Here is a 57,124-nt window from a genome sequence, read left to right on the forward strand (position 1 = left end):
CAGTGTTTCGGTGGTCATAGCGTCAGGGAAACGCCCGGTCCCATTCCGAACCCGGAAGCTAAGCCTGACAGCGCCGATGGTACTGCAACCGAAGGGTTGTGGGAGAGTAGGACACCGCCGGACTAACATTGAACAAGGTCTGGGACCTGGTCGAGAACCCCGAGTTCTCCCAGGTCCCAGACCTTTTTTCATACCCGAAACCCGACGACACCCGTGACCAGACGGCCAACACCCGTGACCAGACAGACCGTGATCAGACGGACGACACGGCATGGCGGCCTCCGCGGCCTCGTGTCGTCCACCCGATCACACGTGTCGTCCCCCTGATCACACGTGCCGTCCACACAAACACGCGAACCGTCCGTCTGATCACACGAATCACGCCCCTGAACACGCGAGTTACGGCCCTGATCACGCGAGTGTCGGGTCCAGACACGCGAGTTACGGCCCTGAACACGCGAGTTACGCGACCGGACACAGGCGACCACACCGAAACACCGTGACCGGACCCGGAACTCACGTGATCAGAGACGTAACTCGCGTGAGTAGAAGCGTAACTCGCGTGATTGAAGCCGTAACTCGCGTGAATGGAGGTGTCACGGGGTTGGGCACGTGAGGGGCGGGTGGTGAGGGGGTTACGGGCGGGGTGGGACGGGGCGGCGCAGGTGGTAGATGTCCATGATCCAGCCCTTGCGTGACCGGGCCGAAGTGCGGGTGGAGCGGATTTCCGCGGCGAGGCCGGCGGACAGGGGGCCGGAGAGCAGGAGCTCGTCGGGGGTTCCGAGGTACGCGCCCCAGTAGATCTCCAGGCCGGTGTCGACGAACTGGGCGAAAGTGCACTGAGCGTCCAGCATCACGAAGACGTCGTCGACGTCCGCGGGCCAGCCTGCCTCGAGGCGACGGCCGGTGGTGACCAGTACCGGGCGGCCGATCTGGTTCATCGTGGTCCGGTGCCGAGACGTCAGCGCGGCCACGCTGCTGACGCCGGGGATGACGTCGTACTCGAACTCGACGTTCCCTCGGGCAAGTACGGCGTCCAGCAATGTCAGGGTCGAGTCGTACAGCGCCGGGTCGCCCCATACGAGGAAGGCGCCCCGCTCGTCGGGCCCGAGTGAGGCGATCATGTTCTCGTAGACGTCGGTCCGGAGCCGGTGCCAGTCGGCGACGGCCTTCCGGTAGTCGTCAGGAGTACGGTCGCGTTCGGGGTCCGGTGCGCGTACGACGCGGTAGCCGGGCCGTTCGACGAAGCGGTCGAGGATCTCCTGGCGCAGGCCCACCAGGTCCTGTTTCTCCGACCCCTTGTCGAGGACGAAGAACACATCGGTCTCGTTGAGCCGCCGGACGGCCTGGACGGTCAGGTGTTCCGGGTCGCCGGCGCCGATGCCGATGGCGGAGATCTTCCTCATTTCCGCAGTGTGCCCGCACCCTCTGTGCAAACCCCTACCCCCACGGGGTATAAAGGAAGTGATCGCTTCGCCTGTCCCGCAGAGGAGTTCGTACCGATGGCCGAAACCACCTACACCGTCAAGGGCATGTCCTGCGGACACTGCGCCTCGTCCGTCACGGAGGAGGTCAGCGGGATCGCGGGCGTCAGCGCCGTGAACGTGGACGTCGCCGGCGGCAAGGTGACCGTCACCAGCGAGTCGCCCCTCGACGTCCAGGCCGTCGACGCGGCCGTGACCGAGGCCGGTTACCAGCTCGTCTCGTGAGCACAGTCGTCAAGGTGTCGGCGTTCGCCGCGGCTCTGGTCGCGGTGTTCGCCCTCGCCTGGGCGATCGGGTCCGCGGTCGGGCCACTGGACGAAGCGCCGCCGCAGACCGGCGAGCACCACGGGCACCACCCGGGAGGTACGCCGTGAGTGTCGGGACATCCCAGCGGGTCGAACTGGCCATCGGCGGGATGACCTGCGCGTCCTGCGCCGCGCGGGTCGAACGGAAACTGAACAAGGTCGACGGCGTGTCCGCCACGGTCAATTACGCCACCGAGAAGGCGCAGGTCGACTTCCCGGCCGCGGTCTCGGTCGGCGATCTGGTGGGTGTCGTCGAGTCCGCGGGGTACACGGCCCAACCGCCCAAGCCCGACGAGGACGACGACCAGGCCGCTTCCCTGCGAACGCGGCTGCTGGTCTCCGCCGTGCTCGCCGTGCCGGTGATCGTGCCGGCGATGGTCCCGGCCTGGCAGTTCACCTACTGGCAGTGGGTCTCGCTGGCGCTGGCCGCCCCCGTCGTCACCTGGGGCGCGTGGCCGTTCCACCGCCCCGCCTGGACGAACTTCCGCCATGGCGCCGCCACCATGGACACCCTGATCTCACTCGGCGTCGCGGCCGCCACGCTCTGGTCGCTGTACGCGCTGCTGTTCGGCACGGCCGGGGTGCCCGGTATGCGGCACGGCCTCGAACTGACCATGGAACGCGGGTCCGGCGCCGGCGATCTCTACCTCGAAGTCGCCGCCGGGGTGACCACGTTCCTCCTGGCCGGTCGCTACTTCGAGGCCCGGTCCAAGCGCCGCTCCGGCGCCGCTCTGCGGGCGTTGCTCGAGCTCGGTGCGAAGGACGTCGCGGTCCTCAAGAACGGCACAGTCGGTACAGAGAGCCGTGTCCCGATCGGCGCGCTGAAGACGGGTGACGAGTTCGTCGTGCGGCCGGGGGAGAAGATCGCCACCGACGGTGTCGTGACCGAAGGTGGATCGGCCGTCGACGTGAGCATGCTGACGGGTGAAGCCGTTCCGGTCGAGGTGACCGCCGGGGACGCTGTCGTCGGCGGCACGGTCAACGCGGGCGGCAGGCTCGTCGTCCGTGCCACCCGGATCGGCGCCGACACCCGGCTCGCGCAGATGGCGCGGCTGGTCGAGGACGCGCAGAACGGCAAGGCCGGCGTCCAGCGGCTCGCCGACCGGGTGTCGGCCGTATTCGTCCCGGTGGTGATCGCGCTCGCGGTCGGCACGCTCGGCTTCTGGCTCGGCGCGGGCAGCGGGGCGGATGCCGCCTTCACCGCCGCCGTCGCGGTCCTGATCATCGCCTGCCCGTGCGCGCTCGGCCTGGCCACGCCGACGGCGTTGCTGGTCGGCACCGGCCGCGGCGCGCAGCTGGGCATCCTCATCAAGGGGCCCGAGGTGCTCGAGTCCACTCGTGCGGTCGACACCGTCGTCCTGGACAAGACCGGCACGGTGACCGCGGGGAAGATGAGGCTCACTGCTCTCCATGGTGACAACGAGGTCCTCCGGCTGGCGGCGGCGGTCGAGCACGCTTCCGAGCATCCGATCGCCCGCGTGATCGTCACGGCCGCCGAAGACCGGCTGAGGGAGCTGCCGCCGGTCAGCGGGTTCCGCAACGTCGAGGGCCTGGGCGTCTCCGGTGAGGTCGAGGGCAAGACCGTCCTGGCGGGCCGTGCCGCTCTCCTCGACCAGCACGGCATCCCCGTTGGCGCCGAGTTCGCCCAGGTCAAGACGGCCGCGGAGGACCGCGGCGCGACCGCTGTCCTCGTCGCCTGGGACGGGGAGGCCCGTGGTGTGGTCGTCGTCGCCGACACGGTCAAGCCGACGTCGGCCAAGGCTGTGGCGGAACTGAAAGCACTCGGGCTCCGGCCGGTCCTGCTGACCGGCGACAACACCGGCTCCGCGAAAGCAGTCGCCGCCGAAGTGGGGATCGACGAGGTCATCGCGGAGGTGCTGCCCACCGACAAGGTCGACGTCGTCAAGCGGTTGCAGGCGGAAGGCCGCGTGGTCGCCATGGTCGGTGACGGCGTCAACGACGCGGCCGCGCTCGCGCAGGCCGACCTCGGCCTCTCGATGGGCACCGGGACCGACGCCGCGATCGAAGCGGGCGACCTGACGCTGGTGCGCGGTGACCTGCGTGCGGCCGTGGACGCCATCCGGCTTTCGCGCCGTACGCTCGGCACGATCAAGGGCAACCTGTTCTGGGCGTTCGCCTACAACGTCGCGGCGCTGCCCTTGGCCGCGCTCGGCCTGCTCAACCCCATGATCGCCGGGGCCGCGATGGCGTTCTCCTCGGTCTTCGTCGTCACCAACAGCCTGCGGCTGCGACGGTTCGCCGGCGTGGCCTGATCAGGAACGGACCAGCCGGGCGATGGCGTCGGACGCCTCCCTGACCTTGAGGTCGGCCTCCTCACCACCCGCGGCGGCGGCGTGGACCACGCAGGTGGCGAGGTGCTCGTCCAGCAGTTCGAGGGAGAACGACTGCAGTGCCTTGGTGGCCGCGGACACCTGGGTCAGGATGTCGATGCAGTACTTGTCCTCTTCGACCATCCGCTGCAGACCGCGGATCTGCCCTTCGATCCGGCGCAGGCGCTTGAGATAGGCCTCCCGCTCGCTGCCGTAGCCCGTCATCGCACACCCGTTCTCTCGTCCTTCGCCCGTCCGGCGACCACTATACCCACCCAGCGTATGCGCCCGGGGAGCTCGAAATTCGCGGGTGCCAGGATGTCGAGGACGATCCGGCGGCTCCGACTCACCCGTGAGCGGCCGGGGAGCCGGCCGGACGACCAGGAGGAACACCGATGAAGTACATGATCATGATCACCATGAACCCCACCGCCTGGGACGCCCTTCCCGAGGAGGAGCGCAACGAGGTGGTCGCCCGCATCGACCCTTTCATGAAGGAGCTCACCGAGAGCGGCGAACTGCTCGGGACGCAGGCGCTGGGGGAGCCGAAGGAGAGCACGGTGGTCCGGGTGCGTGACGGCGTCCCGGTGGTCACCGACGGCCCGTTCGCGGAGTCGAAGGAGTACCTGGCCGGCTTTTACCTGGTCGAATGCGACAGCAAGGAGCGGGCGATCGAGATCGCGGGCCAGATCCCGGACGCGCACATCAACGCGATGGAGATCCGGCCCGTCGTGTTCTCCTCCGGCGACAACGCCTAGGTGGTGGCCGCTTCGGCGCCGGCGCGGGCTTCGGCTCTGCTCCGGCGCTGAACGGGTACTTCCGGTTTCGGTGAGTCGGGAACGGCCAGGACCGAGCCGGCCTCGGTGAGCAGTTCGCGGCAGCCGACCAGCTGTTTCAGCACGTCGTCGCGCAGGCGGAGGGCCACATCGGCCTTCTGCCGCGCTTCGGCGACCAGGCGCTCGCTCTCTTCGGCGGCGTCGTCGAGCAGTTTCCGCGCCCGCTCCTGCGCGGCTTCGTCCTGTGCGGCGAGCGCGCGCATCGCCTCCGCGCGGCGCAGCGTCATGGCGCGTTCGAAATCTTCGGTGATCCGCTTCCGTTCCGCCTCGGCCTTGGTGGCCTCTTCGGCGGCGCGGGCGGTGATGTCGTCGGCTTCCTCGCGGGTGAGTTCCAGCATCCGGCGCGATCGCTCCTGCAACGCGTCCGGCGCGATCGGCACGCGGCTGATCCGGTCGACGCTGGCCTTCAGTTCGCGGTTTTCCTCTTGGGTGGCGGTGAGCCTGGCGGCGAGAGCCTCGCCGCGGCGAATGGCTTCGTCGCGTTCGGCTTCCACTCGTCGTAGTTCGGCTTCCACCTCGCGCACGAATTCCCGGACCTGAGCGCGATTGAATCCGCGCCACGCCAGATCGAAGCCGGGCATCTCCATTGGTCACCTCCACAGTGGTCGATGTGTCGCCATTGGGCGCTTTCTCTTACAGCGCACGGGCGTTGCCACACGGGGCTTTCATCGACCAGTGTGCCTGAAGCCCCGGCGACATGCGCCACGGGTGGGTGGTCTTTGCGGTGAACGGTCCGCCGCAAGCGGGAAGAAGGGTGTTTCCGTGAACGATGGGAGAATGGACGATCATCCCTTGCCCCTACTGGAGGTGGCCGCGTGACGAGCAGCCGAATTCGGGTCCCTGGCTGGAATCCGGCGACCGCGGCCGAAGGGTATCGGCAGGTCAGGGAGAACATCGCGATCTTGCTCACCGATCACGCCGTCGCGGGCGAGCGGCCCGTCCCGGCTTGTCCACAGTGGACCGTCCGGGACCTGATCGCCCACCTGACCGAGATCTGCGATCGGGTGATCACCCGGTTCGGTGGCGAGGCGTGCCCGATTCCGGAGACGGCGTCGGTCGCCGAATTGCTGCGGCTCTGGATCGAACGCGGCCCCGAGGCCGACGCGCTCCTCGCCGCCGACGGTGACGGCAAGAGCCGCGGCGACATCATGGTGATGGACGCCTTCACCCACGAACTCGATCTCCGGTTCGCGCTGGGCGCGCCGCCGCCCGAGGCGCACGGGGCCTGGCTGCGGGGTTTCGAAGTGCTCGTCGGCGGCCTCGGCGCCTCGCTGGGCAGGCATGGGCTGCCCGGGATGCGGATCGAGACCGAGGGTGCGACGTGGATCGCCGGTACCGAACCGGTCGCCGCGGTGCTCTCTGGCAGGCCTGTCGACCTGTACCGGTCGCTCGCCGGGCGCCGCAGCCCGGTCCAGATCGCCGCCTTGGACTGGCTGGGCGACCCGGAGCCGTGGCTCCGGGCCTTCACCTGGGGGCCGTTCGCCCCGCCGGACGAGGAGATCGAGCGCTGATCAGCCGGTCGGGGACATCGAGGACAGCGCCGCGGCCAGCGCGAGGATCACGGCCACGATCAGCACCTCGACCCCGACGCTGGCTCGCAGTTTCCGCAGGTCGGCGGTCACCACGCCGGTGCCGCCGCGGCCGGAGATCCCGCGCCGGACCGCCGTGCGGCTCAGGTTCGCCACCAGCAGCAACGCGGCGAACCCGGTCAGCTTCAGCACGAACACGATGCCGTACGCCGACGTCCAGAGCGCCTCCACCGACGGGACCAGCCGGAAGCCGAGGTAGGCGCCACTGGCCACCATGACCACGATCGACCAGGTCGCGATCGGGTGGAACCGCGCCAGCGCCGGCTCGGCCTCCTCAGCCGAGTACTTGCCGCGCAGGAGCACGGCCAGCTGGATCAGTCCGCCCACCCAGACGGCCATGGCGCCGAAGTGCGCGAGGTCGGCGCTGACCGAGAGGAACATGATCTTGTCGGCCACCGCGTGCCCGGTCGCGGAGAAGCTCAGCATCACGATGAACCCGGCCGCGATGCCGAGGTTCTCGTAGCGGGAGCGCAGCCGCTGCGGCAGCTCGCCGGCCAGCAGCCGTCGCACGATCACCGCGAGCGCGACGATCGCGACCAGGCGCAGGAGCAGGAGCTTCCCGTACGCCACCCGCAGGGTCGCCTCGATCAGCGCCGGGTCGAAGACCGCGCCCACCCCGCGGCCCGCGACGTACGGGCCTTGCAGCAGGAACCCGGCCACGGCCGTGACACCCGAGAGCCACAGTCCGGTGGTGATCAGCTTCCGCGCCGCCGGATCGGTCCGGCCTCCCGGACGGCAGACCAGCAAGAACACCATTCCGCCGAGCAGCGCGACACCGCCGAAGGAACCCCAGCGGAAAGTGGTGAACAGCGCGTCGGTCACCGGATCGGTCCCGGTGGAGGCGGACACCGCACCGGCCGAGGTGATCAGGGGGCCGGTGCCGATCACGAAGGCGATCGTGCCGCGTACCGGATGCGAATCGGTCGAGACGAAGGCGTACTCGACGAGGTAACTGCCGTCAGGGAGGTCGGGCTCCAGCTTGACGGCGACCTCTTCGGCGACCTCGCCCGGCTGGAACACCGGACCGGACACCACGTCGGCGCCTTGCTGGTCGACGACCTTGATCGAGTTCGGCTGGATGCCGATGTTCTCCGACAGGGTGATCGAGACCTGCGCCGGTGCCGAGGTGAGCCGGGCGCCGTCGGCGGGATTCGAGGAGAGGAGTTCGACGTGGGCCGAAGCGGGGGCCGCGGCGAGCACCGCGACCCCGAACCACGCCGCCACGAGGGCTAGGAGCGCGAAGAGCCTCCTGGTCACGAGGCCGTCGTCGCCAGCTCACGCCGGCTTTCGGGCGAGCAAGTGCAGCCGGTGAGCTCCCGTTCGGCGGCGGAGGCCTTCCGGTGCACGAGCATCGCGATGATCATCGGGATGGTGACGATCGTGTTGTAGAACAGGTGCAGTTCCACCCGGGGGATGAACAGCTGGATGATGCTGCTCGGCGCCGTGCCACCGCCGAGGCGCCAGCCGGTCTGCGCCTGGATCAGCAGCAGCAGATGCTCGATGTGGTGCCAGAACTGCAGGCCGAGCGCGAGATTCCACCACTGCCGCGAGCGGCCGGCGAAGCCCTTGCGCAGGGCGAACAGCGCGATCAGCATGACGATGGCGTAGCCGTAGTGCAGCCATTCGGAGCTGATCAGCTTGGGGAAGGGGATGCCGAGCACGCCGCGGGCGTCCGGGGTCTTCCAGCCGAGGGCGTAGATCTGGAACGCCTGCACCAGGTGTTCCGCCCAGTGGGCCACCACGACGACCGCGAAGACGCCGAGCGCGGCACGGTGGTATTTACCGTTGAGCGACGCGATGAGACCGGGACGATCCGAATCGAGTGCGGCCATGAAGGGACTCCTTGGGCGAAAGACCGGCCGGTGACGGAAGTCGACGATAGCCCGTGAAACGGCGGCTCAATTACTCCAGATTGCTGATCTGACCTGGAGTACTAGGCCATTCAGCGCACCACGATTCCCTGCGCGGCCTTGGGCGCGGCCGGAATGTGGAACAGTTCCGTGAACAGTTCCAGGTATTCGAAGGCACCCTCGATACGGACCTTCCCGGTTCGCATCGCTTCGGCGGCGGTGAGGTCCCCGCTCAGCAGGTCCTTGATGAACGGGCCCAGCGGTTCGATGACCGCGTCGGCGCCGGGAAGCGCGCCGTCCGCGACCTTCAGCGCGCCGTCTTCGACGATCGCGTGCAGGACCATGTCGCCGGGATGGCGCACTTCGTAGGTGACCTGGACGCCCTTGGCCTTCTCGCTCTGGAAGGTCGTGTACAGCGAGAGGATCGCCGCGTCCTTGGTGAGCACGTCCTCGGGGGCCGGACGGCCGAGCGACCGCGCGCCCCACAGGCCGAGGTCCAGCACGACCTGGTCGAGTTCGCTGCCGTATTCGGTGAGTTCGTAGATCACCGCGGCGTCGAGCTGGGGGAGCACCCGCCGGCGGAGCACCCCGGACTGCTCGAGTTCGTTGAGCCGCGCCGACAGCGTGCTCGCCGAGATCTTGGGCAGACCCGCCTGCAGTTCGGTGAACCGCTTCGGGCCGAGGACGAGGTCACGGACGATCAGCAGCGACCAGCGTTCGCCGATGATCTCCAGCGCGCGGGCGAGGCCGCAGAACTGTCCATAGGTACGACTGCTCATCCGTCGATCCTCACTTTCGTTTCCGTGGTGGGAGCGGGGGTTCACGCGGGTTCACCCTCGGAAAGCAGGCCGTGGTGCAGTACCTGCAATTCGTCGCAGGGCTCGACGCCGAGTTCGTTGTTGAGCCTCGCGCGCACCTGACGGTACGTGGCGAGCGCGTCGGAGCGCCGCCCGCTGCGGCCGAGTACGCGGATCAGCTGCCCGTGCAGGGCCTCGTCCAGCGGGTTCGCGGTGACCAGGGAGCGCAGTTCGCCGATCAGCTCGTGCCGCATCCCGGCCGCGATGTCCGCCTCGATCCGCAGGTGCAGGGTGCTGCGCCGCTGTTCGACGAGGTCGACCGCGTAGGCCGACAGCACCGGTCCACAGTGGACGTTCGAGAGCGGGGGTCCCGACCACAGGTCGAGCGCGGACCGGAAGGCCTTCGCCGCTTCGAGGTGCTCGCCCCGCAGTTGCAGCTCCCGGCCCTTCTGCTGCAGCTCCTGGAACTGGAAGACGTCCACCTGCTGCGGGGCGATCCGGAACACGTACCCCGGCGGCTTCGTGGCCAGCATGGTCTCGCCGTACGGGGCGAGGTCGTTCTCGTCGATGCATTTGCGCAGCTGGTAGACGTAGGTGTGCATCGTGGTGCGGACGCTGCGCGGCGGGTCGTTCGCCCACAGTTCCTGCACGATCGTGTCGATGTGCACGATCTTCCCCGGGCTCATCACCAGCATGGCGAGCACCTGCAGCAGCTTGGGCGTCGTCGGCGCGTAGTCGATCGCGTCCCGCACGAGTTCCAGCGGGCCGAGGAGCGTGAAACGGACAGGGCTCGCGGGCGAGGCCGGGGTCGGTGCCGAGCCGTGGTGCGTGTCCGCTACTCGTGATCCGGTGTACATCGCAAGCGCCCTCCAGCTCGATACGCGTCGTGGGCTGTTTCCCAGTACGTCGACAGTGACAGAGCGGCGGGTCGCCGGGCCAGTGAGCCGTCCACCAGGTCCCGCGTGCGTGCGTCCCGGGAAGACGTGGGTTTTTCATATCGGACGCGTGAAACGGACACTGGCCGGTACAAGGCTCCGCGCAGCAGGATTCGAGGACCAATCGACCTTTGGGGGTCTTCATGCGCGAGGCATCGTCCACGCCCGGCTCGGTCAGCGGCGGTCTGGGATTCAAACGGCATCTGCGTGCGGAGATCAGCGAGGGCAACGGTGCCTACCTGTTCTCGGAACAGGGGGTCATCGCGATCCGCGGCGCGCAGGTCGCGTCGGTGGCGGCCCTGCTCGACGGCACCCGTGACCTCGACGGTCTCCTGTCCGCCTGCCCGGACGGGATGAACGCCGAGCAGGTCACCGGGGTGCTGGCCCGGCTGGTCGAGGCCGGTCTGGTCACCGTCCACGTGCCGGAAGAGGCCAGCGGGGACGAACGCGCGCTCGCGTACTGGGACGCGTGCGGTCTCGACGCGTCCGCGGTGGCGGGCCGCCAGAAGCCGGCGACAGCGAGCCTGACCGCGATCGGCCGCGGCGTCGACACCTCGCAGGTCGCGAGCGCGCTGGCCGCGAGCGGCATCGAGGTGGTCGGGACGGCGTCCGAGCTGGCGATCGTGCTGTGCGACGACTACCTCGACCCGAGGCTGGCCGAGATCGACGCGGAGCACCGGCGCACCGGGCGGCCGTGGCTGCTGGCGCGGCCGTCGGGTTCGCAGGTGTGGATCGGGCCGATCATGCAGCCCGGCCGGTCCGGCTGCTGGCACTGCCTGACGAACCGGTTGTGGGGGCACCGGCACGCGGAGGCCTGTGTGCAGGAGGTCCTCGGGCACGACGGTCCTGCCTCGTTCCCGATGCCCGCCGTGCCGCCGCTGACCGCGGCCGCGTCGCAGCTGATCTCCCTCGAAGCGTCCAAATGGCTGGCCGGACACCGCTATCCGGGGCAGCAGGCGGTGTGGATCCTGGACACTCTCGACCTGCAGGGCAGGCTGCACGAACTGCGCCGACGCCCGCAGTGCCCCGAATGCGGGGACGAAGGGATCGTCGCCGCGCGGACCGCCGAGCCGATCGTGCTGCGGGAGGCCAAGAAGGCGACGTCGGGCGGCGGCGGGCACCGCACGCTCACCCCGGTCGAGGTGCTCGACCGCTTCGGCCACCTGGTCAGCCCGGTCACCGGCATCGTCAAGGAGATCGCCCGCGACCCGAGGGCGCCGGCGTTCGTGAACGCGTACCGCTCCGGGCTGAACGTCGCGCGCCGCGTGCGCGGTGAGGCGGGGTTGCAGGCCGGGCTGCGCGGCGACAACGGTGGCAAGGGCGCGAGCCCGATCGACGCCGAGGTCGGCGCGCTGTGCGAGGCGATCGAACGGTTCTCGGCGAACTATCAGGGCGACGAACTGCGGATCCGCGACACCTTCCGCGCGCTCGGCGGCGACGCCGTCCACCCGAACTCGTGCATGCTCTTCGACGAGCGTCAGTACGACGGCCGCGTCGAGTGGAACGCCGAACACGCGAACTTCCAGCACGTCCCCGGCCGGTTCGACACCGAGGCCGCCGTCGACTGGACGCCGCTGTGGTCGCTTTCGCAGCAGCGCCGGAAACTGATGCCGACCGCGTACCTCTACTACGGGGTGCCGCCCGAGTGCGGGATCACCGGGATGCGCGCGGACTCCAACGGCTGCGCGGCCGGAAGCAGCATCGAGGACGCGATCCTGCAAGGGCTGCTCGAACTCGTCGAACGCGACGCCGTCGCGATGTGGTGGTACAACCGGCTTCCCGTGCCCGGCGTCGACATCGCGTCGTTCGACGACCCGTGGGCCGAGGAGATGGTCGGCCAGTACGCGCGGGCCGGCCGGGAACTGTGGGTCCTCGACCTGACCGCGGACCTCGGCGTGCCGGTGATGGTCGCGCTGTCCAGAAGTATCGCCGGGCCGCGCGAGAACGTCATGATGGGCTTCGGTGCCCATCTGGACCCCAGGACGGCGCTGAGGAGGGCGGTCAGCGAGCTCAACCAGATGATCCCGGCGGTGCTCCCGAACGACGTCGAACTCGACGACCCCGACGCGTCGAAATGGCTTCGGTACGCCACGGTCGCGAACCAGCCGTACCTCCTTCCGGCACCGGGGCGGTCGGCGAAACGCGCCGCGGACTTCAAGTTCGTCCGGCGGCCCGATGTGCGGGACGACGTGGAGAGCTTGGTACGCAAGCTTTCCGCATTGGGAATGGAGACGCTCGTGTTGGATCAGACCAGGCCCGACATCGACCTCCCGGTGGTCCGGGTGGTCGTTCCTGGGCTGCGTCCGTTCTGGAGCCGCTTCGCCCCCGGACGGCTGTTCGACGTGCCGGTGCGGATGGGCAGGCTCGCCGAACCGACCCCGTACGAACGGCTCAATCCCTTCCCCATGTTCTTGTAGATCCGGCTGGAGCAGCAGTTGACGACAGATTCCCCCGGCGGTGTGGCCGAAACGATCCCCTTGTGGTCGCTCACCGACGACAGCCTTGTCGAGATCGGTGAGGACGGCTCGCTGGTGGTCGTCACCCGCTGGGGCGAGTACGAGTTCGGCCACGCGGAACCGCTGGTGCGGGAATCGTTGCGGCGGATGGCCTTGGGGCCGGTCTCGCTCGCGAACGTGACCTCGTCCTGGGAGCCGGTCGAGCGGGAGCCCGATCTCGAAGGCGAGCTCAGCTGGACGGCCGAGGGAGCCGACGCGCTGCGGCAGGCGCTCAAGGAACTCGGCGGTTCCGTGGTGCGCTCGCTCGGCCTCGCCGACGGCCGCGGGCCGCTGCTGTCGGTGGTCCCGGTGGTGCTCGCGCCGGTGTTCACGACGGCGGAGATCCCGCCGACGCGCCCAATTCGGTTGTCCCGCTTCAGTTCCCTGCGCTCCGACGCCGACGGGATGGGGCTGGAGTCGCCGTCCGCGCGGTATCGCGTCGTGCTGTCCCAGCCGTGGGCGGTACACGTCGCGGCGACCCTGGCTGTCGCGAAATCGGTCGGGGAGATCGCGTCCACGACGGGTATCGACGCCGGGGTGGTCGGCGCGATCGTGTCGTATCTGGTCGCCGCGGGTGTCGTCCAGGTCGCCGGGGAAAACGGCCGGTTCGCCGAGGACGAGGATCCCGAACTGGGCCTGTGGTCCCCGGACGAACTGTCGTTCCACACCACCAGCCGGACCTGGCGGCCCGGTGGCCCGGCCGATCTGCCAGGGCTCGGGAAACCGCCGGTGGTCAAGGCCGCCACCGGCGACGGCCCGGCACACGCCCTGTACCGGCCGGACCTGGACGACCGCGCGCGGACCGATCCGACGCTGACGGCGTTGCTGGAGCACGACCACACCTGCCCCGAATTCACCGAGGGCGCGCTGTCCGCCGAACAGATCGGCGAGTTCCTGTTCCGCGGTGCGCGGATCCGGTCGATCGGGCCCGCGCATCTCCCGAACGGGCCCGCGCACAGTGCCTCGCAGCGGCCGTACTTCAGCGTCGCCTGCCTGTACGAGCTGGAGTTGTACGTCTCGGTCAACCGGTGCTCGGGGCTGGATCGCGGGATCTACCACTACGACCCGCTGGAGCATCGGCTCGTCCTTGTCAACGACGACGAGGCCGATCTGGACGCGATGCTCGACATGGCGATGATCGGCGGCGGCAACCATCAGCGGCCTTCGGCGCTGATCACCGTGACCGCGCGGATGCCGCGGATGGCGTCCGTGCTCGGCGGAGGCGCGTACGCCACGACGCTGGCGCATGTCGGTGCCCTGCAACAGACGCTGTACCTCGTCGCCCGCGCCATGGGGCTGGCCGCGCACGCCGTCCCGGTGGACGCCGGCGACCGCGTCGACCGCGCCCTCAAACTCGACTGGCCCGCCGAGGTGAGTGTCGGCGAGTGCGTGCTCGACCTCCCGGTCTGAGCTTTCTGAGCGGTAAGGCACGGTGCTCCCAATGTGGCATTGGGGACGCTGAGCGTCTCCGATGTGGCATTGGGGGCATGGTCGGTCCCACGCGAACGGCTGGGTCTCCATCGCGCGTCGAGTGCTCCGAAATCGCCGCCGCGTTTGCTGTCAGCAGAGGAAAAGCGACAGCGAATCCGAGGTTGGTCTGATGCAGCTACGAACAGTCGCCATGGCGGCGAACGAGAAAGGCGTCACCGAACCCGGTCGGCTCCCCGAGCCGGCGTCCCCCTTGCAACCTGCGGTGCTGCAGGCCATCTCATCGATGCACGCGAGGTACTTCGACCCGATCACCTTGAGCGACCTGGCATCGGAAGTCTTCGTCAGCCCGTTCCACTTCTCGCGGATCTTCACCAAGGCGACCGGGGTCACCCCCGGCCGGTACCTCACCGCGATCCGGCTCTTCGAAGCGAAACGACTGCTGCTGACGACATCGCTGACGGTGTCGGACATCGTGTGCAGCGTCGGCTACAGCAGCGTGGGCACCTTCACCAGCCGTTTCACCCGTGCGGTCGGGATGACCCCGACCCAGTACCGTGACCCCGAGGTCGGCGAACTGCTCGTCGCGCTGGCCCCGCATTTCCAGCGGCTCCCGACGCTGGAAGCCTTGCACAGCGCCGGAATGGGCAGCGCCACGATGCGCAGCGGCACCGGCACGATCAGCGTGCGCGTCGAGACCCCGCGCGGCGCGGGTCCGGCGAGTGTCCTCATCGGACTGTTCGCCGAGTCGATCCCGCAGTGCGGCCCGGTCGCGTTCGGCGGCAGGGCGAACGTCCTGTCCGCGGACATCGAGATCCAGAACGTCCCCGAGGGCAGGTGGACCGTGATCGGGGTGGCCGAGCACGCCGCCGGGACCGCGGCTTCCGCGTTCTCCGTCGGTACCCTGCCCGGCCGGGTCGACATCACCCGGTACGGCCGGGTGCATCTGCGGATGCCGATGCGCGCTCCCCGGCCGACCGACGCGCCGATGGCGATCACCCTCGCCGGCGGTCCGACGTCGGCGGGCAACCGGATGACCATGCCCGCTCCCGACTACCTGCGCGCGGTGGCCTGACCGAAGGTATTCCCGCGTTCTCCCGGTCTCGCAAACCGGGAGAACCGGGGCGCAACCGCGGAGTAGCCGCGCCCTCGTCGCGCGTGTGAGCCTTTAACCAATCCAGAATTCGAATCCACCCGTTAGGGGGAGAGTGCGTTGGGCAATGGTTGGCGCACGATCAGACGTCGCATGATCACGCCGGATGTCTCCGAGACCACGCTGGAGAAGCGGGGTTTCCACAAGAAGAGCCCAGCCGCTCAGGAATTGCTGGAGACCGTCGGTGAGAAATTCCTGCTCGGCTATGCGCACGCGGTCGAAGCGCGTACCACCGGGCAGGCCGAAGAATGGCTGGAGCGTATTCCGGTCAAATTCCGCGGCTTCGCCTACGAAGGCGCGGGAATGGGGTACGGAATGCTGGACGGCCTGCCGGGCGGCGGCCGGGGGCATATCGCGGACTTCCTCGACGGTCCCGCCGAGAAGCACGACTACATCATCTACGTCGGTGTCGGCTGGGCGATGGCGCGGCTGCCGCGGTTCCGCTGGCCGTCCGCCGAGGATTTCGACCCGTTGCTGCGCTGGCTGGTGCTCGACGGGTACGGCTTCCACCAGGCCTACTTCAAGACGGCGAAGTACATCGACGGGCAGTTCCAGGACCCGGACTTCTCCTGGCCGCCCGGTAACGACGGCTACTCGTCGAGGGCGATCGATCAGGGCATCGGACGGGCGTTGTGGTTCATCTGCGGCACCGACGTCGATCTGGTCGCCGACACGATCGCGCGTTTCCCGGAGCGGCGGCACGGAGACCTCTACGCCGGCGTCGGGCTCGCCTCGACCTACGCGTGCGGTGTCACCGGCGACGAACTGCGGAAACTGGCCGAGTTCGCCGGTGAGCACCGCGGGAATCTGGCACAGGGCAGTGCTTTCGCCGCCGAAGCCCGCGTCCGCGCCGGGCTGCTGATCCCCGAGACCGAGGTCGCCACGCAGGCGATCTGCGGGCTGCCGGCCGAACGGGCCGCGGCCATCACCCAGGAGGTGCGCCCCGCGACCGTGGTCGACGGCGAACTCCCGGCATTCGAAACCTGGCGACAGCGCATCGCCGCCGAGGTTCTCAACTCTGGAGGTGCAGGGAAATGACCGCGACCTTGGGCTGGCTCCGCAAGCAGCTTGCGGGCATCGTGGCGCTGGTGCTGATGGCGGGACTGTTCGTGGTGGCCCAGCTGCCGACGGTCTCGACCGCCGAGGCCGACACGATGGCTTCGAAGTACGCGTTCGAACCGCTGACGATCGCCTTGCCGGAGGCGGCGAAGAGCCAGTCGATCCGGACGGTCAACAAGGACTACGAGCACATCCGGGCCTGGATCTCCTCGGTCGGTGCCGCGATCGCGGTCAACGACCTCGACGGGGACGAGCTCGCGAACGATCTGTGCTTCGTCGACCCGCGCAGCGACCAGCTGGTGATCACCCCGACGCCGGGCAAGGGCGGCGAGCGCTACGCGCCGTTCGCGCTCGACGCGGCGCCGCTGCCGATGGGCAAGTACATCGCGCCCATGGGTTGTGTGCCCGCGGACTACAACGAAGACGGCCGGGTCGACCTGCTGGCCTACTACTGGGGCCGGACACCGATCCTGTTCCTCTCGAAGCCGGGCGCGACCAAGCTCGAGCCCAAGGCCTACGAGCCGGTGGAACTGGTGCCGGGCAACAACTCCAAGAACGGCGAGTACGCCGGTCCCTTGTGGAACACCAACGCCGCCTCGGTCGGTGACTTCGACGGCGACGGCCACCAGGACATCTTCATCGGCAACTACTTCCCCGACAGCGCTGTACTGGACGACCGCGTCCAGGGCGGGGTCGAGATGAACAAGTCGATGTCGCACGCGGACAACGCGGGTGGCAAGTACATCCTGCGGTTCACCGGCGCGACCCAGGGCGCGAAGCCGACCGCGACGTTCGCCCTCGACGACAAGGCCATCCCGGCCGACGCCCAGGGCGGCTGGTCGCTGGCGGCCAGCGCGACCGACGTCGACGGGGACAACCTGCCGGAGCTCTACATCGGCAACGACTTCGGGCACGACCGCCTGCTGTACAACAAGTCCCGCCCCGGTCACGTCGAATTCGCCGAGGTGAAGGGTGTTCGCGGGCCCAACGAGCCGAAGTCGAAGGTGCTCGGCAACGACTCCTTCAAGGGCATGGGCGTCGACTTCGCCGACCTCGACCACGACGGTCTCTACGACCTGTACGTCAGCAACATCACGACGTCCTGGGGGATCGAGGAAAGCCACTTCCAGTTCATGAACACCGCCAAGGACACCGCGGATCTGCGTGGCCGTCTGCAGGGCGGCGAGGCACCGTGGGTGGACCGCAGCGCGCAGGCCGGCACCGCGTGGTCCGGCTGGGGCTGGGACGTCAAGATCGCCGACTACAACAACAGCGGCGAATCGGTGATCACGCAGGCGACCGGATTCGTCAAGGGTGACGTCAACCGCTGGCCGCAGCTGCAGGAACTGGCGACGTCGAACGACGAACTGCTGAAGCATCCGTCCTTCTGGCCGAACATGGTGGCCGGTGACGACGTCGGCGGCGACCACACCCTGCACTTCTGGGCCAAGGGTTCCGACGGCCGCTACACCGACCTGGCCCCGCGCCTCGGTCTCGCCGTCCCGGTGCCCACCCGCGGTATCGCCACCGGTGACGCCGACGGTGACGGCAAGCTCGACTTCGCGGTGGCCCGCCAGTGGGAGCAGCCGATCTTCTACCACAACGTCAGCCCCGACTCCGGGTCGTACCTGAACCTGAAGCTGGTGCACGACAAGGCTTCGGCGGACGGTCCGCTCAAGGCGGCGGGCACCGCGGCGATCGGCGCGCAGGTCACCGTCGTCACCCCCGACGGCAAGAAGTACATGGACCGCGTCGACGGTGGCAGCGGCCACTCCGGCAAGCGCAGCCACGAGATCCAGATCGGACTCGGCAAGGTCACCGGGCCGGTGAAGGTGAGCCTGCAATGGCGCGACCTGACCGGGACCATCCGCACCCAGGAGGTCCAGCTGACCCCGGGCAGCCACACGTTCCAGCTCGGCGCTCAGGCTAAGGAGAAGTGACCGTCATGGCTGAGCAGACACTCACCGCACCCAAGAGCAACAAGACGATCACGGCCCTTCGCCGGTTCGCGATCTCGATCACCGTCTTCAACATCATCGGCTACACCGTGCTCGGTTTCGAGCAGCCCTACACCTATCCGTTCATCGCGCTGGCGACGGCGTACACCACGGAAATCCTGCTGGAGATCATCGGGGCGCGGGCACAGGGCCGTCCGGTCCGCTTCCGCGGCAACGGGTTCAAGGGGCTGGTGGAGTTCCTCTTCCCGGCGCATATCACCGGTCTCGCGCTGAACATGCTCACCTACGTCAACGACCAGGTGCTGGTCATGATCTTCGGCGTCGTGGTCGCCGTCGGCGCCAAGTGGGTCCTCCAGGCCCCGGTGCGCGGCAGGCTCCGCCACTACATGAACCCGTCGAACTTCGGCATCACGATCATCCTGCTGGTGTTCCCGTGGGCGAGCATCGCGCCGCCGTATCACTTCACCGAGCAGGTCGACTCGTGGGTCGGCTGGCTGATCGTCGGCATCATCATCGTGTCGGGCACGGTGCTCAACGCGATGCTGACCCAGCGGATGTGGCTGATCGGCGCCTGGCTGATCACCTTCGCGTTGCAGGCGATCATCCGTGGCCTGCTGTTCGACACCGCGATCCCCGGCGCGCTCGGGATGATGACCGGGGTGGCGTTCGTGCTCTACACGAACTACATGGTCACCGACCCCGGCACGACACCGTCGAAGCCCGCGTCGCAGGTCCTGTTCGGTTCGGGCGTGGCGCTGGCGTACGGGTTCTTCATGGTGGTCCACGTGTCGTACGGCCTGTTCCTCGCCACCGCGCTGGTCTGTCTCATCCGCGGGATGTTCCTGTGGGGCCTGCACTTCTCCAAGAAGGCGACCGAGAAGTGGGAGGCCGAGCAGGCGAAGTCGGCCGACGTCACGAGCCTGCCGAAGCCGGCCGAGAAGCCGGAAACCGGGGCCGTGGCGGCATGACCCACGAGGCGGAACTCAGCCGGGCGGCGCGTCTCGCGCCGCCCGGCCCGCCGCGCCGGGCGACCTTCGGTCTGCTGAAGAAGCTCTTCACCGACCGGCTGGCGCTCATGTCGGATTCGGCGGAGGCGCACGGGGACGTCGTCCGGATCGCGATCGGGCCCAAGACGATGTACCTGGTGAACCACCCCGAACTGGCGAAACACGTGCTCGCGGACAACGCGGCCAACTACCACAAGGGAATCGGCCTCCAGGAGGCGCGGCGGGCGCTCGGCGACGGGCTGCTCACCAGCGACGGCGACGTCTGGAAGAAACAGCGCCGGACCATCCAGCCGGTGTTCCAGCCCAAGCGGATCGCGCGGCAGGCCTCTGTCGTCGCGAACGAGGTCGAAGGCCTCGTCAAACGCTTGCGGGACACCGAAGGCCCGGTGGAGATCCTGCACGAGATGACCGGGCTGACGCTCGCCGTGCTCGGCAAGACCCTGCTCGATTCCGACCTCGGCGGCTTCACGTCGCTGGGGCATTCGTTCGAGGCCGTGCAGGACCAGGCGATGTTCGAAGCGGTGACGCTGAGCATGGTCCCGCAGTGGGCCCCGCTGAAGAAACAGCTGCGGTTCCGGGAATCCCGGGACGACCTCCGCCGGATCGCCGAGGAACTCGTCGAGCAGCGGCTGGCGAACCCGGTCGAGGGCGGCGAGGACGTGTTGTCCCGCCTCATCGCGACGGACGGGACCCGCGAGCAGATGCGGGACGAGCTCATCACCCTGCTGCTCGCCGGGCACGAGACGACGGCGAGCACCCTGGGCTGGGCGTTCCACTTGCTCGACGAACACCCCGACGTCGCGGCGAAACTGCGTGCCGAGGCCGATGCGGTGCTGGGCGACCAGCTGCCGACGCACGACGATCTGCACCGGTTGCCGTACACGGCCAGGGTCGTCGAAGAGGTCATGCGGCTGTACCCGCCGGTGTGGCTGCTGCCGAGGGTGGCGCAGGCCGACGACGAGATCGGCGGCTACCACATCCCGGCCGGATCCGACGTCGTCGTCGTGCCCTTCACCCTGCACCGGCATCCGGCGTTCTGGCCGGAGCCGGAGAAATTCGATCCGGACCGGTTCGATCCGGATCGGCCGAGCGGGCGGCCCCGGTACGCCTACATCCCGTTCGGCGCGGGGCCGCGGTTCTGCATCGGCAACAGCCTCGGCGTGATGGAGGCCGTTTTCGTGCTGACGATGGTCCTGCGCGACCTCGAACTCAGGAAGGTCCCAGGCTACGACGTGGTCCCCGAAGCGATGCTGTCGCTGCGGGTGCGCGGCGGGCTGCCGATGACGGTGCACACCAGGAACAGGAGGTAGGTTCCGTGGATTCGGACGAACAGGTCAAGGTGTCCACTTTGGAGGCCTACGCGGACACGATCTTGCCGGGCGAGAAGCGGTTCCCCGGGGATCACGCGATCGCCGGCGCCTCGCCGGGGCCGGGCGCGGTGGTGGCGGGCGCGCTCGAACTGCTGCACACCGAGGCGACCGGGGTGACCGTCGGGCTGCCCTATCTGGCGCAGGCCCTCAACGATCACGCGAAGATCCACGCCAAGGAAAACGACCTCGAACTCGACGAGGCCCTGCCGCCGTTCGTCGCATTGTCCTTTGCGGACAGAACGGCACTCGTGCGGTCGCTGACCGCGCCGGGACATCCGGAGAAGGACGGCTGGGTCAGCCTCGCCTTGTTCTGCAACATGGCCTTCGACAGCGCGGCGCACAAGCACACCGCCGAAGCGATCGCCGAGGGGCACCCCGGCCTGCTGGCGATGGGATACACCGCGCCGGACGAAGACGGCCTGTGGCGGTTCCCGAAGTTCTCCTACCGTCGCGAACTGGCGCGACTCCACCCCGACACCACGCCTTCCGGGAGTCCGGCATGACTGCCTATGACAAGACCGACGTCGTCATCGTCGGCAGCGGGTTCGGTGGCTCCATCCCCGCCTACCACTTGGCCGCGGGCGGGGCGAAGGTCACCGTGCTGGAACGCGGGCCGTGGCTGGAGACGAAGGAGTTCGAGCACGACTACCTGCTCGGCTCGTCCTACACCAGGGCCTTCGATTTCGTCGTCGGCGACGGGATGAGCGTGCTCGGCGGGAACTGCGTCGGCGGCGGCAGCGTGGTGTACTTCGCCGCGATGCCGCGCGCGCCGAAGTTCGTGTTCGAGCGCCACGGCGGCATCGGCAGGCGGATGTGGCCGTCGGTGCTGACGCGGGACACCCTGGAGCCTTGGTACGACCGGGTTTCGGATTCGCTTCCGGTGTCCACACAGGACTGGAACGACGTCTCGTACGCGGGCGGGCTGTGGGCCGCGTTGTGCGACCACTCCGGCCGGACCGCGAACCCGGCGCCGGTCGCGGTGGACAACGACCGCTGTGTGAACTGCAACTTCATGATGGCGGGCTGCCGGTTCGACGCGAAACGCTCGCTGCTGACCAACTATCTGCCCGCCGCGCTCGCACACGGGGCGAAGATCCGGCCGCTGCACGAGGTCCAGCGCATCGAGCGGATCGACGACGGCGACTACCGCGTGCACTTCAACGTCGTCGACGACACGGACTACCGGGCGCAGACCGGCAGCGGGACGATCGACGCGAAGGTCGTCATCATCGCCGCGGGCGCGGGGGCGACTCCGGTGATCCTTCAGCGTTCGGAGGCGGCGCTGGGCACCATGCCGCACGCGGTCGGCCGGTACTTCTCCGGCAACGGTGAGCGGCTCAACACCGCGATCATCGACGAGGAGCGCGTCCGCGAGGTGCTCGGACTGTCCCGTGAGGACGGCAAGGTCTACGAGGCCAACCACATCGGCAAGGGCCCGACGGTGGCGAACTGGGACAAGCTCGACGGTTCGCTTCCGGAGTACGAGCGGTACTCGCTGGAGCAGCTGTACTTCCCGCCAGGGCTCGGCACGATCCTCGCGCAGGTGCCCGACGGAGACGAACCGCGCTGGTTCGGCGCGCAGAAGAAGGAGATCCTCAAGAAGTGGTCGTCCTGGCTGACCATCTTCCTGATGACCGAGGACGACAACGAGGGCGTCTTCGGCGCGCCGCCGCCCACCGGCAACGCGTACCGCATCTCCCAGCAGATGCTCGGCCGCGGCCCGCTGAAGTACGACCCGACGCCGAACACCCTGCACGGCTGGTCGCTGGCCGACGCGGAGTGCAAGGAGATCCTCGAGAAGGACGGCCTGGCGAAGGTGTCGCCGTGGACCAACGACGTCGTCGGCGCGTACACCGTGCACCCGCTGGCGTCGTGCCGGATCGGTGACGACCCGGAGACCTCGGCGCTGCACCCGAACCACGAACTCCGCAACCATCCCGGGATCTTCGTGACCGACAGCGCCTCCGTGCCGGGCGCGCTGACGGTGAATCCGGCGATGACGATCGCGGCGCTGGCCGAACGTTCGGTACCGGGCATCGTGCGTGCGTTGCAGGCACGCGGTGTCGACGTCACGTACGGCGCGCCGGCTCCGGACGGCTCGATCACCGGGCGGCGGGCGGTCAGCAAGCTGTCGCTGGTCGCCGGGAGCTGAGCATGGCGCCCGCGCTGGTGAGACTCGCGCTGAGACGGGTGCTGCGCGAAGTCCGGTACGTCCGGCCGGTCCCGTACGGCCGGGCGACCGGGCTCGTGCGCGACGTCTACCGTCGGCTGGAACGCGAATTCGGCATGCTGGCCCCGCCGGTGGCACTGCATTCGCCGTCACCGACCGTGCTCGCGGCGAGTTGGGTGATGCTGCGGGAATCGCTGGTGGCGGCGGGGGCGACGAGCCGGGCTGATCGGGAGGTCGTCGCGACACTGGTCTCGCGGGCGAACTCGTGCCCCTACTGTGTCGAGGTCCATGGGATGGCGCTGGATTCGCTCGGGCGTTCCTCGGAGGCATCGGCGATCGCCGACGGGCGGCCTGTCGCGGATCCGTTCGCCGGGGCGTTGTCCGTGGCGGCCAGGGCGGAGCTGACCGCCGTCGCGTTCACGTTCCACTACCTGAACCGGGTGGTGAGCGTGTTCCTCGGGCCGTCACCGCTGCCTTCGAACGTGCCGGATTCGGCACGTTCGAAGGCGAAGACCGTCCTCGGACGGCTCCTTCGCCCGGCGTCGGCGGCACTGCCCGGTGAGTCGCTGGACCTGCTTCCGGCAGGGTCGCGGGATTTCTCCTGGGCTGCGGGGAATCCGATCATGGAGGACGCGTTCTCCCGCGCCGCGTCGGCTTTCGCCTCGCTGGCGGTGCCCTCGGAGGTACGGGAAGTCGTGGCGCGAGAACTGTCCACATGGGACGGTTCCGCGCCAGGATTGAGCCGTTCGTGGGTGGACGCCTTCGACGATCCGGCGGTCCGGCTGGCCTTGGTGGTGGCGAAGGCGCCCTATCAGGTCGACGATGCTTTGGTGACCGCCGCCGGCTTGGGCGATCGAGAGCTGGTCGAGCTCGTGGGGTGGACGAGTTTCGCCGCGGCCGCCCACCGCGTCTCGCTATCGAGCTCGCCTTCAACAACATGAGAGAAGACTTCTCGCCCTGCTCCGGTTCATGCTTGACCGGACTGCAGGTGCGGACGGCGCCCTCGTTCCCGGAACAGGGTTCTGGCGCCGAGACTCCGATTCCGTGACTTGAGTGGTTGAGAGCTAGGGGAGTGCGGTGGCATGAGCGTTGAGCGGATTTCGATTGTCGGTATCGGTCTCCGATACCCGGACGCCGGTTCCCCGGAAGAACTGTGGGAGAACGTCCTCGCCGGCCGCCGGGCGTTCCGGAGGCTGCCCGACGAGCGGATGAACCGCGAGGACTACTACTCGCCCGACCCCGAGGCTCCGGACCGTTTCTACGCCCAGAAGGCCGCGGTCCTCCGGGACTACGAGTTCGACCGGATCAAGTACAAGGTCGCGGGCAGTACGTTCCGCTCGACCGACACCACGCACTGGCTCGCCCTCGACGTCGCCGTGCAGGCGCTGGCGGACGCGGGTTTCCCCGAGGGTGACGGGCTGCCGCGGCCCAACACCGGCGTGGTCATCGGCAACAGCCTCACCGGCGAGTTCTCGCGGGCCAACATCATGCGGCTGCGCTGGCCGTACGTGCGCCGGACCATCGCGGCGGCGCTCGCCGAGCGCGGCTGGGCCGACGGCGACACCGCCGAATTCCTCCACGATCTCGAGGTGCAGTACAAGGCGCCGTTCCCGGAGATCGACGAGGACTCCCTCGCGGGTGGGCTGGCGAACACGATCGCCGGCCGGGTCTGCAACTTCTTCGACTTCGGCGGCGGCGGTTTCACCGTGGACGGTGCCTGCTCGTCGTCGCTGCTCTCCGTGGTCACGGCGGCGAACGCGCTTTCGGAGGGCGACCTCGACGTCGCCGTCGCGGGTGGTGTCGACTTGTCGATCGACCCGTTCGAGGTGATCGGGTTCGCCAAGACCGGCGCGCTCGCCAAACGGGAGATGAAGGTCTACGACGCCGATTCCAACGGTTTCTGGCCCGGCGAGGGGTCCGGCATGCTCGTGCTGATGCGCGAGGAGGACGCGATCGCGCAGGGCAAGCGGATCTACGCCACCATCGGCGGCTGGGGTGTCTCCTCCGACGGCAAGGGCGGCATCACCCGCCCCGAGGCGTCGGGTCACCGCCTCGCGCTCAAACGGGCCTACGAGAAGGCCGGCTACGGGGTCGAGACCGTTTCGTACTTCGAAGGGCACGGCACCGGGACCGCGCTGGGCGACGCCACCGAGATCGAGGCGCTGTCCACCGTCCGACGCGACGCCGACCCGCTCGCTGACCCCGCCGCGCTGAGCACGATCAAGGGCAACATCGGCCACACCAAGGCCGCGGCAGGGGTCGCCGGGTTGATCAAGGCCGCGCTGGCGGTCTATCACCAGGTCATCCCGCCCGCGACCGGCCACTTCGAACCGCACGAGTCGCTGGTCGGCGATTCCGCGCGGATGTACGTCCCGGCCGAGGCCGGGCTGTGGCCCTCGGACCACCCGGTCCGCGCGGGTGTCTCCGCGATGGGGTTCGGCGGCATCAACTCGCACGTCACCGTCACCGAAGCGCCGGGTGCGGCCCGGCGCAAGGAACTCGACGAGAAGACCCGGTCGCTGGTCGCCGGACGTCAGGACAGCGAGCTGCTGCTCCTCGACGAGGACGACGCCGCGTCGCTGCGTGGCAAGGTGACCGGTCTGCTGGAGGTCGTCCCGAAGCTCTCGTTCGCGGAGCTCGCGGACCTGGCGGGCACGCTTTCCGCGGAACTGTCCGGGAAATCGGTCCGCGCCGCGGTCGTCGCGGCCAACCCCGAGGACGCCGAGCGCAAGCTGGCCAAGCTCCTCGACCTTCTCGGCGAGGGAGAACCGGAGGTCTTCTCCTCCCGCGAAGGCATCTTCGCCAGTGCGCGTTCGACGGACCCGAAGATCGGATTCCTGTTCCCCGGTCAGGGTTCCGGGCAGGGCACGGTCGGCGCGCTGCGCAAGCGCTTCGGGCACGCCGACGACATCTACCGCGCCGCTGGCCTGTCCACCGGCGCGGACCAGGTCGCCACCGACGTCGCGCAGCCGCGGATCGTCACCGGCTCGCTCGCCGGGCTCCGGGTGCTGAAGAGCCTCGGCATCGAAGCGCGGACGGTCGCGGGGCACAGCCTCGGTGAACTGACCGCCTTGCACTGGGGCGGCGCGCTCACCGAACGCGAAGTCCTCCGCCTGGCCAAGATCCGCGGCAAGGTGATGGCGACCGCGAGCGACGGAAACGGTGCCATGGCGGGGATCGCGGCCACCCCGGGGGTCGCCGAGCGGCTCGCCGAGGGCGAAGAGGTGGTCATCGCGGGGTACAACGCTCCCGAGCAGACCGTCCTTTCCGGACCGGCGGACGCCATCGACCGGGTGGTCGCCCGTGCTCGCGCGGAAGGTGTCACCGCCACCCGCATCAACGTCTCGCACGCGTTCCACTCGCCCGCGGTCGTCCCGGCCGCCGAGGCGATGACCGGCGAACTCGCCACGTTCGACTTCGCCAGGCTCGACCGGCCGGTCGTCTCCACGGTGACCGGCGACGTCCTGCACGCCGCCGAGGACCTGCGTGACCTGCTGCGCGATCAGGTGGTCCTGCCGGTCCGCTTCCGTGAGGCGGCCGCGAAGGTCGCCGAGCGCAGCGACCTGGTGATCGAGGTCGGCCCCGGCCGCGTGCTCACCGGGCTGTTCGGCGCGATCGCGCCTGGCACCCCGGCGCTCGCGATCGACACCGACAGCCCAACGCTGGCTTCGGTGCTGAAGGTGGCCGGCGCCGCGTTCGCGATCGGCGCCCCGCTGGAGACGTCCGCGCTCTTCGACGGCCGTGTCGTGCGGGCACTGCCGGTGGACGGGAAGTTCTCGTTCCTCACCAGCCCGTGCGAGGCCGCGCCGTCCATCGACGCGGAACTGGCCCGCGACCGCGTCACCGACCCCACCGCACCCGCCGCCGCCACGACCGGGGCGACGACGGAAAGCGGCGGCAGCAGCACCCTCGAACTGCTGCGGAAACTCGCCTCCGAGCGGGTCGAACTGCCGCTCGAAGCGGTCACCGCCGACACACATCCGCTCGACGACCTGCACCTTTCGTCGATCACCGTCGGTCAGCTCGTCAACGACGTGACCCGTGCGCTCGGCCGTCCGGCGCTGGAGGGCATGCCGAACTTCGCGACCGTCTGCCTCGGCGAACTCGCCGACATGATCGACGAACTCGCGCAGACCGCCAAACCCGCCGACAGCAACCAGGCCGAGGTCGCCGGAGTCGGGCCGTGGGTCCGGCCGTTCGCGGTCGAGTACGCCGTCGCGCCGAAGCCGTCGCCCGACCTCACGCCGGGAGCCGCCGGCCTTTCGCAAGCGGAGTGGACGGCGTTCGCCCCGGAGGGCCACCCGCTGGCGGAGCCGCTGCGCGCGGCGCTGGCCACCGCGGGCGTCGGCGACGGTGTCGTCCTGTGCCTGAACGCGGACAGCGATTCCGGTGACGTGGGCTTGTTCCTGGACGCGGGCCGCGCGGTGCTGTCCGCGCCCAACGGCACGCGGTTCGTCGTGGTGCAGCACGGTCTCGGTGCCTCAGGCCTGGCTAAGACGCTGCGGCTGGAAGACCCGTCGGCCAGGACCACGATCGTCGACCTCGCCGACGTCCGCCCGGCGGACCCCGAGGCCATCCGTGCCGCGGTGTCCACCGTGGTCACCGAAGTGGCGGCCACCAACGACTTCAGCGAAGTCCGCTACGACTCCGCCGGTGTCCGCACGGTGCCGAAGCTCGGTGCCCTCAAACCGTCCGAAGCCCAGGGGACACCGCTGGGCGCCGAAGACGTCCTGCTCGTCACCGGCGGCGGCAAGGGCATCACCGCGGAGAGCGCTTTGGCGCTGGCCAAGGATTCCGGCGCGAAACTCGCGCTGCTCGGCCGCAGCGACCCTGCCGACGACGCCGAACTGTCGGAGAACCTCGGCCGGATGGCGGCGGCGGGCATCACCTACCGCTACGAACGCGCCGACGTCACCGACGCCCGTCAGGTGGCCGACGCCGTCAACCGGATCCAGGACGGGTTCGGACCGGTCACCGCGGTACTGCACGGCGCGGGCCGCAACGAGCCCGCCGCGCTGTTCTCCTTGACCGAGGAGACCTTCCGCAAGACGCTGGCCCCGAAGATCGGCGGCCTCAACGCCGTCCTCGACGCCGTCGACAAGGACAAGATCAAGCTGCTGGTGACCTTCGGCAGCATCATCGGACGGGCGGGGCTGCGCGGTGAGGCGCACTACGCCACGGCCAACGACTGGATGACGGAACTGACCGTCCGCTTCGGCCGCGAGCACCCCCAGGCCCGCGCGATCGCCCTCGAATGGTCGGTCTGGTCGGGGACCGGGATGGGCGAGAAGCTCGGCGTCGTCAGCGCGTTGATGCGCGACGGCATCACCCCGATCCCGACCGAGGAGGGCATCGAGATCCTCCGCCAGGTCGTCGGCGATCCGGCCGCCCCGTCGGTACTGGTCGTCTGCGGCCGGACAGCGGGACTGGTCACCCTGCCGGTGGAGAAACGCGAACTGCCGCTGACCCGCTTCGTCGACCGCGCCGTCGTGCACTACCCGGGGGTCGAGCTGATCACCGAGGCCGACCTCTCCGCGGGCAGCGACCCGTATCTGGCCGACCATCTGCTCGACGGCCAGCTGCTGTTCCCGGCGGTGATCGGCATGGAGGCGATGACCCAGGTCGCCAAGGCCGCGCTGGGCGTGGAAACCCTGCCGGCACCGGTGTTCTCCGACGTCGAGTTCCTGCGCCCGATCATCGTCTCGCCGGGCGGGTCGACCACGATCCGGCTCGCCGCGCTGGCCAGGGACGCCGAAACGGTGGACGTGGTGCTGCGCAGCGGGGAGACCGGGTTCAGCGCCGACCACTTCCGCGCCCGGCTGCGGTTCTCCCGGCCCGACCCGCTGGGTGACACCGTCGTCCGCGACGTCGCGCTGCCGCCGGTCCCGGTCGACCCGACGACCGAGCTCTACGGCACGGTCCTGTTCCAGGGCAAGCGATTCCAGCGGGTCACCGGATATCGCCGGGCAGGCGCCCGGCACGCGGTCGCGGAGATCGCGACCGGCGCCGAGGTCGACTGGTTCGCGCCGTTCCTTCCGCAGGAACAGCTTCTGGCCGACCCTGGCACCCGCGACGCGATGATGCACGCGATCCAGTGCTGCGTCCCGGACGCGACCCTGCTGCCGCAAGGAATCGAGCGGCTGTACCTGGCCGAGCCCGGCGAGCAGGACCCGGAGTACGTGCTCCTCGACGCCCGCGAGCGTTCGCAGGACGGCGACAGCTACCTCTACGACCTCGACGTCCGCAACCCCGACGGGAAGCTCGTCGAGCGGTGGGAAGGGCTGAAACTGCGCGCGGTGCGCAAACGTGACGGCGAAGGGCCTTGGGTCCCGTCGATGCTCGGGTCCTATTTGGAGCGTTCCGTCGAACGACTGCTCGGCTCGTCCCGCGCGATCGTCGTCGAACCGGACCCGGTGGGCGTTGCGGTGGAGACCACGTCGGAACGGCGGGCGCAGACGGCCTTGGCCGCCGGCCGCGCCGTCGACCGCCCGCTCGAGATCCGCTACCGGCCGGACGGGAAACCGGAAGCCGACGGGGTCGAGATCAGCGCGTCGCACAGCGCCGGACTCACCTTGGCGATCGCGGGCGACGGACGGATCGCCTGCGACGTCGAGACGGCGATCGAACGGACACTCCAGGACTGGGCGGGTCTGCTCGGCGAGGATCTGCTCGCGGTGGGCGAACTGCTCGCCGCGGACGCCCGCGAGCCGCTTTCGGTCGCGCACACCAGGGTCTGGAGCGCGCTCGAATGCGTGCGCAAGACCGGGGACATGACACAGGCACTCACCGTGCACCGGGTCGATCCGGACGGCTGGGCGGTGCTCTCGCACGGTGCCGCCCGCATCGCCACCTGGGTGACGACCGTCAACGACCGGACCGATCCCGTGGTCTTCGCGGTGCTACAGGGAGAGGGAAACTGACATGGCCGACTACTACGAGATCCTGCACACGGTCGGGTTCGAAGAGACCAACCTGGTCGGCAACGTCTACTACGTGAACTACGTGCGCTGGCAGGGCCGGTGCCGCGAGATGTTCCTGAAGGACAAGGCGCCGGCGGTGCTCGAAGAGGTCCGCCGGGACTTGAAACTCTTCACGCTCAAGGTGGACTGCGAGTTCTACGCGGAGATCACCGCGTTCGACGAGCTCTCCATCCGGTTGCGGCTGGAAGAGCTGACCCAGACCCAGATCCAGTTCACCTTCGACTACGTCCACCTCACCGGCGAGGGGGAGCGGCTGGTGGCGCGCGGACGGCAGCGGATCGCGTGCATGCGCGGCCCCAACACGGCGACCGTGCCCAGCAGGGTGCCCGAGCAACTGCGTGAGGCGCTGGCCCCGTACGCCGTCGACGGCAAGGGGGAGTGACGTGGGCGAGGTGGAGGAACCTTCGCGGCCGGTGCTGAAACGCCTGCCGACACCCGCCGCGCGACGACGGCTGTCCGCGCAGTCCGGGTTGCGGGAGGTGATGGGCCAGTTCGCCACCGGGGTCACCGTGCTGACCGCCGGGGGCGAACGGGCACACGGGATGACCGCCAACGCCGTCACCTCCGTGTCACTGGAGCCGCCGATGGTGCTGTGCTGCGTTTCCCGCGCGGCACGGATGCACGAGGCGATCGTGACGGCGGGGTCGTACGCGGTCACGGTGCTGGCGTCGGACCAGAAGGAGCTGGCGAAGTACTTCGCGGACTGGCGCCGCCCGGCCGGGCTCGCGCAGTTCGATTCGGTGGACTGGACGGCGGGGCCGCGGACCGGCGCCCCGCTGCTCGACGGCGCGCTCGCGTGGCTGGAATGCGAGCTGGCGGAGGTCTACGAGGGCGGTGACCACTCGATCTTCCTCGGCAAGGTGGTCGCCTCCAGCCGCGGCACCGCGCAGGACTCGCTGGTCTTCTACAGCGGCGGCTATCACCAGATCGACGGCCGGATACGGGCATCGGCCTGACAGGGAGAGGAATTGTCATGACCATCAACGAATCCGCCGCGACCGCCCCGGCGTCCTCGGCCGAACGGCCGCCGGTGGTGACCACGATGCCCCGTCTCGGGCGGGGGGTGTGCTGGCGCGACATCAAGCGGGAGATCGAACTCGACGAGCTCGAGCGCGAGGCCAGGCTCAGGGAGGCGGCGTGACCCTGCAGGGCGATCCGGGCGCTCAGCGCACGGAGGACTCCGAGGTGGTGCCGCTGCCGGAGGACCGGCTGCGGCGCCCCCGGATCCCGAGGGCGACCGACGGGCAGGTGATCCCGCTCGCCAGGGGCGCCGAACCGGTGCACCCCCCGGAACCGACGATGCCGTTGCTGCGCACCCAGCGCGACGAACTGCGCGAGCACATCGTCGACGGGCGGCTCGACGGCGTCCGGCGGCAGCATTCGCTCGGCAAGCACACCGCGCGCGAACGGCTGGATCTGTTGCTGGACCCCGATTCCTTCACCGAGGTCGAGCTGTACCGACGGCATCAGGCGAGCGGGCTCGGGCTGGCGGAGAACCGGCCGTACACCGACGGGGTCATCGCGGGCTCGGGCACCATCGACGGACGGCGCGTCTTCGTCTACGCGCAGGACTTCACCGTTTTCGGCGGTTCGCTCGGCGAGGCGCACGCGGAGAAGATCCACAAGGTGATGGACCTCGCGATCGCCACCGGTTCACCGCTGATCGGGCTCAACGACAGCGGGGGAGCGCGGATCCAGGAAGGGGTCATGGCGCTCAACGGCTACGGCGGCATCTTCCGCCGCCAGGTCGAGGCGTCCGGCGTCATCCCGCAGATCAGCGTGGTGCTGGGGCCGTGCGCGGGCGGGGCGGCGTATTCGCCCGCGCTCGCGGATTTCGTCTTCATGGTGCGCGACACCGCCCGGATGTACCTGACCGGGCCGGACGTCGTCGAGACCGTGACCGGGGAACGGGTCAGCCACGACGAACTGGGCGGCGCGGACGTGCACGGCGCGTCGTCCGGCGTGGCGACCGTGGTGCACGACGACGAGGAGAGCTGCCTCGCCGACGTCCGCTATCTGGTCTCGCTGCTGCCGTCGAACTATCTGGAGCCCGCGCCTCGCGAGCCGTCACAGGACGCGGGCAAGGACCGGCGCCCGAGGTTCGCCGAACTCGTCCCGGTGGAGCCGAACAAGCCCTACGACATGCGGGACGTGTTCACGGAACTGACCGACGACGGCGAGTTCTTCGAGACGCACGAGCGATGGGCGCCGAATGTGCTGTGCGCGCTCGCGCGGATTGACGGCCGGGTGGTCGGCCTGGTCGGCAATCAGCCGATGGTGTTCGCCGGCGTGCTCGACGGTCCCGCTTCGCAGAAGGCCGCGCGGTTCGTGCGGTTCTGCGACGCGTTCAGCATCCCGCTGGTGACCCTCGTCGACGTCCCGGGTTTCCTGCCGGGGGTCGAGCAGGAGCATTCCGGGATCATCCGGCACGGCGCGCAGCTGCTGCACGCCTACTGCGAGGCGACCGTGCCGCGGATCCAGGTCATCCTGCGCAAGGCCTACGGCGGCGCGTACATCGTGATGGACTCGCGGTCCATCGGCACCGACCTGTCACTGGCGTGGCCCACCAACCAGATCGCCGTGATGGGCGCCGAGGGCGCGGTCAACGTGCTGTTCCGCAAGGACCTCGCCGTCGCGCCCGATCCGGACGTACTCCGCGCCCACCTGGTCGCGGAGTACACCGAGGAGTTCATGAACCCGCAGTACTCGGCGGAACGGGGGCTGGTCGACGACATCATCGACCCCGCCGACACCCGGTCCGCCGTCGCCAGGGCGCTGGACATGCTGCAGGACAAGCGAAAGGCCGCACCCCAGCGCAAGCACGGCAACCATCCGATCTGAACGGGGGAACCATGTCACCGTCCGAAAAGGACAGTGCGCCGATCTTCCGGGTCCTGCGGGGGGACCCGGAAGACGCCGAACTGGCGGCACTCGTCGCCGTCTTCACCGCGCTCGCTTCGGCCGCGCCTCCGCCCGCCGCGCCGGCGCGATCCGCCTGGTCGTCTCGAACCCCGGCGACCTGGCGCACTTCGGTCTTGCGCTGACGGACGCCGTCACATGACGCGAAAGCCACTTTCGCAACCTTCGACGTTGCGAAAGTGGCTTTCGCGTCACGCCAGTTGCCTCGCCCCCCGATAGAACCCGATCAGCCGTCCGGTGGGCACTCGCGTGATCGGGCGCGTCACTCGCGTGATTGGACGCGTGACTCGCGTGATCGAGGGCGTCACTCGCGTGATCGGGCGCCGCGCTAAGCGGTGAGCCGTCGCGCGGCCTCGGTTTCCCGCCGCGGCGGATACGTGCTGTGGCAAGTGTGCACGGCGACGTAGAGGACGCCGCCGTCGATCACCGTCTCCAGATCCGTTCGCTCCCCAGGCTCGAACGGGCCTCCGCAGGCCGCGCAGGTCCGCTGCCGTTCCGCCGCGCTCACTGCCTGTCTCGCTGCTCGGGGACGGCCGGGTCGGGCCACGACAGGCCCAGCAGGTCGACGTCGAGTTCGTCGTCGGCGTAGATCTCGTACGGGTCGAGGCGCTCGGTCATGGTGTGCTCCCTGGTTTCCGGATACCACAAGGGCACTACCGGTACCCCCTCGACCGCAACTTTTTCTTTGCTCAGCACGAGCCTCCCGCGTCCTCGATCGCGTCACGATCGGTTCCCGATCGGGCGGGTTCATCCTGGTTGTCAAGTGAGTCGTTCATCGAAGGTCGGGAGGAACGCCATGACGGCACAGGTGCGAATTCGAGTGGCCGGCGATGATTTCGACCCTTGCGGGACCGCCGAGGCCGACGCGACGGCGTTCGTCCCGGAGCCGCGGCAGGCCGCCGAGAACGAGCTCCCGGCCGACCACATCGTCCTCGGCTACAACTAGGCCGTGTCCGGCCTGCTCGACCGGTATGTAAAGCACGGACAAAGAAGACCACCGGGTATCGCGCGCGCGAGAATGAAGATCGCCCACGACCCGGCCAGACCACGAGGAGGCCTCCGGATGGCTATGCGCCTCCAGCTCACGTCGGGTTTGCAGGTGCTGGAAGAATGGGCGATCAATGCACCGCAGGCTGATCGAAATGTCATCTACGAAGCACTTTTCGCGGTGGCCGACGGATCCGCCTTTCTCATCTACGACATCTTCGGAGACGGCCGCGATCCGCATCAGTTCATTATTCTGGTGAAGCATGATCTCGTCATCCGGATAGGGCTCAAGCGGTCCGATTCCTCGTTCGAGATCGTCTACATCGGCGCGCTGGAGCACGGCACACCCGCCGCTGCCTGGATCGAGGACGCCGACGGCTCCTGACCCGGTACCGCTGAACGGCCCAGTCTCCTGCCTCTTACCGGCGGCCTTTCGTACCAGCGGGTCATGCGTTCCTCATCTTGACATCGTCCAGTTCGGCGTGAAATTCTTCCGGTGTTTGGGGGCGGGGGAATTCTGTCGGGCTGGAATTTGCGTTTTGTGTTCTGTGTTCGTCTCGAGGGCTGGAGGCACAAAAGATGTCATCACCTGAATTCCCGGGATTGGATGTTTCCACACGGGTGCGCGCACGTGACATTCAGATGGCCGGGGTCGCCGATGTCCGCCGCCGGGTGCTGATGATCTCCGGCGCGATCGACACCACCGACCACGATATTTCGGTCAGCGTCAACCTCCCGGAGCCGGGTCGCTGGCAGGTGATCAAGTCCGAGACCAACCTGACCGACAAGACCTGGGTCGCGATGCAGGTCGTCACGGACGAGGATTCGACCTTCGTCAACGACGCCGAGACCCTCGTGCTTTCCCGCCAGTTCTCGAAGTCCTTCATGACGCCCGACCAGCGCCGCCTCACCTTCTACGACGGTGAAGTCCGGCCCGGCGAGGCCGTGCTGAAGGTGTACTCGCTGGACGCGGGAGGGCGGAAGCCGACCTACTCCTACTCCCGGTACAGCCCGATCGCGACCGACACCGCCGAGCAGTCCCAGCAGACCCTGGACGAAATGATCAGCGACGGGATGAAACAGCGCCCTGTGATCGAGCTGATCGTCCCGGTGACCGTGATCGGCTGAGTACACCGGTGATCACGTTCGTCCCGGAACCCCAGCTGCTCGAATCGCCGCGCGGGCGGGAGTGGCCGGTCGTCCCCGGCGCCCGCGCGCCGGCCGCCGCCGAACCGCCGTCCGGCGCCGACGTGGTCATCGTCGGCGCGGGCCCGGCGGGGCTCGCGGTCGCTTCCGCGTTGTGGCACCACGGCGTGCGAGACCTCGTCATCGTCGACCGCGACGGCCGTCCCTGCGGCCGGTTCTTCGACCGGATCGACCTGCTCGGCCAGCGCGTGCTGCGGTCACCGTATGAGCACCACCCCGGCGTCGAGGGCTACCGCGACTGCGAACTGCTGGACTTCGCCCGGCTGCACTGGTCGGTGCTGACGCCGGTGGAGCGCCGCGAGATCCGGATGGCGCAGGCCGGGCACCGGTCCGTCGTCCCCGTCGACGTCTTCGAGGCCTACTGCCGTCATCTGGCCGCGAGCCATCACGTCACCGAACGGACCTGGCGCGGTTCGGTGCGCGAGGTGCTGCCGACGTCGGAGGCGGTCACCGTGCGCGCCGACCGGTTCTCCGTGACCGCGCGCCACGCCGTGCTGTGTCTCGGCGAGGAGCGCCGGTCCGCCCCGGACACCTGGTGGGGCGGCGGTCATCCGCCGCGCGGGGTGAGCTACTGGGACGAACCCGTTCCCGCCGGTGGGAAGCGGCTCGCGGTCGTCGGCGCCGGCCTCACCGCCGCACACCTGATCTCCAACGGGCTCGCCCAAGGCCGCGAGGTGCACTGGGTGGTTCGCGAAACGGGCGAACGCTACCAGTGCGCCGACGTCAACTCGTCGTTCTTCCGGCCGGAAGGCCGTGCCCGCTTCGACGGCGTGAGCTGGCCGGAACGGCTCGAACTGATGGGCCGCTTCCGGCGCGCGTCGATCATGTTCGAGTTCCGGCCGATGCTCGAGGCCGCCGAAGCCGAGGGACGGCTGATCGTGCATCGAGGCAAGGCGATCACGAAGGTCGCACCGGGGGTCGCCCTCCACCTCGAAGACGGTTCGCGGGTTTCCGTGGAGCACGCCGTCCTGGCGCTCGGCACCACGCCGTCGATCGGTGACGGTCTGATGCCCGGCGAGGCCGTTCTCGACCGCGGCGGCTGGCCTCAGCTGGACGAGCGCACCTTCGCCTACCTCGGTGCGCCCCGGGTCTTCGCCGTCGGCGCGGCCGCGGGGATGGCGCTGGGCCCGGCCGCCCGCAACATCGACGGCCACCGCGTCGCCACCGCGCGGGTCGCGGCCGCCGTCGCCGAGAACCTGCGGCGGGAAGCCCCGCTGCGGACGGCCGCGAAGGACGTCGCCCGTGTCTGAACCGTACGACTCCCGTTTCACCCTGCCGTCGATCGACGACGCTCCCTCGACCGAGGCGGGGGTGATCCTGCTGGGCCTGGACGCCGAACGTCTGCTGGCAGGCGTCGGGCTAGCCCGTCTCGCCGACGAGCCCGCGCTGGTCGCCCTCGCCGTGGACCAGGCCCGGCACGACGCGCTCGACCTGGGCACCGATGCGCTCGTCGAAGCCGGGATCGTGCGCTGGCGCGCGGTGCGCCCGTTGATCGAAGCAGGTCCGGAGATGACAGCGGCGGGTTCCCTGCGCCGAGAATGGGAACACGCCACCGCGCGGGTCGCCGCCACGGTGACCGGGCTGGGACCGGCTTCGGTGGCTTGCCTCGCGGCCTGCTGGCTGCGTCGCGACGACGTCGAAGAGTTCGCCGAGCACGGGCGGGCGCCGGAAAAGGGGAGCGGTACACACGATGTCCTATCTCGGGTCTTTGCCGACTGACACCACGCTGCTGCAGGTCTTCCGGAAGTTCCCGGCCCCGGCGTCGAAACTGCTGGATCTGCACGAACTGATCATGCGGGCGCCGTCGGCGTTCGACGCGGGGGAGCGGGAGCTGATCGCGGCCTACGTCTCCGGCGTCAACGACTGCCGGTACTGCCACGGGGTCCACACCGTCACCGCGGAGGCTTTCGGTGTGCCGGAAGGGCTTCTGACGGCCGCTTTGGCCGATCTGGACTCCTCGCCCGTGGACGAGCGGATGAAGCCCGTACTGGCCTACGTGGGCAAGCTGACGCGCACGCCGTCACGGATGACCGACGCCGACGCCGAAGCGGTGTTCGCGGCGGGCTGGGACGAGGCCGCGCTGCACGACGCCGTCCTCGTCTGCGCCCTGTTCAACTTCATGAACCGGATGGTCGAGGGGCTCGGGATCCGCGCCGACGACGCCTACGCGAAGATTTCGGGCGTGCGGCTGAAGGAGGGTGGGTACGCCGGTCTGGCGCGCCTGCTCGAATCCTGATTCGACTGTCCACACCGGACAACCGTGCCTCACTGAGACCGGCCGGCCGCGTTCCGTCACCGCCAAAGCCTCTGCTACTCCGTTCGACAGCGGAGGTCGCGGAAGTGGAGCAGTCGAGGAGAACCTTCTGGCGTAGGTGAAAAGCACATCCCCGCGATGATGCATGGCACTGGCCGCGAACCGGCCCTGGGCAGCACGATTCCCTCAGCGAAGGAAAACCGCCGAACAGCCTGGGAGCCATTCGATGAAGAACGCTGTGACCGACAACGTCCGCTCGCTCTTCGCCGTCCGGGGAATCGACACCGGTTTCGCCGGAGGCCAGGTCGATCTGGTGATCGACCGTTTCGACAACTGGACCAATCAGCCGCGTGGTGAGGTCTTCAACTGTTTCACCGGAGCCTGTTGCACCGCTCCGCCACTGGCCGAGGCGAGCTGAGCGCACCCCACCGGACCGCCGCTCGCGCCCCGAAGGCGAGCGGCGGTCCGGCATGTCGACGGAAAGTAGCCGACCGACTGCGGAATCGGTCGCCCGCGCCGCTTTTGCCGTGACGTCCCCAAAATGGACCGGACCGACGCACCACCCGAACGGTGGAACGCGTTCCGTCCGGGCGTGTTTATGTTGGGGCCATGGGGGTGCGCGTGAGGGGACGGCGCGATGGTGATCAGAGTTCTGGTGGCCGAAGACATGCATATCGTCAGGGGAGCGCTCGTGGCGCTGCTGCGGCTGGAGCCCGACATCGAAGTGGTGTCCGAAGTGGCTTCCGGTGACGAGATCCTCACCGCCGCGCGGGTTTCCCGGACCCAGGTCGCGGTCATCGACATCGACCTTCCCGGCAAGGACGGGCTCACCGCGGCCACCGAACTCCACGAGCAGCTGCCCGAGGTCAGGACCCTGATCCTGACCAGCCTCGGCAGGCCCGGCACGCTCCGCCGGGCGCTGGCGGCCAAGGTGAACGGGTTCCTGTTGAAGGACGCCCCCGCGGAGAAACTCGCCAACGCCGTGCGCGGCGTGGCGGCCGGGCGCCGGATGGTCGACGGCGACCTGGCACTCGCCGCCTGGGACACCGTGGAATGCCCGCTGACCCCGCGGGAGATCGACGTCCTGCGGCTGACCGCCGAAGGCCGCGACACCCTGGAGGTCGCGGCGAAGGCCTTTCTTTCCACCGGAACCGTGCGCAACTACCTGACCACGATCGTTTCGAAGCTCAACGCGCGCAACCGGGTCGACGCGATCCGGATCGCCAGGGACTCCGGCTGGATCTAGGCCGTGTCCTGTAAGTCATGTTCGCGGTCTTCGCGCCCAGGTGGTCCCTGACGGTACGGACGGACGCGGCCGAGTACGACCCGGTACGAGGCCGATCCGCCCGCACCGCCAGGAACCACCTGGATCACGAAGCCCATCGAACAGACTTACCGGACACGGCCTAGACGGGCACCACGGCGTGCAGCCGGAACCGTCCGTCGGCCTCGACCCCGGCGGTCAGCTCCCCGCCGAGTCCGGTGACGCGGTCGGACATGTTCGTGATGCCGCTGCCCGGGGCCTCGACCCGCTCCGGCCGCTCCGGATCCGGTGGCCGTCCGTTCTGGACACCGTCGTTGACGATGTCGAGCGCGACGCCGTTCACGGTCCGCCGCACGGCGATCTCGCAGCGTTCGACCTTGCTGTGCCGCAACACGTTCGTCACGCCTTCGCGCAGCACCACGGCCAGCACCGTCCGCACCGTCGTCGGCAGGTCGTCCTGCTCGATCTCCAGGCGCACCTGGACGTCGGCGGCCACCAGCACCGCCTGCGCCGACCGGGACTCCTGATCCAGCGACAGTTCCCGGTAGCCGCTGGCCACCGAGCGGACGTCGGCCAGCGCCTGCCTGGTCAGCCCGAGGATCTCCAGCAGCTCGTCGGAGGCGCGGGTGGTGTCGATGTCCATGATCCGGCTGGTCAGCTCGCTCTTCAGCGCGATCGCCGACAGGCTCATCCCGAGCAGATCGTGCAGGTCGCGGGCGAACCGCAGCCGCTCCTCGGCGACCGCGACCTCGGCGAGGCGTTTCCTGGTCTCGCCCAGTTCGGTCACCAGCCGGATCAGCCAGATGAGACCGAAGACCATCAGCCCGGTGTTCAGGATGGACGCGAAGCTGTAGAAGCCGCCGAGGAAGTCGGTGCCGTAGCCGATCCGGATCAGCACCACGCCCACCGCGGTCGCGGCGAACGCCGTCCATCCGGCCAGCGGCGGCAGCACCAGCAGCGCGGTGCCGGCGAACAGGCTGGGCAGGCTCACCCAGGCGTGTCCGAGCGGGATCAGCGGCAGGAAGATCAGGCAGGCCTGCACGAACAGCAGCGCGTAGCTCTGCCGCGAGCGCAACCGGACGTTCGGCCGGGCGAAATAGGACAGTTGCAGCGTGGTCAGCGCGGTGAGATACCCGGCGATGAGCGTGAGGGACCAGCCGTCGTCGGTCAGCATGAAGGCCCGGGCCATCGCGGAGAGACTGAAGATGATGAAGACCGCGGACATCGTCCATTGGACGTTCCTGGCGTCGATCCGGGACCAGTGGCCGGGCTCCTGCTCCAGCGCCGCCTCGGCGGGCTCGGCCTGCTCGGGTACCGGGAGTTCGGCGTGCAGCCGCCAGCGGCCCGCCGGGTCGGTGCCCGCGCTGAGCTTCCCGCCGTGCCCGGCGACCTCCTCGGTCACCTCACGCAGGCTCTCCGCCGTCTCCTCCGGGACGTCCTCGTGTGCCGTCCCGTCGTGCGCGATCTCCAGCACGACGCGGCCCCCGGTCTCGCGCACGGTGATCTCGCAGTGCTCGACGCCGGTGTAGCGGAGCACGTTCGTCACACCCTCGCGCAGCACTTTCGCCAGCAGGGTGCGCAGCTTCACCGGCAGCTCGACCTGCTCGAGTTCGACCCGCACCGCGACGTTCGACGCCGAGAGCAGCGACACCGCGGTCCGTGATTCCTTGTCGAGCGAAAGCTCCCGGTAGCCCCTGGCCACCGACCGCACGTCGGACAGCGTCCGCTGGGCGATCCCGGTGATCTCGGCGAGTTCCGCCCGCGCCTGGTCCAGGGATTTGCGCAGCAGCCGGTGCACCAGCTCGCCCTTGAGCGCGATCGCGGACAGGCTGAGCCCGAGCAGGTCGTGCAGGTCCCTCGCGAAGGCCAGCCGCTGCTCGGCCACGGCCCGCCGCGCCAGTTCGGTCCTGGCCTGGTGCAGCTCGGTCACCAGCCGCGCGAGCCAGGTCAGCAGATACACGACCAGGGCGTAGAAGACGGCGGTGACGCTGTCGAACAACGCCCCGAGCCAGGTCTCGTCGTAGGTCCACAGGATCCAGATCGTGCCCGCCATGAACACGGTGAACACGGTCCAGCCCGTCCTCGGCCGGAACAGCAGCAGCGCACTGCCCGCGGCGAGGGTGGTCAGCGAGCTCAGCGCCGCGTCGAAGTGCAGGGTCGACAGGTAGGCCAGGCACGCCTGCACCGCCAGCATCGCTTTCGCGAGCCTGGTGTCCAGGCGGACCGCCGGACGGCTGAAGTACAGCAGCTGGATCGCCAGCACGGGCCCGACGTACAGCACCGCCAGCAGGCCATGCCAGAAGTCGACCCCCGGCTGCAGCAGAACCGCGAGGAGACCGAACAGACAGGAGTTGACGAAGACGACGGTGATGATCAGGCCGGCGAGGAACAATGCCCGCCGGGGACGCCGGTCGACCCCGGCGGTACCCAGAGGTTCGGCGGTCACCGCGAGCTGTTCCGGCACAGGCACCCCAGTGGTAACAGAAGAAGTCTCGGTCTTCGTCGTGCTTCCCCCTGCGTCGGCCGTGGCAGGCCGCCGCGCGACCTTCCATCGCCGTGTGATTCGGATCCTAACCCATGTTCGTTACCCTGGTGGCTTCTTCCGGGTAGGGGAGGACGGCCGCAAGGGAGACGCTTTCCCCGCTGGGGACAGGGAAAATCGCCTCGATCACCCGAGCGGGTGTGGTTCGTTCGGACCATGAGCGCGATCGCGGAAGACGCCACGATGGAAGACGTGTGCCGATCCGCCATTCTAATGTGTACGCCGTGCCGGGCGGGCTCTCGCGGCGGCCGCGGCCCGGTGGCCCTAAGCTCGGCGCATGGCCAGGTATTTCGACGTACATCCGGAGAATCCGCAACGACGCGCGATCGGACAGGTCGTCGGCATCCTGCGCGAAGACGGGCTCATCGCGTACCCGACGGACTCCTGTTTCGCCCTCGGCTGCCAGCTGGGGAACAGGCAGGGCATCGACCGCATCCGGAGCATCCGCAAACTGGACGACCGCCACCACTTCACCCTGGTGTGCCAGGACTTCGCCCAGCTGGGCCAGTTCGTGCACGTGGACAACGCGGTCTTCCGCGCGGTCAAGGCGTCGACGCCGGGCAGCTACACCTTCATCCTGCCCGCGACCAAGGAGGTGCCACGCCGCCTGCTGCACGCCAAGAAGAAGACCGTCGGCGTGCGCATCCCGGACCACGTGGTCACCCAGGCGCTGCTGGGCGAGCTCGGCGAGCCGCTGCTGTCGAGCACGCTGCTGCTGCCCGACCAGGAGGAGCCGATGACCCAGGGCTGGGACATCAAGGAACGCCTGGAGCACGTGGTCGACGCGGTGATCGATTCCGGCGAGTGCGGGGTCGAACCCACCACGGTCATCGATTTCTCGTCGGGGGAGCCGGAGATCGTGCGGCGCGGCGCCGGCGACACCGCACGCTTCGAATGACGCGATTCGGCACCTGCTTGCGGTCCTTGCACACGCAACGATCGCAAGCAGGTGCCGAATGGCGGAGGTCATCTTCAGTGCGTGACGAGCCCTTCGGTCTTCGACGGCGCCGAGGGGATGTGGAACAGCCTGGTGAACAGCTCCAGCATCGCGGGGTCGCCCTTCACCGCCACCGCGCCGCAGGTGAGCGCGCTCGCGGCGTCCAGCTCGCCGTTCAGCAGCTTGAGCACGACCGGGCCGCGTGGCTCGATGACGAGGTCCGGCTCCGGCAGGGGGCCCTCGCCCGCCGTAACCGCGCCGTCGTCGATCACCGCGTGGACGATCATCTGGTCGCCGTAGTGGAGTTCGAACGAGCACTGGAGGCCGCGGGCGGCGTCCGGCTGGAACGTCGTGTACAGCGACAGGATGGCCGCGTCGAGGGTGAACAGGTCGTCGGCCGCCGGGTCGGTCAGCGAACGGGCGCCCCACAGGCCCAGCTGCAGCAGGATCTGGTCGAGGTCGTTGCCGTACTCGGTGAGTTCGTAGACCACCCCGGCGTCGAGCTGAGAGAGCACCCGGCGCTGGACGACGCCGTGCCGTTCGAGCTCGTTGAGCCGGGTCGACAGGATGCTCGTCGGGATCTTCGGCAGGCCGTGCTGCAGCTCGTCGAAACGCTTCGGGCCGAGCACCAGGTCGCGGATCACGAGCAGGGACCAGCGTTCCCCGATGATCTCGAGCGCGCGGGCGAGGCCGCAGAACTGGCCGTAGGTGCGAGCGGTCATGCTTGACTCCTCAACTTCCTTGATCTGGTGACGGGGTGGTGCTCGTTCAGCGGACGGGGTGTCCCTCGGAAAGCAGTTCGCGGTGCAGCTCTCGCAGTTCGGCGCAGGGTTTCACCCCCAGTTCGTCCTCGAGCCTGGTCCGCAGCCACTCGAACGTCGCGAGCGCGTCGCTCCGCCTCCCGCTGAGCCCGAGCGCGCGGATCAGCTGGGCGTGCAGGGTTTCGTCGAACGGGTCGGCGGTGGTGAGCGACCGCAGCACGCCGAGCATCTCCCGGTGCTTGCCGGCGCGGATCTCGGCCTCGATCCACAGGTCGCGGGCGTTGCGCCGATGCTCCAGGAGATAGACCGTGTAGGCGGCCAAGGTCGGTCCACAGTGGATGTTCGCCAGCGGGGGACCGGACCACAGGTCCAGCGCGGTACGGAACGCGTGCGCGGCCGCCGCGTTGTCGCCTTCGTCCAGCAGGTCGCGGCCGAGGCGGTGAAGCCGGTGGAACTCCGACACGTCGACCACGCCCGCGTCGATGTCGAGCCGGTACCCGGGTGAGCTGGTGACCAGCAGTCCCCCGGTGCCGTCCGGGTCGAGATGGCGGCGGAGGTGGTGGACGTAGGTGTGCAGGGTCCGGCGGACACTGCGCGGCGGCGTGTCGTTCCACAGCTCGTGGACCAGCGAGTCGACGTGGACCGTCTTGCCGGGACGGATGAGCAGCATCGCCAGCAGTTGCAGGAGTTTCGGCGTGCTCGGCGCGCGGTCGACACCGCCGATGTGCAGCTCGAGCGGCCCCAGAACCCTGGCCGTGTCACCTTCTCCGATGGTCATCGCGTGCATCCCTGCCCCTCCGGCGGAATCCCCCTCAATGACGGTGACAGAGGCGGAACCTTCGGAACAGTGCCGGAAACACCCGGCGGCCGGTGATTTCTTCGTTGCCCCGTATGTGATCGTCACGACCTGGAGCGGAGAACCGGTTGTGGCAAAAGAGAAGACGCGGAATGGGTCAGAGCCAGTCGGAATCGGTGGCGATGCGGATGGCGTCCACCCGGTTGCGGGCGTTGAGTTTCGTGACCACCGTGGCGAGGTAGTTCCGCACGGTTCCCGGTGACAGGAACAGCTCCGCCGCGATGTCGGCGACCGTACGCCCGTTCGCGGCGAGGCGGAGGATCTCGGCTTCGCGCGGGGTCAGCGGGCAATCCTCGGTTTCCCAGGCGGACAGCGCGAGTTCACTGTCGATGACGCGGCGGCCGATGGCGACCGAGCGGACGGCGTTGGCGAGCTTGTCGGCGGGCGCGTCCTTGAGCAGGAACCCGTTCACCTTCGCGTCGAGCGCGCGGCGCACGGTGCCCGGGCGGCCGAGCGAGGTGAGGATCAGCGTGCGGACGCTCGGAAGCTGCTGATAGAGCTCGGAAGCGGCGGCGAGCCCGTCCTTGGCGGGCAGGTCTATGTCGATGATCGCGACGTCCGGCAGATACTCCGCGGCCATCGGAAGGATCTTGTCGCCCGAGCAGACCTCCGCGACCACCTCGATGTCCTGTTCGAGGTTCAGCAGAGCGACCAAGGCGCCGCGGACCATGTGCATATCCTCGGCCAATAGGACTCGGATCACTCCGACCTCCTCTTCCCCAGAAACGCGCTAACTCTCAGTGTACATAGCAAACCCGGAAGAGTGAATCGGAATCGCACGATACAAGGTTGCGGTTTTTTCGGCGGACTGCTCGGCCGGTCGGAACCCTGGTGAACTGCGACGATGGCATGGCTTCGACCACACTGAAACTGAGAGCGATCGATTACTCGCTGTTAGGTGAGAAGACGGTAAAACTATTGCCATAAGTGGTTTTCATTCCCTGTTGAGTACGTTCCATTACGGTGAATTCGTCCGGCGAACGGGTGAATTCGACGTCTTTCGAAGACGGGGATGGACTGTTCGGCGGTACCGGGGCGCCGACCTCGATCGGCCGTCGAGCGGACGGCGAGCACCGCGTGGTCTCCTCGGCACGAGCCGAGTTCGCGCGAAGCCGACACTATCCACAAAGGACGTAAGTGATGAGCTCATTGCTGGGTGCCCTGCGCAAGGTCATGTTCGCGCCTTCGCTGGCTTCGGTCGGCTTCGAGGGGCGAGGCTTCGGGGTATCGCCGACGCCGGCGACCGCCCGTCTGGAGTCGATCCCGCAGTCGGTGGTGTGCGGCTTCGAGTGGGGTATCGACGCGCCGGCGCTGTGGGAGGCCGAGCGGCGGCTGGACATGGTCGAGCCGGAGCTGCGCGGGTTCGCCTACGAGGGCGCGGCGATGGCGTTCACCATCCTCGACGTCATGCCCGGCGGCCGGACGGACCGTACGGCCGAACTGATGAGCGGCCCCGGCCTCCCGCACGTGTTCCTGACCTACATCGGCATCGGGTTCGCGATGGCCCGGCTGCCCCGCCCGCTGTGGAAGAAGGTGCTGCCGGAACTGGACGGCGTCCCGTTCCACCCGACGATGAGCTGGCTGGCCGTCGACGGCTACGCCTTCGATCGCGCCTACTTCGACACGCGCAAGTGGGTCGACCGGCAGTTCGTCCCCAAGCCGTACCCGTGGGCGGGCGCCCCCGGGTACTTCCCGCGCGCCTGCGACCAGGGCATCGGGCGGGCGCTGTGGTTCATCAACGGTGGCGACCCGGTGAAGGTCGCCGCGGCGGTGAACCGCTTCCCCGCCGGACGCCGTCCGGACCTGTGGAGCGGGGTCGGGCTGGCTGCGACCTTCGCGGGCGGCTGCGACCGGCCGGGGCTGGTGAGACTGCGTGAGTCGGCGGGGGAGCATCAGGACGAACTCGGCCTCGGTGTCGTGTTCGCGGTGAAGGCGAGGACGTTCTCGTCGTTCGTCCCGCCGCACACCCGCCGCGCCGCGCGGGCGCTCGCCGGGCTGAGCATCGAGGAGGCCGTCGACCTGGCCGACTCGACCGAGGTCACCGCCGACGCCGCGGACGGGACGCCCGCCTATGAACTGTGGCGGCAGAACATCCGGGACGGGCTGGCCCCGGCGGCGGGCCGCCTGTCCGCCTGAGGTGCCGCAGATGTCAGGAAAGGGTCGTTCAAGACGTTTTTCGTCCTGAACGACCCTTTCCTGAGATCCGGGAGAGGATCAGGCCGCGCGCTTGAACGGCTCCGGCCGGTGCCGCAGGTCGGGCAGCGCGAGCAGGACCGGCGGGTCGAACAGGCGCTTGGGGCGCATCCGCAGATCCGCCAGCCGCGCGGAGACGCCCGGTTCGACGGTGATCGGGCCGTGGTGCCCGGTGTACCCGGTGCCGCGGCGCATGGGCGGCCCGGTCACGCAGTGCGCGACGAGGTGCCAGGTGCCTTCCGGGACATCGGTCAGCTGATAGGGGCCGGGGGCGTCGATGACCGTGTAACGCACGGGCGCGCCCTCGGGGATGCGCGTCGGGAAGAGGCCGACGAAGACGAGGCCGGGCGAGATCTCCGGCGGCGCCGACACGAAACCTCGGACGACGGCCCGCTTCGCGCCCGGACGGGGATCGCCCGCGAGGTGGCGCTGGAACCCGCCCTGCCGTCGGTACGCGGACGGGGAGAGGCCGACCCGGCTGCTGAACCGCGTGCTGAAGGTGCCGACACTGTTGTAGCCCACCTGGCGGCTGATGTCGGCGACCGTGATCGAGGTCGTCAACAGCAGGCTCTTGGCCTCGTCGAGCCGCAGCGCGGACAGGAACCGGCCTGGCGAGACGCCGGTGGCCTGCTGGAACACCCTGGTGAAATGGAATTTGCTGAACGTCGCCGCACGGGCGATGTCATCGATAGTGAGCTCTTCGCCCAGTTTCTCGTTCATGGCCCCAATGGCTCGCTCCACGGCTCGCCGGACAGTCTCATCCATTGTACCGTCCTTTCGCTCGAGGAATTCTGGTCTGCTTTGCGGTTTCGACACTAGTGTTCGCCGCCGCTTCTCCTGAAGTGCTTGATTCACCGCCGGATATGGATTCATGTGTGCGCCGACGTGAAAATTTCACAGTGTCCCGGACATGCGAAAACCACGGTCCGGCGGTGCTGGGCACACTGGATCTCCCCGGCCGATGGCCGCAGAATTCCTGGTAGCGCATTCACGCCGGAACTTCCCCGGCCGTGTTGGCGCGGTCCGAAGAACGTATTCCCGCGGCAACACAGAACCGGCCCTTGACCGCGTCCCCCCGCGGCGGTCAAGGGCCGGTTTCCATTTCGCGGAACGTGTGTGTGAGGATAGTATCGGCGGCTCGGGGCGGGAAGCGGCGAAAGGCAGATGGGGTCGATGATCAAGGTCCTGGTGGCCGAGGACATGCACATTGTCCGTGGAGCCCTGGTCGCGCTGCTCGGTTTGGAACCCGACATCGAGGTCGTCGCCGAATGCGCCAGCGGCGACGAGATCCTCCCGCTCGCGCGGTCCGCGAATCCCGACATCGCGCTCATCGACATCGACCTGCCCGGCAAGGACGGGCTCACCGCCGCCGCTGAACTGCACGAACAACTGCCCGGCGTGCGCACGCTGATCCTCACCTCGCTCGGCAGCCCGGGAACCCTTCGGCGGGCCCTGGCCGCGAAGGTCAACGGTTTCCTGCGCAAGGACGCGCCCGCCGACAGGCTCGCGAACGCGATCCGCGGAGTCGCCGCCGGGCGGCGCGTCGTCGACGGCGATCTGGCGCTCGCCGCCTGGGACAGCGAGGAATGCCCGCTCACCGCCCGCGAGATCGAGGTGCTCCGGCTCGCGTCGGTCGGCTCCGACCCGACCGAGATCGCGGCCGAGCTGTTCCTGTCCGCCGGCACCGTGCGGAACTACCTGACGACCATCGTGTCGAAGCTCAGCGCCCGCAACCGGGTCGACGCGGTGCGGATCGCCAAGGAGTCCGGCTGGCTGTGACGCCGGTTCGTTTCACCGGGTCGGGACGTTCATCGTCGCGTGGGCGAGCTCCGCGGCGAACTCGCCCGGCGAAGCGGCTTCCGCGAACAACCGGCGCTGCCGGGCAGCGCCGGTCCCGTGTTCGAACACCGAGTCCAACCCCCGCTCGACGTCTTCCTCGTCGCCCGCGGCCCTGAGCGCCGGCCGGACGAAATCGACCAGTTCGCGGAGCAGGTCGCGCTGGTCGGCCTCCCTGCCGGTGAAGACGTCGATGCCCGGCCCGTCGAGGCCCCGGCGCGCGGCGGCCGTCAAAGCCGCGCCGATCCGGGTCCCGCGGGCCCGCGGCGGCCTCGTCGTCACGGCGCAGGTCGCGACCAGTCCGCGTACCAAGGCGGCCAGGAGCACCGCGTCGTCGACGGCAAGGCAGACGTCGGCGATGCGCACCTCGACCGTGGGATGGCGAGGGGAAAGGCGGGCGTAGAAGTACACCCCAGCCGCGTCGAGCGCGTCGCCTCGGCGCAAGGCGTCGCCGATACTCCGGTCGTACGCGGCCGCGCCGGACCATTCGTCCGGCGGTCTCGCCGTCGGCCAGCGGTCCCAGATCGGAAAGCGCCTGCTCGACCACCCGGAGTCGGCGCCGCGCTCCACCGGGGAGTTCACGCTGAGCGCCAGCAACGGGGAGAGCCACGGCCGCAGTCCGGTGAGGATCCGCGCGCCGAGATCCCGCGACGGCAGGCCGACGTGAACATGACATGCGCACGTTCCCGCCTCGTCGATCAGCTCCGGGAACGCCTGTGCCATCCGCCGGTACCGGGGCTCGGGGGTGAGCGTGTCCCCCCGCAGGTCGCCGGGCGGGATCCCCGCCGCCACCATGAGGCAACCGTCGGCTTCCGCCGCCGTCGCGACGGTCTGCCGCAACCGCGTCAGCTCCGAGCGCACCTCGTCCAGGCCGCGGCAGACGCCGGTCGCGGTCTCGATCTGGAACCGCATCAGCTCACCGCTGACGTCCGGCCCGGGAGCGAGACTTGCGAGAAGTTCGGGGGCACGCAACGTGACCGCGCCGTCCACCGGGTCGAGAAGGACGAACTCTTCCTCCACCCCAAGGGTGAAGTCCATGCCGTCGACCGCCATGTCTCTCCGTTTCCGGGGATTTCGCCGGTACCTCCGAATCTCCTCCTTCGAGCGCGGCGGGGAAAGGGCCGGTTTGCTGAACTTCGTTGCGGCGAAAGTGTTTCGTGGTCTCACTGACCGTCTAGGGTTGGCTCATGATCGATCTGTACCCACCTGCCGAGCCTTATGACAAGGGACTGCTCGATGTAGGTGACGGCAATTTCGTCTACTGGGAGACCTGCGGGAACCCGGACGGCAAACCGGCGGTCATGCTGCACGGCGGCCCCGGGCAGGGCCGCACGCCGGGGATGCGGCGGATGTTCGACCCGGCCCGCTACCGCGCGGTGCTGTTCGACCAGCGTGGCTGCGGCCGCAGCACCCCGCACGCGAGCGACCCCGCGACCGACATGCGGCACAACACGACCCACCATCTCGTCGCCGACATGGAACGGCTGCGGGAACACCTGGGTATCGAACGCTGGCTCGTCACCGGCGGTTCGTGGGGTACGACGCTCGCGCTCGCCTACGCCGAACGGTTCCCGGAGCGGGTCACGGAGATCATCGTCAGCGCGATCAGCACGACACGGCCTTACGAGATCGACTGGCTGTACCACGGCGCCGGCCGGTTCTTCCCCGAAGAATGGGCTCGCTTCCGCGGCGATCTCTCCGGTGACCTCGTCGCGGCCTACGCGCGGCTCATGGAAGATCCCGACCCGCACGTGCGGACCGACGCCGCCCGCTCATGGTGTGCCTGGGAGGACACCGTGCTCTCATTGGAACCCGGCGCGACCGTCCACAATGGTCCGATCGGCGACTGGGAACTGGCCTTCGCGCGCATCGTCACGCACTACTACTCCCACGCCGGCTGGCTGGAACCCGGCGCGCTGATCCGCGACGCCGTCCTGCTGCGGGACATCCCCGGTGTGCTGATCCACGGACGCCGGGACCTGAGCTGCCCGGTGGACACGGCGTGGGAACTCGCCCGCGCCTGGCCCGGCGCGGAGCTGCTGATCGACGACGGCTCCGGGCATCGGTCGAGCGACGTGAAACGGGCCTGGAAACTGGCGGCGCTGGACCGGTTCGCTTCACGAGGATCGGCTTCGGGTAAGTAGGCGGCTCCTTAACCGTCTGAGCCGGCTGTCGGTTGCGCCGTCCTTCAGCAGGTAAGGCGGCACACCTCCATGACGATCTTCCAGGTGGGCCAGCGTCCGGGGGATTGTGGCGCCACTGCAACCATCCGTGCACCGCATAGTCCGCGGCGATCGACGCGGCGGGCACTCCCGCGACGCTCAGCGCCGGCGCCACGAGCACCCCCGTCCGGTCTCGCCCGGCGCTGCGGTGCACCGCGATCGGACCCCAGCCGCAGGAAGACGTCCCGTGATCTGGCGTTGGTTGTCGTCGAGCATGGACCGGTGGGCGTCCGGCATGGTGGTGCCTTGTTCCGCCAGCTCGGCGATCAAGGGCGCATTGAGATAAACGGGATCATTCGCGAACGGGCTGGGCTCCCGCGCGGTCTCTCGCGCCCACCGGAGGTCCAGGATGCGACCGATCCCCGCCGCGCGAACCGCCGCTATCCCACCGGCGGTCAACCGATTGTGGCTGTCCGACCGGAGAAGCTCACCGAAACGGATCCGTCGGCCGTCGGCTGAGGGGAGCCCGCCTACGTCACGGCCGTTGAGGCAGCCTTCCCAATCCAGCTTCATCGAGCGACTCCCAAGGTGAACTGTTCCAAGGCCGGGTGATCACGAGCTCAAAGCGGCGGGCGCAGGTGGCGTGGTCGCGGGCGGGTCGGTGACGTACCCGGCCGGGGATGCTGTGGAAGGTGCTCCCAATGTGGCATTGGGGACGGTGAGTGTCCCCAATGCCGCATTGGGGGCACTGTGGTTTTGGGTCACCGTGGGCGCGCGAGGTTGGGTCGCCACATTGGAAGCGTCACGGTTTAGGCGCGTTTTCCTTATCTCCCAGGGGCTGGGGCGGCTTGGGGGTGGGTGTTCTCGCCGCAGTGGGTGTGTGGACGGCTTGGTGGGTGGTCGGCCTAGATCCTGAGGTGCATGGTGTTCCTCCGTGGTGTTCCGGTGGGGTCGAGGTAGGCGGGCGGGGTGAATTCGGGTAGTCCGTCTTGGGCGATGTGGACTTTCCATTTGCTGTGGTGGATGAGCCGGTGATGCCGGGTGCAGAGCAGTACGAGGTTGTCGATTTTGGTGTCGCCGTGGTGTCGCCAAAAAACGATGTGGTGTGCGGTGCAGCGCGGTACGGGCATATCGCAGCCGGGGAAGGCGCAGCCACCGTCGCGGATCGTCAACGCGTATTTCTGGGCGAGCGACACGGTCCGTTTGGAGCGCCCTATGTCCAAGGGTTCGCCTGCGGTGCCGAGGACGCCGGGTCGGACGCGGGCGTCGCAGGCGAGGATGCGGGCGTCGGTGGCGCTGATGGGTCCCACCAGATCCAGGTGGGCTTCGCCGATGTCGCGGATGAGGTCGTCGTAGGACATGGTGACGAGGATGTGGGTGGCTTCTCCTGCTTGGCCGGGGAGGTTGCGGCTGGTGGTTTTCAATCGGACGTAGTCGGTGAAGGCGTCGCCGTAGCGTTCGTCTTGGCTGCGGGAGTCCCGGACACCGTCGATGGCTTTGTGGGGTTTGGCCATCGGATCCAAATCCGACTTCAGGCGGGCGTAGGTTTCGAGGTCGAGGGTGGCTGTCAGGCCGAGGGTGCCGTCGCGGTGTTTGATGAACCGCATTTCTGGGCGGGTGTCTTGGGGGTCTTCGTTGCGGGGTTCTTTGCCGTCGGGGTCGAGTTTGTCCAGCAGGCGCCGTCCGGCGCGGGCGATCTGCCGAGGCCCGGCATGGCGAGCCAGGTCGACGAGGATCTTTTCCCCGGCTCGGGTGTCTTCGTCGGGGACGGTGGAGGGGATGCGGGCGAGGGTGCGGATGATGGCGTCGATCTGCGAGCCGCCGATCGCGCCTTCCGCGGCGGCTTCGGCCGTTAGCGGCGCCAGGGGTGGCTCGGGGTCTCCGCCGATGCACGGGCCCGGGTGCAGGGCGAGGACGCGGTCGGCGCGGGCACTGGCTTCCTTGTCCGTCACGTGGAAGTCCTCGAAGATCAGCGCCGCCAACGTCGAATGACCGCTGCATCCGCGCACGCCGCGGGAATTGATTTCCGCCAGGATCACGTTCTGTTCCGCATCCGCCTGTCGTTTGATGATTTCGAGTTCTTGTTTGCGGGCGTGCAGCGTCACGGTGTCGACGCGCCACCACTCGGTGGGCGTCGTCGGGGGTGCGTCGTTGCTGGCCACGACCCCGACACTACACCTAATCGAACAGGCGTGCGAGCCCTAATGGTCTAGCGTGGAAAAGAATCCGAAATGCACGTGCAGAGAAAGCAGCGAAGCGCGCGAAGCAGAGAAAGCAGCGAAGTAGAGAAAGTCGTGAAGCAGCGAAAGCGGCGAAGCGCTCTTAAACACGCGAAGCGCACCGCAATTAGGTGACTAATTGCGGCAAATTCGCACCACGTCACCACTCCAAGGCGGCAGCGCCACCCAAGCGTCCCGAAGAAACCCTTGGAGGGCACTGCCGCCCAAAAGACCACGAACCCGCGACCCGGAACACCAGGACTCAAGCCGCCCGGTGGATGACGATGTCGTCGAGGCGAGTGCGGGCGTAGACCTTGACCCCGCCCTGTCCGCCGTCCGTGGCGATGGAGTTGCGCACGGATCCCTTGGTGCTCTTGGCATCCACCGACGCGGTGCCCCCTTCGATCCCGACCTCGATGCCGCCGGACGCGTTCACCAGCTCGGCCTTGCCACGCGACAGCCTGCCTACGCGGATCGGGCAGTTGGCGGCCTGTGCGGCGACGTCGCCGTCGGCGCGGTCGATGTCGAAACTCCCGCTCGAACCGGAGAGGTCGACGTCGGACCGGGCGTGCCCGATCCAGACCTTCCCGGTCGCGCCCTCGTATCGGACGGTGCCCTCGACCTCGCCGATCCGCACTCCGGCCGAGCCGCCGTCGACGTCCACGGTGCCGGCGACGTGCCCGATCGCGATCTCGCCCGCCGCCAGGTTGCCGCGCACCGACGCGACGCGGTCGACCTGAATCCGGCCTGACGACACCTCCAGCGCGCACTCGCCGAACCGGCCTTCGGCGGTCACGTCCGACCAAGCCGTGTTGAGGACCAGCTGGGAACCGGTGGGCACCTCGATGGTGATCGCGACCGAACCTTTCTTGCCGCCCGCCTTCTTCGTCTCGATCGACAGCTTGCCGCCGTCGAAGCCGACCTTGGTGTTCTCGGCGACCTTCACGTCCGACTTGCTCGCGGCGTCGATCGGCTCGACGAGCACGACCGTGTCCGGACGTTCGCTCGCGGTGACGCGGACCCGGGCGCCCGCGGTGGTCAGCGTGGCGGTGATCGGTGCCGGTGTTGGTGTTGGGAAGACAGACATGAGAGGAACTCCTCGGTCGCGGTGATCTTTCGTTGTGAGAGCAACGATCGCCGACCGTGCTGACACGGGACCGCCACGACGCTGACATGCCGGGGACACGACGCCGGAACAGGTCAGGACGCTCCCGTCCTCGCGGAGTGGCCGAACATCGGTGTGGATGGAAGGGCGACGCGATGTCCGTCGACATGGAACGTGACTGGGGTGAGTTCCGGCCGGAAGGAGGGCCATTCCGGCCAGGCGATCCTCGATCGCTACGACAAGTTCGAGCGGGCCGGGGTCATCCGGCCGACGTGAGCCACTACGACGGCAGTACGACGTCGTCGGGGGTCTTGTCCGCGCGCAGCCCTCGCCAGGTCGTGTGCCGCAGGCGGCCGTCCGGGGTCCAGTTCCGGTGCACGACCTCCCCGACGAGCTCCGGCTCCACCCACCGCGCCCGCCGCGCCCGGTCACGCGGGACTTCCGAAGCGAAAGGAGGTGTCTTCCGTGCCAGTGGCGCGAGCCTGGCATGCAGGTCTTCGAGGGCCTTGTCGCTGAACCCGGTGCCGACATCGCCGATGTAGCGCAGATCGCCGGACTCGTCGTGCGCGCCCAGCAACAGGGCGCCGAGAGTGCCCGAACGCCGCCCTTCGCCGGCGCGCCAGCCACCGATGACGACCTCTTGGGTGTGCCACAGCGCCCGTTTGAACCATTGCCGCGTCCGCTTGCCGGGGTAGTACCGGCTGTCGAGCTTCTTCGCTATCAGCCCTTCGAGCCCGTGCTCCCGGGCGACCTCGAGCAGCCGATCGGGAGAGATGTCGCTGTCGGTGTACCCCGGTGGGATGACGATGCGGCCACCGCCGCCCAGGGACGTCAGCAGCTCGCGGCGGGCGGCGTAGGGCTCGTCGAGCAGGAGGTCGCCGTCGAGGAACAGCACGTCGAAGGCGAAGAAGTGCACGGGGCTGCGCTCCAGCAGCGACGCGTCCGGCGTGCGCAGATGCCGTGTTTGCAGCAGCGGGAAGCTCGGCCGCCCCTTGTCGTCGAGGACGACGATCTCGCCGTCGAGGACGGCTTCGCGGCCATCGAGCGCTTCGCCGGTCACGTCCGGGTACGTCGCCGTCGTGTCGAGGCCGCGCCGGCTGGTCAAGCGCGTCTCGCCGTCGCGGGCGATCCGCAGACAGCAGCGGTAGCCGTCCCATTTGTACTCGTACCCCCACCCGCCGGTGGGCAGGTCGCCGTCGGTCGCCAGCATCGGGGCGATCGCATCCGGCACGGTGGTCATACCTCACGGTACCGTCGAGGGGTGCCTGAGGAGCGGATAACGGTCGAGGTCGAGGGACGGCGGCTGGCGCTGTCCAATCTGGACAAGGTGCTCTACCCGTCGCACGGTTTCACCAAACGGGAGGTCCTCGACTACTACCGCAGGATCGCCCCCGTGCTGCTTCCGCATCTGCGCGATCGCGCCGCCACGTTCCGCCGTTTTCCCGACGGTGTCGACGGGGAACCGTTCTACGAGAAGAACGTTTCCCGGCACGCGCCCGATTGGGTGCGCACCGCGCGGCTCACCAACCGGGGCCGTCGCGGCGGGGAGGAGACGCTCGATTACCCCGTCGTCGGCGACCTGCCGACGTTGATGTGGGCCGCCAATCTCGCCGCGCTGGAACTGCATGTTCCACAGTGGACGGTCGGCCCGCGCGGCGCGCGGAAATCACCCGATCTGCTCGTCTTCGACCTCGATCCCGGCCCGCCCGCCGACGTCGTCGACTGCTGCCGGGTGGCCGAGACGCTCAGCGACCTGCTCACCGGAGACGGTCTCACCGTGTACGCGAAGACCAGCGGCAACAAGGGAATGCAGTTGTACTGCCCGGTGCGCACCCGGTCGGACGAACGTACCTCCTCCTACGCCAAGGCGGTCGCGGAGGAGCTCGCGCGCCGGTCACCGGAATCCGTGGTCGCGCGGATGACGAAGGCGATCCGCCCCGGCCGCGTGTTCATCGACTGGAGCCAGAACAACACCGCCAAGACCACCATCGCGCCGTACTCGCTGCGGGGCCGCGCCATCCCGACCGTCTCCACGCCCGTGACCTGGGAAGAGGTCGAATCCTGCCGCAAGGCCGCCGACCTGCTGTTCACCGCCGACCAGGTGATCGAACGCGTCGAGGAGATGGGTGACCTGTTCGGCGACATCACCGAGCACCGCGCGGCCGTCCCCGCCCGGTGACCGATGCTGCGAGCCGTGGCGCAGGGCAGGGCCGAGATCACCGTCAGCCTGGAGCCGGATCTCTACGTCGACGGCCTGCCGTGCAGTGACCAGAACACGGCCCACCGCCTCGCCAACGCCGGGCTGATCCGGACGGCCGCGTGAAGGCGTTCCGGGCAACCGGGTGGCCGCCGAGTTGTCCGAAACCGGACAGGATCTGCTGGAGCGCTTGGTGTCCGCCGCCTGGCGCGGAGCAACCCGGAAAGACCACTGTGGACTCCGACCCGTTCCGCATACGATCGGCGGAGCGGGTGCGCGGGGGTGCGCGCCCACCGGGCTGGTGCCTCCGGGGCCGGTGAGGATGTGGCTGTTGACCGGGTATCACACACTGGCCGAGACCGAGAACGCCGTGCGGGCCAAACTGGGCGGGATCCCGCTGTTGTGGGAGCGGATGGAGGCGGTCGCCAACCTCCACCGCGCCGCGACGGCGGTGCGGCTGCACTTCGAGAACTCGGTCCTCCGCAACGCGGGCCTCACCTGGACCGCGTTCGTGGTGCTCTGGGTGGTGTGGATCTTCGGCGAGAAGGAGACCAGGCACGTCGCCGCCGAGTCCGGGATCACCAAGGGGACGCTCACCGGCGTGATGAAGACCCTGGAGGCGCACGGCCTGGTCACCCGGCGCAAACATCCGGTCGACGGACGTTTGGTGTTGCTCGCGCTGACGCCCGAGGGGGAGCGGCTGATGCGGGAGCTCTTCCCCGAGTTCAACCAGGAGGAAGCGTTCGTCACCGATCGGCTCAGCCCCGCGGAATGCACCGAGCTGGCCGCTTCGCTGCGCGAGATCGTCAGGCAGCTGGAGGAGAAGGGCGAGGAGCGGCGTCAGGCGGCGGCCCGGGGCGACTGACCCCTACCGAAGACGGTTGCGCGAGACCTCCGGAGACTCCTACGTTTTTTGGAGCCGAACGAAGCGAAGGGCGCGCTTGATGGACTTCCGGTACTGGCTCGGTCAGGCGTTGACGTCGAACGAGGCGTGGGGGGAGACGTTCGCCCCCTTCCGGCCGCATCCGTCGCTGGAGATCTCCGACGGGCTGTTCGAGGCCGCGTTCGAAGAGCTCACCGAGCGGCTGAAGCACAACTACCCGTTCTTCCACCCGTCCTACGCCGGTCAGATGCTGAAACCGCCGCATCCGGCCGCGGTGGTCGGCTACCTGACCGCGATGCTCGTCAACCCCAACAACCACGCGCTCGACGGCGGCCCCGCGACCGCCGAGATGGAACGTGAGGTCGTCCGGCAGCTGGCCACGATGTTCGGCTACCCGGAGCACCTCGGGCATCTGACCACCAGCGGCACGGTGGCGAACCTCGAGGCACTGTTCGTCGCGCGGGAAACGCATCCGGGCAAGGGGATCGCGTACAGCGCCGAGGCGCATTACACGCACGGCCGGATGTGCGGCGTACTCGGCGTCGAGGGGCATACGGTGCCCGTCGACGCCCGGGGCGCGATGGATCTCGACGCGCTCGAAGAACTGTTGCGCACCGGGAAGATCGGCACCGTGGTGCTCACCGCCGGCACGACCGCGCTCGGCACGGTGGACCCGGTCCACGAGGCGCTGGCGCTGCGCGAACGGTACGGCGTCCGGGTGCACGTCGACGCCGCCTACGGTGGGTTCTTCCGGCTTCTGTCCGGTTTGGACGGTCCGGAAGGGCTGCCCGAGGCCCCTTGGCTCGCCATCGCCGAGGCGGACTCGATCGTCATCGACCCGCACAAACACGGCCTCCAGCCCTATGGCTGCGGCGCGGTGCTGTTCAAGGACCCCGGGGCGGGCCGGTTCTACCTGCACGATTCGCCGTACACCTACTTCACCTCGGAAGACCTGCACCTCGGCGAGATCAGTCTCGAATGCTCCCGCGCGGGTGCCGCGGCCGCCGCGCTGTGGCTCACCTTCCGGGTGCTGCCGCCCACCCCCGACGGCCTTGGC

53 protein-coding genes, 1 rRNA gene and 3 pseudogenes (1 of these 57 cut by a window edge) are annotated in these 57,124 nt (G+C 68.9%); 38 read left to right on the forward strand and 19 right to left on the reverse strand.

Annotation, left to right across the window (positions count from 1 at the left end; genetic code table 11):
- Nucleotides 1–6: 6 nt before the first annotated feature.
- Nucleotides 7–123, forward strand: a 5S ribosomal RNA gene (gene rrf / locus DL990_RS37440).
- Between the two features lie 512 nt (nt 124–635).
- Here rrf and cobF read toward each other — a convergent pair.
- Entirely contained in the window at nt 636–1,406 is a 771-nt protein-coding gene (cobF, locus tag DL990_RS37445; RefSeq protein ID WP_125779770.1) for a precorrin-6A synthase (deacetylating), read from the reverse strand.
- 96 nt (nt 1,407–1,502) lie between these two features.
- Between cobF and DL990_RS37450 the strand changes: the two genes are divergently transcribed.
- Genes DL990_RS37450 through DL990_RS37455 form a run of 3 tightly spaced genes read left to right on the forward strand, consistent with a single transcriptional unit; the run spans nt 1,503 to nt 4,062 of the window.
- Nucleotides 1,503–1,709: a heavy-metal-associated domain-containing protein gene (locus tag DL990_RS37450; protein WP_125801516.1), complete on the forward strand. Its 207-nt coding sequence runs from the start codon at nt 1,503–1,505 to the stop codon at nt 1,707–1,709.
- Nucleotides 1,706–1,858, forward strand: a complete 153-nt coding sequence (locus tag DL990_RS41605) for a hypothetical protein (protein WP_199746767.1) — start codon at nt 1,706–1,708, stop codon at nt 1,856–1,858. Before DL990_RS37450 ends, DL990_RS41605 begins: the two co-directional genes overlap by 4 nt.
- Before the next feature lie 41 nt (nt 1,859–1,899).
- Nucleotides 1,900–4,062, forward strand: coding sequence for a cation-translocating P-type ATPase (locus DL990_RS37455; protein ID WP_199746778.1), 2,163 nt, complete (start codon nt 1,900–1,902; stop codon nt 4,060–4,062).
- Here the strand turns inward: DL990_RS37455 and DL990_RS37460 are convergent, their stop codons facing one another.
- The gene (locus DL990_RS37460) at nt 4,063–4,344 is read right to left on the reverse strand and encodes a metal-sensitive transcriptional regulator (RefSeq protein WP_125779764.1); all 282 of its coding nucleotides are present in this window, start codon (nt 4,342–4,344) and stop codon (nt 4,063–4,065) included.
- Nucleotides 4,345–4,514: 170 nt separating this feature from the next.
- Between DL990_RS37460 and DL990_RS37465 the strand changes: the two genes are divergently transcribed.
- On the forward strand, nt 4,515–4,877 hold the full coding sequence (locus tag DL990_RS37465) for a YciI family protein (protein ID WP_125801518.1): 363 nt from the start codon (nt 4,515–4,517) through the stop codon (nt 4,875–4,877).
- Here DL990_RS37465 and DL990_RS37470 read toward each other — a convergent pair.
- Entirely contained in the window at nt 4,874–5,542 is a 669-nt protein-coding gene (locus DL990_RS37470; protein WP_125779760.1) for a M protein, read from the reverse strand. The genes DL990_RS37465 and DL990_RS37470 overlap by 4 nt on opposite strands.
- A gap of 315 nt (nt 5,543–5,857) precedes the next feature.
- Between DL990_RS37470 and DL990_RS37475 the strand changes: the two genes are divergently transcribed.
- Nucleotides 5,858–6,466: a hypothetical protein gene (locus DL990_RS37475; protein WP_125779777.1), complete on the forward strand. Its 609-nt coding sequence runs from the start codon at nt 5,858–5,860 to the stop codon at nt 6,464–6,466.
- Here the strand turns inward: DL990_RS37475 and DL990_RS37480 are convergent, their stop codons facing one another.
- The 4 genes from DL990_RS37480 to DL990_RS37495 all read right to left on the reverse strand — a co-directional run bounded on the left by DL990_RS37480 (nt 6,467) and on the right by DL990_RS37495 (nt 10,048).
- Nucleotides 6,467–7,801, reverse strand: a complete 1,335-nt coding sequence (locus DL990_RS37480; RefSeq protein ID WP_125801519.1) for a copper resistance protein CopC — start codon at nt 7,799–7,801, stop codon at nt 6,467–6,469.
- Nucleotides 7,798–8,376 carry a hypothetical protein gene (locus DL990_RS37485; protein WP_125779756.1) on the reverse strand — a complete coding sequence of 193 codons (579 nt, stop codon included), beginning with the start codon at nt 8,374–8,376 and terminating at the stop codon, nt 7,798–7,800. The genes DL990_RS37480 and DL990_RS37485 overlap by 4 nt, the downstream gene beginning before the upstream one ends.
- 110 nt (nt 8,377–8,486) lie before the next feature.
- On the reverse strand, nt 8,487–9,173 hold the full coding sequence (locus DL990_RS37490; protein WP_125779754.1) for a winged helix-turn-helix transcriptional regulator: 687 nt from the start codon (nt 9,171–9,173) through the stop codon (nt 8,487–8,489).
- 41 nt (nt 9,174–9,214) lie between these two features.
- A complete protein-coding gene (locus DL990_RS37495) occupies nt 9,215–10,048 on the reverse strand; it encodes an AfsR/SARP family transcriptional regulator (RefSeq protein WP_199746768.1) in 834 nt (277 codons plus the stop codon).
- 221 nt (nt 10,049–10,269) lie between these two features.
- Here DL990_RS37495 and DL990_RS37500 point away from each other — a divergent pair, with 221 nt between their 5' ends.
- From DL990_RS37500 to DL990_RS37570, 16 genes are all read left to right on the forward strand, one after another.
- Nucleotides 10,270–12,543 carry a TOMM precursor leader peptide-binding protein gene (locus tag DL990_RS37500; protein WP_125779752.1) on the forward strand — a complete coding sequence of 758 codons (2,274 nt, stop codon included), beginning with the start codon at nt 10,270–10,272 and terminating at the stop codon, nt 12,541–12,543.
- A gap of 42 nt (nt 12,544–12,585) precedes the next feature.
- Nucleotides 12,586–14,031, forward strand: coding sequence for a SagB family peptide dehydrogenase (locus tag DL990_RS37505; protein ID WP_125779773.1), 1,446 nt, complete (start codon nt 12,586–12,588; stop codon nt 14,029–14,031).
- Between the two features lie 190 nt (nt 14,032–14,221).
- Nucleotides 14,222–15,124: a helix-turn-helix transcriptional regulator gene (locus tag DL990_RS37510; protein WP_370305246.1), complete on the forward strand. Its 903-nt coding sequence runs from the start codon at nt 14,222–14,224 to the stop codon at nt 15,122–15,124.
- A 159-nt stretch (nt 15,125–15,283) separates the two neighbouring features.
- The gene (locus DL990_RS37515; RefSeq protein WP_255431428.1) at nt 15,284–16,240 is read left to right on the forward strand and encodes a DUF1702 family protein; all 957 of its coding nucleotides are present in this window, start codon (nt 15,284–15,286) and stop codon (nt 16,238–16,240) included.
- Entirely contained in the window at nt 16,237–18,201 is a 1,965-nt protein-coding gene (locus DL990_RS37520) for a CRTAC1 family protein (protein WP_125779749.1), read from the forward strand. The genes DL990_RS37515 and DL990_RS37520 overlap by 4 nt, the downstream gene beginning before the upstream one ends.
- 5 nt (nt 18,202–18,206) lie before the next feature.
- On the forward strand, nt 18,207–19,187 hold the full coding sequence (locus DL990_RS37525; protein ID WP_125779747.1) for an enediyne biosynthesis protein: 981 nt from the start codon (nt 18,207–18,209) through the stop codon (nt 19,185–19,187).
- The gene (locus DL990_RS37530) at nt 19,184–20,536 is read left to right on the forward strand and encodes a cytochrome P450 (protein WP_125779745.1); all 1,353 of its coding nucleotides are present in this window, start codon (nt 19,184–19,186) and stop codon (nt 20,534–20,536) included. The genes DL990_RS37525 and DL990_RS37530 overlap by 4 nt, the downstream gene beginning before the upstream one ends.
- A gap of 5 nt (nt 20,537–20,541) precedes the next feature.
- Nucleotides 20,542–21,099 carry a DUF5987 family protein gene (locus DL990_RS37535; protein ID WP_125779743.1) on the forward strand — a complete coding sequence of 186 codons (558 nt, stop codon included), beginning with the start codon at nt 20,542–20,544 and terminating at the stop codon, nt 21,097–21,099.
- Nucleotides 21,096–22,748: a GMC family oxidoreductase gene (locus DL990_RS37540; protein WP_125779741.1), complete on the forward strand. Its 1,653-nt coding sequence runs from the start codon at nt 21,096–21,098 to the stop codon at nt 22,746–22,748. Before DL990_RS37535 ends, DL990_RS37540 begins: the two co-directional genes overlap by 4 nt.
- A 2-nt stretch (nt 22,749–22,750) precedes the next feature.
- A complete protein-coding gene (locus tag DL990_RS37545) occupies nt 22,751–23,707 on the forward strand; it encodes a carboxymuconolactone decarboxylase family protein (protein WP_125801521.1) in 957 nt (318 codons plus the stop codon).
- 141 nt (nt 23,708–23,848) lie between these two features.
- On the forward strand, nt 23,849–29,686 hold the full coding sequence (locus DL990_RS37550; RefSeq protein ID WP_125801522.1) for a type I polyketide synthase: 5,838 nt from the start codon (nt 23,849–23,851) through the stop codon (nt 29,684–29,686).
- A 1-nt stretch (nt 29,687) separates the two neighbouring features.
- Entirely contained in the window at nt 29,688–30,128 is a 441-nt protein-coding gene (locus DL990_RS37555; RefSeq protein ID WP_125779735.1) for a thioesterase family protein, read from the forward strand.
- 1 nt (nt 30,129) lies between these two features.
- Entirely contained in the window at nt 30,130–30,702 is a 573-nt protein-coding gene (locus tag DL990_RS37560) for a flavin reductase family protein (protein WP_125779732.1), read from the forward strand.
- Nucleotides 30,703–30,719: 17 nt separating this feature from the next.
- Nucleotides 30,720–30,887, forward strand: coding sequence for a DUF6222 family protein (locus tag DL990_RS41610; RefSeq protein ID WP_199746769.1), 168 nt, complete (start codon nt 30,720–30,722; stop codon nt 30,885–30,887).
- Between the two features lie 158 nt (nt 30,888–31,045).
- Entirely contained in the window at nt 31,046–32,587 is a 1,542-nt protein-coding gene (locus DL990_RS37565; RefSeq protein ID WP_370451406.1) for an acyl-CoA carboxylase subunit beta, read from the forward strand.
- A gap of 11 nt (nt 32,588–32,598) precedes the next feature.
- The gene (locus tag DL990_RS37570) at nt 32,599–32,790 is read left to right on the forward strand and encodes an acyl-CoA carboxylase subunit epsilon (protein WP_125779728.1); all 192 of its coding nucleotides are present in this window, start codon (nt 32,599–32,601) and stop codon (nt 32,788–32,790) included.
- 203 nt (nt 32,791–32,993) lie between these two features.
- Here DL990_RS37570 and DL990_RS37575 read toward each other — a convergent pair whose 3' ends face one another.
- Nucleotides 32,994–33,173 (reverse strand): hypothetical protein, encoded by a 180-nt coding sequence (locus DL990_RS37575; RefSeq protein WP_125779726.1) that lies wholly within the window; start codon nt 33,171–33,173, stop codon nt 32,994–32,996.
- Between the two features lie 312 nt (nt 33,174–33,485).
- On the opposite strand from DL990_RS37575, the gene DL990_RS42265 reads away from it, so the two are divergent.
- The 8 genes from DL990_RS42265 (at nt 33,486) to DL990_RS37610 (ending at nt 38,358) form a co-directional block, all read left to right on the forward strand.
- Nucleotides 33,486–33,611 carry a hypothetical protein gene (locus tag DL990_RS42265; protein ID WP_255431423.1) on the forward strand — a complete coding sequence of 42 codons (126 nt, stop codon included), beginning with the start codon at nt 33,486–33,488 and terminating at the stop codon, nt 33,609–33,611.
- Between the two features lie 117 nt (nt 33,612–33,728).
- Nucleotides 33,729–34,037, forward strand: coding sequence for a DUF6235 family protein (locus tag DL990_RS37580; RefSeq protein WP_125786038.1), 309 nt, complete (start codon nt 33,729–33,731; stop codon nt 34,035–34,037).
- Between the two features lie 257 nt (nt 34,038–34,294).
- Nucleotides 34,295–34,780 (forward strand): DUF6423 family protein, encoded by a 486-nt coding sequence (locus DL990_RS37585; RefSeq protein WP_199746771.1) that lies wholly within the window; start codon nt 34,295–34,297, stop codon nt 34,778–34,780.
- 8 nt (nt 34,781–34,788) lie between these two features.
- Nucleotides 34,789–36,108 (forward strand): FAD-dependent oxidoreductase, encoded by a 1,320-nt coding sequence (locus DL990_RS37590; RefSeq protein WP_125801524.1) that lies wholly within the window; start codon nt 34,789–34,791, stop codon nt 36,106–36,108.
- Nucleotides 36,101–36,577, forward strand: a complete 477-nt coding sequence (locus DL990_RS37595) for a DUF6187 family protein (RefSeq protein ID WP_125786035.1) — start codon at nt 36,101–36,103, stop codon at nt 36,575–36,577. The genes DL990_RS37590 and DL990_RS37595 overlap by 8 nt, the downstream gene beginning before the upstream one ends.
- Nucleotides 36,549–37,094: a carboxymuconolactone decarboxylase family protein gene (locus DL990_RS37600; protein WP_125786034.1), complete on the forward strand. Its 546-nt coding sequence runs from the start codon at nt 36,549–36,551 to the stop codon at nt 37,092–37,094. The genes DL990_RS37595 and DL990_RS37600 overlap by 29 nt, the downstream gene beginning before the upstream one ends.
- Before the next feature lie 244 nt (nt 37,095–37,338).
- Nucleotides 37,339–37,530: a hypothetical protein gene (locus DL990_RS37605; protein WP_125786033.1), complete on the forward strand. Its 192-nt coding sequence runs from the start codon at nt 37,339–37,341 to the stop codon at nt 37,528–37,530.
- Between the two features lie 219 nt (nt 37,531–37,749).
- The gene (locus DL990_RS37610) at nt 37,750–38,358 is read left to right on the forward strand and encodes a DNA-binding response regulator (protein ID WP_199746772.1); all 609 of its coding nucleotides are present in this window, start codon (nt 37,750–37,752) and stop codon (nt 38,356–38,358) included.
- Nucleotides 38,359–38,518: 160 nt separating this feature from the next.
- On the opposite strand, the gene DL990_RS37615 is transcribed toward DL990_RS37610, so the two are convergent.
- The gene (locus tag DL990_RS37615) at nt 38,519–40,840 is read right to left on the reverse strand and encodes a sensor histidine kinase (RefSeq protein ID WP_125786032.1); all 2,322 of its coding nucleotides are present in this window, start codon (nt 40,838–40,840) and stop codon (nt 38,519–38,521) included.
- A gap of 355 nt (nt 40,841–41,195) precedes the next feature.
- Here DL990_RS37615 and DL990_RS37620 point away from each other — a divergent pair, with 355 nt between their 5' ends.
- Entirely contained in the window at nt 41,196–41,816 is a 621-nt protein-coding gene (locus DL990_RS37620; RefSeq protein ID WP_125786031.1) for an L-threonylcarbamoyladenylate synthase, read from the forward strand.
- Nucleotides 41,817–41,890: 74 nt separating this feature from the next.
- Here DL990_RS37620 and DL990_RS37625 read toward each other — a convergent pair whose 3' ends face one another.
- The 3 genes from DL990_RS37625 to DL990_RS37635 form a co-directional block, all read right to left on the reverse strand.
- Nucleotides 41,891–42,577 (reverse strand): winged helix-turn-helix transcriptional regulator, encoded by a 687-nt coding sequence (locus tag DL990_RS37625; RefSeq protein WP_125786030.1) that lies wholly within the window; start codon nt 42,575–42,577, stop codon nt 41,891–41,893.
- Nucleotides 42,578–42,623: 46 nt separating this feature from the next.
- Nucleotides 42,624–43,403, reverse strand: a complete 780-nt coding sequence (locus DL990_RS37630; RefSeq protein WP_125786029.1) for an AfsR/SARP family transcriptional regulator — start codon at nt 43,401–43,403, stop codon at nt 42,624–42,626.
- Nucleotides 43,404–43,569: 166 nt separating this feature from the next.
- Nucleotides 43,570–44,175, reverse strand: coding sequence for a DNA-binding response regulator (locus tag DL990_RS37635; protein ID WP_125786028.1), 606 nt, complete (start codon nt 44,173–44,175; stop codon nt 43,570–43,572).
- Between the two features lie 437 nt (nt 44,176–44,612).
- On the opposite strand from DL990_RS37635, the gene DL990_RS37640 reads away from it, so the two are divergent.
- Nucleotides 44,613–45,608 carry a DUF1702 family protein gene (locus tag DL990_RS37640; RefSeq protein ID WP_199746773.1) on the forward strand — a complete coding sequence of 332 codons (996 nt, stop codon included), beginning with the start codon at nt 44,613–44,615 and terminating at the stop codon, nt 45,606–45,608.
- Between the two features lie 78 nt (nt 45,609–45,686).
- On the opposite strand, the gene DL990_RS37645 is transcribed toward DL990_RS37640, so the two are convergent.
- Nucleotides 45,687–46,385, reverse strand: coding sequence for an AraC family transcriptional regulator (locus tag DL990_RS37645; RefSeq protein WP_125786026.1), 699 nt, complete (start codon nt 46,383–46,385; stop codon nt 45,687–45,689).
- A 453-nt stretch (nt 46,386–46,838) separates the two neighbouring features.
- Here DL990_RS37645 and DL990_RS37650 point away from each other — a divergent pair, with 453 nt between their 5' ends.
- Nucleotides 46,839–47,444: a DNA-binding response regulator gene (locus tag DL990_RS37650; RefSeq protein ID WP_125786025.1), complete on the forward strand. Its 606-nt coding sequence runs from the start codon at nt 46,839–46,841 to the stop codon at nt 47,442–47,444.
- 12 nt (nt 47,445–47,456) lie between these two features.
- Here the strand turns inward: DL990_RS37650 and DL990_RS37655 are convergent, their stop codons facing one another.
- Nucleotides 47,457–48,554: a glutamate--cysteine ligase gene (locus tag DL990_RS37655; protein ID WP_125786024.1), complete on the reverse strand. Its 1,098-nt coding sequence runs from the start codon at nt 48,552–48,554 to the stop codon at nt 47,457–47,459.
- Nucleotides 48,555–48,688: 134 nt separating this feature from the next.
- On the opposite strand from DL990_RS37655, the gene pip reads away from it, so the two are divergent.
- Nucleotides 48,689–49,645 carry a prolyl aminopeptidase gene (gene pip, locus DL990_RS37660; protein WP_125801525.1) on the forward strand — a complete coding sequence of 319 codons (957 nt, stop codon included), beginning with the start codon at nt 48,689–48,691 and terminating at the stop codon, nt 49,643–49,645.
- A gap of 181 nt (nt 49,646–49,826) precedes the next feature.
- Here the strand turns inward: pip and DL990_RS42520 are convergent.
- The 5 genes and pseudogenes from DL990_RS42520 to ligD (DL990_RS37680) form a co-directional block, all read right to left on the reverse strand.
- Nucleotides 49,827–49,877, reverse strand: a pseudogene (locus DL990_RS42520) (hypothetical protein); the annotation flags it as partial.
- A 62-nt stretch (nt 49,878–49,939) separates the two neighbouring features.
- Nucleotides 49,940–50,236 (reverse strand): annotated as a pseudogene (locus tag DL990_RS42040) (tyrosine-protein phosphatase); the annotation flags it as partial.
- A gap of 332 nt (nt 50,237–50,568) precedes the next feature.
- On the reverse strand, nt 50,569–51,825 hold the full coding sequence (locus DL990_RS37670) for an HNH endonuclease signature motif containing protein (RefSeq protein ID WP_125801526.1): 1,257 nt from the start codon (nt 51,823–51,825) through the stop codon (nt 50,569–50,571).
- A 319-nt stretch (nt 51,826–52,144) separates the two neighbouring features.
- On the reverse strand, nt 52,145–52,969 hold the full coding sequence (locus DL990_RS37675; protein WP_125801527.1) for a DUF4097 family beta strand repeat-containing protein: 825 nt from the start codon (nt 52,967–52,969) through the stop codon (nt 52,145–52,147).
- A 298-nt stretch (nt 52,970–53,267) separates the two neighbouring features.
- Nucleotides 53,268–54,227: a non-homologous end-joining DNA ligase gene (ligD, locus tag DL990_RS37680; protein WP_125801528.1), complete on the reverse strand. Its 960-nt coding sequence runs from the start codon at nt 54,225–54,227 to the stop codon at nt 53,268–53,270.
- Nucleotides 54,228–54,248: 21 nt separating this feature from the next.
- Here ligD (DL990_RS37680) and ligD (DL990_RS37685) point away from each other — a divergent pair, with 21 nt between their 5' ends.
- The 4 genes and pseudogenes from ligD (DL990_RS37685) to DL990_RS37695 all read left to right on the forward strand — a co-directional run.
- Nucleotides 54,249–55,166: a non-homologous end-joining DNA ligase gene (gene ligD / locus DL990_RS37685; protein ID WP_125786019.1), complete on the forward strand. Its 918-nt coding sequence runs from the start codon at nt 54,249–54,251 to the stop codon at nt 55,164–55,166.
- 3 nt (nt 55,167–55,169) lie between these two features.
- Nucleotides 55,170–55,389: pseudogene (locus tag DL990_RS42525) on the forward strand (hypothetical protein); the annotation flags it as partial.
- Between the two features lie 117 nt (nt 55,390–55,506).
- Nucleotides 55,507–56,049, forward strand: a complete 543-nt coding sequence (locus tag DL990_RS37690; protein WP_125786057.1) for a MarR family winged helix-turn-helix transcriptional regulator — start codon at nt 55,507–55,509, stop codon at nt 56,047–56,049.
- A gap of 79 nt (nt 56,050–56,128) precedes the next feature.
- Nucleotides 56,129–57,124, forward strand: partial view of an aminotransferase class V-fold PLP-dependent enzyme gene (locus DL990_RS37695; protein WP_125801529.1) — the 5' portion only. It continues 369 nt past the right edge of the window; 996 of the gene's 1,365 nt are visible here — the first part of the coding sequence; it begins with the start codon at nt 56,129–56,131; its stop codon lies beyond the right edge, outside the window.

Source organism: Amycolatopsis sp. WAC 01416, assembly GCF_003947485.1.
Lineage (GTDB): Bacteria > Actinomycetota > Actinomycetes > Mycobacteriales > Pseudonocardiaceae > Amycolatopsis.

Coding starts and splice junctions, on each gene's coding strand:
- DL990_RS37450 (WP_125801516.1), top strand. CDS start 1,503: ATGGCCGAAACCACCTACACCGTCAAGGGCATGTCCTGCGGACACTGC.
- DL990_RS37465 (WP_125801518.1), top strand. CDS start 4,515: ATGAAGTACATGATCATGATCACCATGAACCCCACCGCCTGGGACGCC.
- DL990_RS37455 (WP_199746778.1), top strand. CDS start 1,900: ATGACCTGCGCGTCCTGCGCCGCGCGGGTCGAACGGAAACTGAACAAG.
- DL990_RS37530 (WP_125779745.1), top strand. CDS start 19,184: ATGACCCACGAGGCGGAACTCAGCCGGGCGGCGCGTCTCGCGCCGCCC.
- DL990_RS37495 (WP_199746768.1), bottom strand. CDS start 10,048: ATGTACACCGGATCACGAGTAGCGGACACGCACCACGGCTCGGCACCG.
- DL990_RS37610 (WP_199746772.1), top strand. CDS start 37,750: ATGGTGATCAGAGTTCTGGTGGCCGAAGACATGCATATCGTCAGGGGA.
- DL990_RS37460 (WP_125779764.1), bottom strand. CDS start 4,344: ATGACGGGCTACGGCAGCGAGCGGGAGGCCTATCTCAAGCGCCTGCGC.
- DL990_RS37585 (WP_199746771.1), top strand. CDS start 34,295: ATGGCCGGGGTCGCCGATGTCCGCCGCCGGGTGCTGATGATCTCCGGC.
- DL990_RS37655 (WP_125786024.1), bottom strand. CDS start 48,554: ATGGCGGTCGACGGCATGGACTTCACCCTTGGGGTGGAGGAAGAGTTC.
- DL990_RS37490 (WP_125779754.1), bottom strand. CDS start 9,173: ATGAGCAGTCGTACCTATGGACAGTTCTGCGGCCTCGCCCGCGCGCTG.
- DL990_RS37600 (WP_125786034.1), top strand. CDS start 36,549: ATGTCCTATCTCGGGTCTTTGCCGACTGACACCACGCTGCTGCAGGTC.
- DL990_RS37650 (WP_125786025.1), top strand. CDS start 46,839: ATGATCAAGGTCCTGGTGGCCGAGGACATGCACATTGTCCGTGGAGCC.
- DL990_RS37540 (WP_125779741.1), top strand. CDS start 21,096: ATGACTGCCTATGACAAGACCGACGTCGTCATCGTCGGCAGCGGGTTC.
- DL990_RS37570 (WP_125779728.1), top strand. CDS start 32,599: ATGTCACCGTCCGAAAAGGACAGTGCGCCGATCTTCCGGGTCCTGCGG.
- DL990_RS37520 (WP_125779749.1), top strand. CDS start 16,237: ATGACCGCGACCTTGGGCTGGCTCCGCAAGCAGCTTGCGGGCATCGTG.
- DL990_RS41610 (WP_199746769.1), top strand. CDS start 30,720: ATGACCATCAACGAATCCGCCGCGACCGCCCCGGCGTCCTCGGCCGAA.
- DL990_RS37470 (WP_125779760.1), bottom strand. CDS start 5,542: ATGGAGATGCCCGGCTTCGATCTGGCGTGGCGCGGATTCAATCGCGCT.
- DL990_RS37625 (WP_125786030.1), bottom strand. CDS start 42,577: ATGACCGCTCGCACCTACGGCCAGTTCTGCGGCCTCGCCCGCGCGCTC.
- DL990_RS37510 (WP_370305246.1), top strand. CDS start 14,222: ATGCAGCTACGAACAGTCGCCATGGCGGCGAACGAGAAAGGCGTCACC.
- ligD (WP_125801528.1), bottom strand. CDS start 54,227: ATGACCACCGTGCCGGATGCGATCGCCCCGATGCTGGCGACCGACGGC.
- cobF (WP_125779770.1), bottom strand. CDS start 1,406: ATGAGGAAGATCTCCGCCATCGGCATCGGCGCCGGCGACCCGGAACAC.
- DL990_RS37605 (WP_125786033.1), top strand. CDS start 37,339: ATGAAGAACGCTGTGACCGACAACGTCCGCTCGCTCTTCGCCGTCCGG.
- DL990_RS37630 (WP_125786029.1), bottom strand. CDS start 43,403: ATGCACGCGATGACCATCGGAGAAGGTGACACGGCCAGGGTTCTGGGG.
- DL990_RS37580 (WP_125786038.1), top strand. CDS start 33,729: ATGGCTATGCGCCTCCAGCTCACGTCGGGTTTGCAGGTGCTGGAAGAA.
- DL990_RS37645 (WP_125786026.1), bottom strand. CDS start 46,385: ATGAACGAGAAACTGGGCGAAGAGCTCACTATCGATGACATCGCCCGT.
- DL990_RS37485 (WP_125779756.1), bottom strand. CDS start 8,376: ATGGCCGCACTCGATTCGGATCGTCCCGGTCTCATCGCGTCGCTCAAC.
- DL990_RS37545 (WP_125801521.1), top strand. CDS start 22,751: ATGGCGCCCGCGCTGGTGAGACTCGCGCTGAGACGGGTGCTGCGCGAA.
- DL990_RS37555 (WP_125779735.1), top strand. CDS start 29,688: ATGGCCGACTACTACGAGATCCTGCACACGGTCGGGTTCGAAGAGACC.
- DL990_RS37620 (WP_125786031.1), top strand. CDS start 41,196: ATGGCCAGGTATTTCGACGTACATCCGGAGAATCCGCAACGACGCGCG.
- DL990_RS37565 (WP_370451406.1), top strand. CDS start 31,046: ATGCCGTTGCTGCGCACCCAGCGCGACGAACTGCGCGAGCACATCGTC.
- DL990_RS37640 (WP_199746773.1), top strand. CDS start 44,613: ATGAGCTCATTGCTGGGTGCCCTGCGCAAGGTCATGTTCGCGCCTTCG.
- DL990_RS37500 (WP_125779752.1), top strand. CDS start 10,270: ATGCGCGAGGCATCGTCCACGCCCGGCTCGGTCAGCGGCGGTCTGGGA.
- DL990_RS37675 (WP_125801527.1), bottom strand. CDS start 52,969: ATGTCTGTCTTCCCAACACCAACACCGGCACCGATCACCGCCACGCTG.
- DL990_RS37550 (WP_125801522.1), top strand. CDS start 23,849: ATGAGCGTTGAGCGGATTTCGATTGTCGGTATCGGTCTCCGATACCCG.
- pip (WP_125801525.1), top strand. CDS start 48,689: ATGATCGATCTGTACCCACCTGCCGAGCCTTATGACAAGGGACTGCTC.
- DL990_RS37525 (WP_125779747.1), top strand. CDS start 18,207: ATGGCTGAGCAGACACTCACCGCACCCAAGAGCAACAAGACGATCACG.
- DL990_RS37690 (WP_125786057.1), top strand. CDS start 55,507: ATGTGGCTGTTGACCGGGTATCACACACTGGCCGAGACCGAGAACGCC.